Below are 55,565 nucleotides of genomic sequence, written 5' to 3' on the forward strand. Positions count from 1 at the left end.
CCAGGGTGCGGCCCACCGGTGAATGACCCGGTGCGACCGCCCGGCGAAGAGCGGGCGCGCCCCGTGGGGGAAGGGCCAGGGACGGCCCGGCTGACAGCTCGCTCAGGGCGCATAGCTCAGCGGTAGAGCGCCGCCCTTACAAGGCAGATGTCGGCGGTTCGAGCCCCGGTGGAAGGCCAGGCGCGACCGTCGATGAAAGGCCGGAGACGGCCCGCCATGAAAGGCCGGGCGCGATGCCTTGGGCGAGGCCGGGGGGCGGGCGGTCCGCATCGGGGCACCGGCGGGGCGGACATGGGTGAGGGCGGTCGCCCGTGGCGACCGCCCCTCACCCATGCGTTCTCAGCCGGTGGCCCCACTCCGGCCAGGGGTCCCGGTGGTCAGTGGCCCTGCTCGTCGCGGCGGCGCTGCCACCGCTCCTCGATCCGGTCCATCATGGAACGGCGCTGGCGGCCCTGACGGCGGGGCGGTCCGGCCCCACCCGCCCGCTGCGCCTCACCAGGCTTGGGCGCCTTGCGCCAGCCCGTCACGGCGAGCACCGCACACCCCAGCATGATGAGGAAGCCCACCACGCTGATCCAGATCTGCGGAACGATCACTCCGACCATCAGGAGCGCGATGCCGACCAGAAAACCCGCGACCGCCTGGTAGACCCGTCGCCGGGTGTACGTGCGCAGGCCGCTTCCCTCAAGCGTTGTCGCGAACTTGGGATCTTCGGCGTACAACGCTCGCTCCATTTGCTCGAGCATGCGCTGCTCGTGCTCCGAGAGCGGCACGGAGTCCTCCTACTCGTCGGTCGCGGGGGGCGACCGGGGTGCGACCCTTTCAGGATAGGCAGGGAATCGCCCCCGTGAAACCCGCCCCTCAGCGCCAATTCGCCCACCGTTACGTGTGTGACGAAAGTTGACGCTGAGACGTCCATTCCCCTCCCGCCGATTCGCCATGCCGGACGGTGTACCCCGATCATACGGGGCCGGACGGCCGAGCGGGTGCCCTGTGGCCTACTCCACCTGCGCCATCCGTCACGGAACGGGGGCGGGAACGGCGGGGCCGTCAGTCCCGCTCGGCGAGGACGTGCAGCTGGGTGGCGACGGAGTGGAAGGCGGGCAGCTCGGCGGCGGCCTCCTCCAGCCGCAGGAGCGCGTCGAGGGCGCCGGGCTCGGTGTCGACCAGCACTCCGGGCACCAGGTCGGCGAAGACCCGTACGCCGTGCACCGCGGCGATCTCCAGCCCGGCCTCGGCCACCAGCTCGGAGAGCTGGTCGGCGGTGAAGCGGCGCGGCATGGGGTCGCCCTCGCCCCAGCGGCCGTCCGGCCCGGTAAGCGCTTGCCGGGCCTCGGTGAAGTGTCCGGCCAGGGCGCGGGCGAGCACGGCACCGCCGAGCCCCGCGGCGAGCACGCTGAGGGTGCCCGCCGGGCGCAGCGCGTCCGCCGCGTTCCGCAGGCCCTCGGCGGGGTCGTCGACGTACTCCAGCACGCCGTGGCACAGGACCACGTCGTAGCCGCCGCGCTCGGCCACGTCGAACAGGCCGTGGGCATCGCCCTGGACGCCGCGCACCCGGTCGGCGACCCCGGCCTCGGCGGCCCGCCGCTCCAGCGCGAACAGCGCGTTCGGGCTGGGGTCGACGACCGTGACGCGGTGGCCGAGCCGGGCGACCGGCACGGCGAAGTTGCCGCTGCCGCCCCCGGTGTCGAGCACGTCGAGCGTCCCGTGCGCGGCCCCGCTACCGGTCCCCTCGGCTGCCGCCACCTCCCCGCCCGCGGCCTTGGCCCGCCGTTCCAGGGCGTCTTTCAGGACCTCCCACACCACGGCGGTACGGAGGGACGCACGGGGGCGCTGCGGGTCTGACACGGCGGGTGGCTCCTCGGCGCGGTGCCGTCACCGCGCGGGGCGGCGACGACGGGTTACTGACGTCGCTCCCAGCCTATTGCCTCCGGAGCCCGGGCCGGTCCCGCGGTGGTTCCAGCGGTGGTCAGCGGCCCGGCTCGCCGTCCGTCGGCGGGGTGTCCGTCGGCGGGGCCTGCCGGGGCAGCGCGGGCTGGAGCACCAGCATCCGCTCGACCAGCCGCAGGAACATGGCGGCGGCGCGCAGCAGATCGTCCGCGTCGCGGCAGCTGGCCGCGCCCTGTATCCCGGCCTCGGCGCGGGCCCGGCGCTCGGCGCCGGAGGCGAACAGGGCGCTCCACTCGGCCAGTTCGGGGGCGACCTCCGGGAGCACTTCCCAGGTGCTGCGGATCCGGGCGCGGCGCCGGGCCGTGGTCTCGGGGCGGCCCCGTACGGCGAGCACGGCGGCGGCCGTGCGCAGGGCCGCCAGATGCGCGGTGGCAAATCGCTCGTTCGCGGTCTCCAGCACGGCGGCCTCCTCCAGCCCCTGGTGGGCCTGGGTGAGCAGGTCCAGCGCGGCGGGCGGGGCCGCGGAGCGGCGCAGAACGGGGTGGACGTCGCTCGCGGGGCCGGTCAACGAAGGGGCAGGGGCGGCGGCACGGTGCCGGCGCTCTGCGGCGGTACTGGCCATGACGAACCTCCTGTCGTCGCGTGGCGGCCGGGTCGTGTGACGGAGCGACCGCCGTATGTGGCCATCGTGGGGCACACCACTGACAATCGGCCCTGACCTGCTCCTTTCACCTCTGGGCCGCCTCTGGGCCACTTCTGGACCACCTCCGGGGCACCGCTGGATCCGCCCCCGTCCGGATGCCCTATTCGCGATCCCTCATACTGAATTGAACTGACTGGTCAGTTCAAAAAGTTGATGATTCACACAGCCGATGCACACAGGGAGTGGTTCTCGTGACGGGCACCCCGGACGGGGTCGCCGGAGCGGCGGTGACGGCCGACGGACTCGGCGTCAAGGGCTCACACGGCTGGGCGTATCGCGATGTCGGCGTCACCGCGGACCCCGGCGCGCTGATCGCGGTCGAGGGGCCTTCGGGCTCCGGGCGCACCTGTCTGCTGCTCACGCTCACCGGACGGATGCGCCCCACCGCCGGGGAGGCCGCCGTCGGCGGCTTCCGGGTCCCCCAGGAGATGCGCCGGATACGCCGGATCAGCGCGCTCGCCCACGTGCCCGGCGTCAGCGAACTCGACCCGGCGCTGACGGTCGCCGAGCATCTGCGCGAGCGGGCCCTGCTCCAGCGCCGGTTCGGGGACTCGCCGCGCGGGCTATTGCGGCCGCGCCGGGAGCGCGCCGCCGCCTCCCGGGCCGCGATCGAGGGGGCCCTCACGGAGGCCGGACTCGACCTGGAGGCGCTGCCCAAGGGGCCGCGTACGGCCGTACGGGACCTGGAGCGGCTGGAGGCGCTGCGGCTGTCGATGGCGCTCGCGCTGATCTCCCGGCCACAGCTGCTGGCCCTGGACGACACCGACCTGAAGCTATCGGACGCCGAGCGCGAGCGGGCCTGGGCGCTGCTGCGCGGGATCGCGGAGGGCGGCACCACGGTCCTCGCGGTGTGCAGCCAGGCCCCCGAGGGCGCCGTGGTGGTCTCGACCGCCGCCGGCACGCCCGACGACAACCATGACGACGAGGAGGGGGCGGCGGATGCGCTCGCCGAAACTGGCCGCGCTTGAGCTGAAGCGGTTCGGCAGGGGGAAGCTGCCCCGGGCGGCGCTCGCCGCCCTGCTCCTGCTGCCCCTGCTGTACGGCGCGCTCTATCTGTGGTCCTTCTGGGATCCGTACGGCAAGCTCGACAAGATCCCCGTGGCGCTCGTCAACTCCGACAGCGGCGCCACCGTGAAGGGCAAGCACCTCACCGCGGGCGACGACCTCACCGACCGGCTGCTCGGCAGCGGCAAGAGCTTCGACTGGCACCGCACCAGCGCCGCCGAGGCGCGCGAGGGCGTCGAGAACGGCAGGTACTACCTGTCGCTGACCGTGCCCGAGGACTTCAGCAAGCGGATCGCCTCCAGCTCCGGCGCGAGCCCGGAGACCGGCGCCCTCAAGGTGCGCACCAACGACGCCAACAACTACATCGTCGGCCAGATCTCCCGCAGCGTCTTCTCCGAGGTGCGCGCGGCGGCCTCCACCAAGGCGTCCCGGGGCTTCTACGACAACATCTTCGTCTCCTTCGCGGACATCCACGGCCGCACCGAGAAGGCCGCCAAGGGCGCCGACGAGCTGGGCCGGGGCATCGGCAAGGCCAGGACGGCCGCGGGTGACCTCGCCAAGGGCCTGGGCACGGCGAAGAAGGGCAGCCACGGCCTGAAGTCCGGGCTGAGCAAGCTCAACAAGGGCGCCGGGACGCTGGACACGGGCGCGGGCGGGGTCGCCGACGGCACCCAGGCGCTGTCCGACACGGTGAACGACGTATCGGACGAGGCCGGTCCGTTCCTCAAGAAGCACGGCAAGGAGATCGGCGACGTCTCCCGGCTGGTCGCGGACGCCTCCCAGCGGGCGTCCGACAACCTGGACGACCTCCCCGACGCGGCCTCCACCGCCGCCGCCGACGCCCGCTCGGCGTCCGACGACCTCGCCGCCGACTACCGGACCCGCTGCGAGGGGCCGGTGGCCACCGCCCCCGACTGCCCGGCGCTGAAGAAGGCCGTACAGGCGGCCGACCGCGCCGCCGATGTGGCCGAGGACGTCAACAAGCTCGTCAAGGACAACACCGGGCAACTCGACACCCTCGCGGACGACTTGAACGACCTGCACGACAAGGCGCTCCTGCTCGCCGACAAGGCCCCGCACCTGGGCACCGACCTCGACGCCGCGGTCAAGAAGGTCAACGCCCTCAACTCCGGGGCGCACAAGGTGGCCAAGGGCGCGGGCAAGCTGCACACCGGGCTGACCACCGCCCACGGCGCGGCGTCCACCCTCGACAGCGGCGTCGGGAAGCTGCGCACCGGGTCGACCTCCCTGAAGGGCGGTCTGGTCAAGCTGGCCGACGGCTCCGGCACGCTCTCCGGCGGGCTGCACGACGGCGCCGCGAAGATCCCCGACTACGACAAGCACGACCGGGACGCCCGTACGGGGGTGATGGCGGACCCCGTCCAGCTCGTCAACCAGGCGCTGCACAAAGCACCCAACTACGGCACCGGTTTCGCCCCGTACTTCATCCCGCTGTCCCTGTGGGTCGGCGCGATGGTGGCCTACATGCTGATCCCGCCGCTCAATGCCCGGGCGGTCGCCGCCGGGGCCTCCTCCTGGCGCGTCGCGCTCGCCGGATGGCTGCCGGTCGCCGCGATCGGCGCGCTCCAGACGGTGGCGCTGATGGCCGTGCTGCACTGGGCGGTGGGGCTCCGGATGGTGCGGGCCGCGGGCACGGTCGGCTTCCTGGTGCTGGTGGCCGCCTGTTTCGCGGCGATCGTGCAATGGCTGAACGCCCGCTTCGGACCGGCCGGGCGGATCCTCGTCCTGGCGCTGCTGATGCTCCAGCTGACCTCGGCGGGCGGCACCTATCCGGTGCAGACCAGCCCCCGGTTCTTCAACGCCATCCACCCCTTCCTGCCGATGAGCTACGTCGTGGACGGGCTGCGGCGGCTCATCACGGGCGGCGGGCTCGGTCCGGTGTGGGTCGCGTGCGGGGTGCTGCTCGGCTTCGGCGCGGCCGCGCTCGCGCTCACCGCGTGGTCGGCGCGGCGCAGGCAGGTATGGTCGGTCGACCGGCTGCACCCCCAGCTGTCGCTGTGAGCACCGGACCGGTTGGCGCCATGCCTGTGGGCGCCCTGTGAGCGGGACCACTCCGGCAGCGGGCAGAATCGGCGCCATGGACAGCAGCAGCACGCGCCGCCAGGGCACCCGGCAGAAACTCTTCGAGGCAGCGGTCACCCTCATCGCCGAACAGGGCTTCTCCTCCACCACCGTGGACGAGATCGCCGAGCGGGCGGGGGTGGCCAAGGGCACGGTGTACTACAACTTCGCGTCGAAGACCGTGCTCTTCGAGGAGCTGCTGCGGCACGGCGTCGAGCTGCTGACCGCCTCGCTCCAGAACGCCGCCGACGAGAACGCCGAGCGCGGCGGCAGCCATGTGGACGCGCTGGACGCCATGGTCCGGGCCGGGCTGGACTTCATCTCCCGCTATCCGGCGCTGACCCAGCTGTACGTGGCCGAGCTGTGGCGCACCAACCGGGCCTGGCAGTCGACGCTGATGATGGTCAGGCAGCAGGCCATAGCGGTGATCGAGGCCGAGCTGCGGGCCGGGGTGGCGGCGCGGGAGCTGAGCGACGACATCGACATCCCGCTGACCGCCTCGGCGCTGTTCGGGATGGTGCTGGTGGCCGCGCTCGACTGGCAGTCCTACCAGCCGGAGCGGTCGCTGGAGGACGTCCACGCCGCCCTGTCCCGGCTGTTGCAGGGGCGGGTGGGCGGAGCCCTGGTCAAGGAGGCTCCGGCTTCGGGCTGACGACGTCCTGCGACAGCTGAGGTCCCTGCGACAGCTGCCGCGGGACGGTCGCCCGCACGAAACAGAAGGCGCTGTTCCGGAACGGTTCGACCCCCATCGACCCGTCTCGGAACAGCGCCTCCCCCCGTACTTCCCCCGTTTCCCCCGTACTTCCCCCGTTTTCCCCCGTGAGAGCCCCCGGGGCGTATTCCCCGGCGGCTCCCCCGTCCGGAAGGCCGCCGTGCCGTTCCGCCGCCCCGTGTCGGCGGTCCGGTCCGCGTCCTTCCGTGTGCTCCACTCTCCCGTCTGCGGGGGTGGCCGCCCATCCGCGCGCCTACTCATCTCGCCGACTAGGTACGGGTACTCAGTCCCCCGCGCGCAGGCCCAGCGCGCGCCTGGGGACGAGCGCGGGGCTGTCGGTGGGGCCGGATAAAGTCACTGGCATGGCACGGATTGCGGTGATCGGCGCTGGGATGGGCGCCATGGCGGCCGCCGCCCGGCTGGCCGTCGCGGGCCACCGGGTGGTGGTGTACGAGCGCGGGCGGACCCATGGCGGCGGGGTCGGGCTGTTCGAGCGGGACGGCTTCCGCTTCGACACGGGCCCGGGGCTGCTGCGGCTGCCCGCGGTCTACCGGGACCTGTTCGTGAAGACCGGCAAGGAGACCCTGGAGCAGACCGTCCGGCTCACCCAGGTCGACCCGGCGGTGCGGCACCTCTTCGCCGACGGCACGGACGTGGCGCTGCCCAACGCCTCCCGCGCCGGGGTGCTCCAGGCGCTGGACGGCGCCTTCGGCGCGGGCGCGGGCGAGCGCTGGAGCGATCTGGTCAACCGGGCGCGGGAGGTGTGGGACGCCACCCGCAGACCCCTGCTCGAGGAGCCGCTGCACACCGACTGGCGGGGGCTGGGCAGCGATCCGTATCCGGCCGCCGTCCCCGCGCGGCGCGGCTGGTTCGGCGGGCTCTTCGCGCGCGGCGGCCGTTCGCGGGTGCCCACCCTGGCCGAGGTGGCGCGGCGGGAGCTGGCGGATCCGCGGGCCGCCGCCCTGCTGGAGAGCCATGCGCTCGCGCACGGCCTGGACCCGCGCACCGCCCCCGCGAGCGCCACCGTGCTGCCCTATGTGGAGCAGACTTTCGGCACCTGGTACGTCGGCGGCGGGATGCGGGCGCTCGCCGACGCGCTGTACGAGCGCTGCGGCAAGCGGAAGGTGGAGTTCTGCTTCGAGGCGGAGGTCACCGGCATCGTCGAGAAGGACGGCCGGGCGGCGGGCATCGAGCTGGCCGACGGCACGGTCACCGAGGCGGACGCGGTGGTCGCGGGCATCGACCCGGCGCTGCTGCCCGCCCTGCTCGGCGGCCAGGAGCCCTGGCGGGAGGGCGAGGACGTCACGCCCGAGCCGGGGCCCGGCGGCGGTCCGCCCGGCCGCCTCACGGTCTTCCTGGCGCTGCGCGGCGGCCGCCCCGACGACGCGGTGCACCGGACCGTGGTGCACGCCCCGGACCGGGAGGCGGAGCTGACCGCCGTCTTCGGCGCGGAGGGTGACGGGGACCTGCGCGAGCCCTGTCCGCGCCCCACGGTGACCGTCCTGCGCCCGGACGATCCCGCGATCCGCCCCGACGACGACCACGAGGCCGTCACCCTCAGCGCGGTCGTCGCCCCGCACGGACCGGTCGACTGGACCGACGGGGAGGCCGCCGCGCGGGGCGCGGACCGGCTGATCACGGCCGCGGAGGCGGCGATACCGGGGCTGCGGGACCGGATCCTGTGGCGCGAGGTCCGCACCCCCTGTGACATCGCCGCCGACACCGGTGTCGCGGGCGGCTCCGTGCCGGGCCCGGCGCTGGCCGGTGCCGAGGGCCGGTATCTGCGTCCGGCCAACCTCACCCGGCTCCCGGGCCTCTATCTGGCGGGCGGCTGGTCCCACCCGGGCGGCGGGCTGGCCCACGCCGGGATGTCGGGTGCGCTGGTGGCGGGCCTGATCGTCGAGGGGCAGGACTGGCGCGGCTCACAATGAGCAACGCCGGTCCCGGCCCGCGTCAGGAGCGGGCCGGGACCGGCGTGCGTGAAGGTGTGTGTCAGAAGCGGTACTGCTCGTCGTACCCCGGCTGGAAGCCGCCCTGCTGCTGGTAGGGGTACGGCGGCTGGTCCTGCTGGGCGGGCGGGGTGTCGCCCTCGCGCTGCTGCGGGACCCAGGAGCCGCCCGGCTCCATCGCGTCGGCGCCCGGGGCGTAACTCTGCGGGGAGCCGTACGAGGCGTCCGCCGCGTAGTGGTCGCCGCCGTACCCACCGGCGGCGTACGGGTCCTGCTGGTAGCCCGCGTACGGGTCGGGGTACTGCGCTTGCGCGTACGGCTGCTGCTGGCCGTAGGACTGCTGGTCGTAGGCATTGGCGTACGGGTCCTGGCCGTAGGCCGCGTACGCCTGGTCCTGGTAGCCGTACTGCGCGGCGTCCGCGTACACGTCCTGCTGCTGGCCGTAGCCCACGTCGCCGTAGCCCTGGTCCTGAACACCCGGAACGCCCTGAGCCCCCTGGCCGTCCTGCGTGCCGTACCCGGCGTACGTCTCGTACGCGCTGTACCCGGCGTTCGGGTCCGCGTAGGCGCCGGAGGCGGGGGTGAACGGGGACGGGTCCTCGTAGACGCCGTACTCGCTGGTGTCGTCCGGCATCGGCTCCGGCCGGTAGGTGGGCGGCTCGGGCCGCGAGACCGGGACGTCCTCCAGATCCGAGACCTGGAGCATCGGCTCGGGCTCCGGGTCCTCCCGCCCGGGGGCGCGCTCGCGCCCCCGGCCGAGCCCCGGCACCCCGGGGATGCCCTCCAGCGCCCAGCCCATCTCGAAGCCGCGGCGGAAGGAGAGCGTGACGTAGGTCTGGCCGATCGCGAAGGCGATCGCGCCGATCGCGATCACCACCACCGAGGGGATCAGCACCCCCACGACCACGCCCAGAAAGCCGACGAAGGCCAGCAGCCGCCAGCGCAGCCGCGCCTTGTACTGAAGGAGTACCTCTCCCAACAGCCACAGCGCCACGACGCCGAAAGCGATGTAGAGGACCGTCCAGCCCATGCCCGCCCCTCTCAGTGCGGCTGCCCCTTGGCCGCCGTCATCAGGACCGCTGGTGCAGTCCCAGATTCTTGTAGATTTCCAGCGTCGCCGTGGAGTGGTTCAGGGTAATGAAATGAAGCCCGGGGATCTCCTCGGCCATCAACCGCGCGCACAGCTCCGTCGCGTAGTCGATCCCGATCGAGCGTACAGCCGCCGCGTCGTCCTTGACCGCCAGGATGCGTTCGGCCAGCTCCGGCGGGAAGGCGGCGTTGCTGAGCTGCGCGAACCGCTCGATCTGCCTGACGTTCGTGACCGGCATGATCTCAGGGATGATCGGTGTCGTACAGCCCGAGGCCGCGACCCGGTCGCGCAGCCGCAGATAGTCCTCCGGGTAGAAGAACATCTGGGTGATCGCGAAGTCGGCGCCCGCGCGGCACTTGTCGACGAAGTGCCGGATGTCGGTGTCCCAGTCCGTCGAGCGCGGGTGCATCTCGGGGAAGGCGGCGACGCCGACACAGAAGTCGCCCGACTCCTTGATCAGGCGGACCAGCTCGGCGGCGTAGGTGATGCCGTCGGGGTGTCTGACCCACTCGCCCATGGGGTCGCCGGGCGGGTCGCCGCGCAGGGCGAGCATGTTCCGGATCCCGGCGTCGGCGTACTGGCCGATGATGTTGCGCAGGTCGGCGAGGGAGTGGTTGACCGCGGTCAGGTGGGCGACGGGGGTCAGGGTGGTGTCGGTCGCGATCTGCTCGGTGGCGCGGACGGTGCCCTCACGGGAGGAGCCGCCCGCGCCGTACGTCACGGAGACGAAGGTCGGTGAGACAGCCTCCAGTCGGCGGATGGCGTTCCACAGTGTGTGCTGCCCCTTGTCCGTTTTGGGGGCGAAGAATTCAAAGGAATACGACTGCTCGCCCGACGCAAGCAGATCACGCACGGTAAGGGCTCGATCAGTCCTGGTGGAAGCGGTGCCTAGGGCCATACGGGAAGGTTAGCCAGCAGGGTGGTCGGCGCCCACCCGGCAACGTGATTATGGGGGTTTTGCCAGGCTCTTGTCCGCAATGCGGACAGGATGATCGAGCCGGGCTCAACCCGGACACCCGCTAGACACCTGCTGCTCGCACGCGCTTCGCCAGGGATTCCGTGGCCGCCGCCGGGTCCTCGGCCTCGGTGATGGCCCGCACCACGACGATCCGGCGCGCTCCCGCCTCCAGCACCTGGTCCAGGTTCGACGCGTCGATACCGCCGATCGCGAACCAGGGCCGGGCCGGGCGCCGGGCGGCCGCGTGACGGACCAGGGAGAGGCCGGGGGCGTGGCGGCCCGGCTTGGTGGGGGTGGGCCAGCAGGGGCCGGTGCAGAAGTAGTCCACGCCGGGCTCGGCGAGGGCCGCGTCCACCTCGGCCTCCGCGTGCGTGGAGCGCCCGATCAGCGGGCCGTCGCCGAGGATGGCGCGGGCCGCCGGGACGGGCAGGTCGCCCTGGCCCAGGTGGAGCACGCCGGCACCGGCGGCATGGGCGACGTCCGCCCGGTCGTTGACGGCGAGCAGCTTGCCGTGGCGGCGGCAGGCGTCGGCGAAGACGGCGAGGTGGTCCAGCTCCTCGGCGGCCTCCATGCCCTTCTCCCGCAGCTGGACGATGTCCACCCCGGCCGCCAGCACGGCGTCCAGGAACTCCGGCAGGTCGCCCTGGCGCTTGCGCGCGTCGGTGCACAGGTAGAGGCGGGCGTCGGCCAGCTGCTCGCGTGCGGTCATGGGTGGGTTTCCCCCCGGATCGTGCGGCGTACGGGCAGGGTCGGCCCCCGCCCGTACGCCTGGTGGTTCAGAAGTGGTTCTGAGTTTCAGAAGTGGTTCTGAAGTGGATCGGAAGTGGTGCGGAGAACGGCGGGCGACGTCAGACGGCGAGCGCCTGCGCGCGCCGCTTCACTTCCGTGCCGCGATTCTCGCGCAGCGCCTGGGCCGGGGTGCCCGGCAGGCTCGGGTCAGGGGTGAAGAGCCACTCCAGCATCTCCTCGTCGCTGAAGCCGTCGTCCTTGAGCAGTGTCAAGGTCCCCACGAGGCCCTTGACGACCTTGCCGTCACCGATGAAGTCCTCGGGCACCTGGAGCACCCGGTTCTCGCCACGGCGCACCGCGATCAGCTGGCCCTCCTTGACCAACTGCCTCACGCGGGTCACCTCGACGCCCAGCCGGTCGGCGACGTCGGGGAGAGTGAGCCAGGCGGGGACGAGAGCATCGATCTTTGCGTCAATCTCGGTCACGGAACAAGCCTGCCATCTGGGACTGACAGTGGGTAGCCGGGCGTCCGCCGTGCGGGCTGCCGGGGACGGGGGCCCGCACGGTCCTGCCGGGCCCCGCACCCCTGATCACCGGGGGTACCGGCGGGTCACAGAACGGCGGACTTCAGCGGCACCGACGGATCCGTGGCCCGGGTCCGGTCCAGCCGGGCGCCGCGTTCGATCAGCTTGCGGCCCTGGGCCAGATCGCGCGGACGGCCGACCGCCAGCAGGGCGACCAGGGCCCCGTCCCGCAGCCAGCACACCGACCAGGCGGCGCCGTCCGGGTCGCCCCGCCAGACCAGTTCGTCGGCGTCCGAGTGGTGTCCGGCGTACTGCACGAACCGCCCGAACTGCTCGGACCAGAAGTACGGCACCGGGTCGTAGACCTGGCCGGGGAAGCGCGCGGTCCGGCTGCCGACCACATTGGCGGCGACCGTCCGCGGCCCCTGGAGCGCGTTGTCCCAGTGGTGCACCAGCAGCCGGGTGCCGTAGCGGGTGGACGGGAAGGACGCGCAGTCGCCGACGGCGTACACGTCGGGCGCCGAGGTGCGCAGCCCCTCGTCGGCGGCGATGGACCGGTCCTCGGCGAGTTCGACGCCCGAACCGGCCAGCCAGCCGGTCGCGGGCCGGGCGCCGATGCCGACGACCACCGCACCGGCCCGCAGCCGGGTGCCGTCGCCGAGCTGGAGCCCGTTTTGGTCGAGGGCGGTGACCCGGGCGCCGGTGACCAGGGTGGCGCCGTAGTCCGCGTACCAGCGGGTCATGTGGGCGGCGACCTCCGCCGGGAGGGCGCCCGCCAGCGGCCGGTCCGCGGCCTCGACGACCGTCACCGTGCAGCCCGCCTCGCGGGCCGCGGTCGCGAACTCCGCGCCGATCCAGCCCGCCCCGATCACCACGATCTCCTGCTGCGCGGCGAGCACCGGGCGCAGCCGTTCGGCGTCGTCCAGGGTGCGCAGCAGGTGGACGCCGGGGACGCCCTCGCTGCCGGGCAGGGCGACCGGTTCGGCGCCGGTGGCGATCACCAGGACGTCGTACGGGATCGGGCCGGACCCGGTCTCGACCGTCCGCCCGTCCGTGTCCAGCCCGGTCACCGGGACGCCGAGGCGCAGCCCGATGCCGAGCGCGGCGAAGTCCACGTCGAACGCGGACCCTTCGGCCTTGCCGAGCAGCACGGCCTTGGACAGCGGCGGCCGGTCGTACGGCTGATGGGGCTCGGCTCCGAGCAGCAGGATCTCCCCGGTCCAGCCCTGCTCCCGCAGCGCGACGGCGGTCTGCACCCCCGCCATGCCCGCGCCGACGATCACCACCCGCTGTCCGCCGCCACCCGCCGAGGACGCCATCGTCTTCGTCGTCTCATCGCTCACACGATCACTGTATTGCGGCAGGTGGGGCGGACCGGAGAGCGCACGGCGAGATCTCGGGCACAGCCCGACGGGCCGGACGGCCCGTCGTGACGGCCCGTCGTACCGGGGGCGCGGGGCCTCGTGCCCGGCACCGCCCGGGACGCTCCCTTCCGGGCGATTCGGGGCGCGTACTAGGGTGGCGGGACAGAGCACTCGCGGGAGCCCGGTCGCACCGGGCTGAGAGGGAGGCTGGCGCGGCCTCCGACCGTACGAACCTGATCCGGGTCATGCCGGCGAAGGGAGGGGGCGACCAGCCCATGCACACACCACCCCACACCCCACACGAAGCACCCCGAGGCAGCACCGCGCCGTACGACGTCCTCGTCATCGGCGGCGGCATCATCGGCCTGGTCACGGCCTGGCGGGCGGCCCAGCGGGGCCTGCGCACCGCCGTCGTCGACCCGGCGCCCGGCGGCGGGGCCGCCCAGGTCGCGGCCGGGATGCTGGCGGCCGTCACCGAGCTGCACTACGGCGAGCAGACCCTGCTCGGGCTGAACCTGGCCTCGGCGCGCCGCTATCCGTCGTTCGTGGCGGAGCTGGAGCAGGCGAGCGGCCATGACCTGGCCTTCCGTACCTGCGGGACGCTCTCGGTCGCGCTCGACGCGGACGACCGGGCCCATCTGCGCGAGCTGCACGACTTCCAGCAGCGGCTGGGACTGGACGCACAGTGGCTCACGGGGCGCGAATGCAGGCGCCTGGAGCCGATGCTCGCGCCGGGCGTGCGCGGGGGCCTGCGGGTCGACGGCGATCACCAGGTCGACCCGCGGCGGCTGGCGGCGGCGCTGCTGGCGGCGTGCGAACGCGCCGGGGTGGCCCTCCACCGCGTCCGCGCCGAGCGGCTGCTGCTGAACGGCGACGGCGACCGCGCCGCCGGGGCCGAGCTGGCCGACGGTGCGCGCACGCGGCTGACCGCCGAACAGACCGTGCTGGCCGCGGGCAGCCTCAGCGGGCGGCTCCCCGGCGTGCCCGAGGAGGTCCTGCCGCCCGTGCGCCCCGTCAAGGGCCAGGTCCTGCGGCTGTCGGTGCCCGGCGCGTACGCGCCCTTCCTGTCGCGGACCGTGCGGGCCGTGGTGCGCGGCGGGCACGTCTACCTCGTCCCGCGCGAGAACGGCGAGCTGGTCGTCGGCGCGACCACGGAGGAGCTGGGCTGGGACACCACGGTCACCGCGGGCGGGGTGTACGAGCTGCTGCGCGACGCGCACGAGCTGGTGCCCGGCATCACCGAACTGCCGCTCGTCGAGACCCTGGCCGGGCTGCGCCCCGGCTCCCCCGACAACGCCCCGCTGCTCGGCCCGACCGAGCTGCCGGGCCTCCAGCTGGCCACCGGCCACTACCGCAACGGCGTCCTGCTCACCCCGATCACCGGCGACGTCATGGCCGAAGCGCTTTACGGCGGCGAACTGCCGCCCGAGGCGCGGCCGTTCTCCCCGCGGCGCTTCGCGGCGACCCCGCCTCTCCCCACAGCAGCAGTACAGGAGCACACCGCATGACCGTGACCGTGAACGGCGAGCCCCGCGAGCTGCCCGACGGCACCACCCTCGACGGGGTCGTCGCGACCCTCACCCAGGCGCCCTCGGGCGTCGCCGCGGCCGTCAACGAGACGGTCGTCCCGCGCGGCCAGTGGCCCGCGACCCCGCTCGGCGACGGCGATCGCGTCGAGGTCCTCACCGCGGTCCAAGGAGGCTGAACCCCCATGACGCACCCCACGACGCTGGATGAGGTCCTCACCGGCGCCGATCCCCTCACCATCGCCGGTACGACCTTCGGCTCCCGCCTGATCATGGGGACCGGCGGCGCGCCCAGCCTGGACGTCCTGGAGCGCTCGCTGATCGCCTCCGGCACCGAGCTGACCACGGTCGCGATGCGCCGCCTGGACCCCACGGTGCAGGGCTCGGTGCTGTCCGTACTGAACCGGCACGGCATCCGCCCGCTGCCCAACACCGCGGGCTGCTTCACCGCCGGGGAGGCCGTGCTGACCGCCCGGCTCGCCCGCGAGGCGCTGGGCACCGACTGGGTGAAGCTGGAGGTCGTCGCCGACGAGCGCACCCTGCTCCCCGACCCCATCGAGACGCTGGACGCCGCCGAGACCCTGGTGGACGACGGCTTCACGGTCCTGCCGTACACCAACGACGACCCGGTGCTGGCCCGGAAGCTGGAGGACGTCGGCTGCGCCGCGATCATGCCGCTGGGCTCGCCGATCGGCTCCGGCCTCGGCATCCGCAACCCGCACAACTTCCAGCTGATCACCGAGCGCGCCGGGGTCCCGGTGATCCTCGACGCGGGCGCGGGCACGGCGTCCGACGCGGCGCTCGCCATGGAGCTGGGGTGCGCGGCCGTCATGCTGGCCTCGGCCGTGACGCGCGCCCAGGAGCCGGTGCTGATGGCCGGGGCGATGCGGCACGCGGTCGCCGCGGGGCGGCTGGCGCACCGGGCGGGCCGCATCCCCCGCCGCCACTTCGCCGAGGCGTCGTCCCCGGCCGAGGGCCTGGCCGCCCTCGACCCGGAGCGGCCCGCGTTCGCGTAACGCCGGAGCGGCCCGCGTTCGCGTAACGGAGGAGCAGCCCGCGTTCGCGTAACGCAGCCGTACGGGGCGGCCTACCGTGGAAGCGGAGGTGGTCGCCGTGAGGGAGCCGACAGCCGTGACCGTGGCCGACCGGATCGAGCGCGAGGCGTACGTACCCGCCCCCATCGACCGTGTCTGGCGGGTGCTGACCACGCCGGAGCACATCCGCACCTGGTACGCCCCCGGCGGCTGCGAGATCGACCCGCGTCCCGGCGGCACCGTCCGCTTCCGCTGGGACGAGCACGGGGAGTTCCACGGCCGGGTCGAGCGCGCGGTCCCCGACGCCCTCTTCCGCTTCCGGCTGGCCCACGCCCCGGACCGCGACCCGCTCGGCCCCGGCCAGTCCACCGTGGTCGAATTCACGCTCTCCCCGGAGGGCGCGGGCACCCGCCTCCGCCTCGCCGAGACCGGCATCCGCGCGCTCGACCTCCCGGACGGGGCCAAGGCCAAGCACGCCGAGTACGCCGTCCTGGCCTGGACCTCCGCCCTGGAGGAGCTGACCGCCCTGGCCGCGGCCTCGCACAACTGAGGCACAGGTCACCGTTGTGTCGCAGTACGCACCGGACATGGGGCGGGCGGCCCGACGCGGCGGTGACGGCTCGTAGACTGCACTCTCGTGGATACGACGCTCCAGGACCCCCTCGTCGGGCAGGTGCTCGACGGCCGCTACCGCGTTGAGGCGCGCATCGCCGTGGGCGGGATGGCGACGGTCTACCGGGCCGTCGACACGCGGCTCGACCGCGTCCTCGCCCTGAAGGTGATGCACCAGAGCCTCGCCTCGGACGCCGCCTTCGTGGACCGCTTCATCCGCGAGGCCAAGTCCGTCGCCAGACTCGCGCACGCCAACGTGGTCGGCGTCTACGACCAGGGGACCGACGGTGCGCACGTCTACCTGGCCATGGAGTACGTCGCCGGGTGCACCCTGCGCGACGTGCTGCGCGAGCGCGGCGCCCTCCAGCCCCGTGCCGCGCTGGACATCCTGGAACCGGTGCTCGCCGCGCTCGGCGCCGCCCACCGCGCGGGCTTCGTCCACCGCGACATGAAGCCGGAGAACGTCCTGATCGGCGACGACGGCCGGGTCAAGGTCGCCGACTTCGGCCTGGTCAGGGCCGTGGACACCAACACCAGCGCGTCCACAGGATCCGTCCTGGGCACCGTGTCCTACCTCGCGCCCGAGCAGATCGAGCACGGTACGGCCGACACCCGCGCCGACGTCTACGCGTGCGGCGTCGTCCTGTACGAGATGCTCACCGGCTCCAAGCCGCACGGCGGCAGCACCCCGGCGCAGGTCCTCTACCAACACCTGCACGAGGACGTCCCGCCGCCGTCCGCCGCCGCGCCCGAGGTCGCGCCGGAGCTGGACGGACTGGTCGCCTCCGCCACCGCGCGCGATGTGGCGCTGCGCCCCTCGGACGCCGTCGAACTCCTCGGCCAGGTGCGGACGGCACGGGCCGCCCTCACCGACGCCCAGCTCGACGCCATACCGCCACAGGCCCACGAGGAGGCGCTCGGCGGCGGCTCCGAAGACCGTACGACGGTGATCCCGCGCCCCGCCGGGGCCGCCGCGGCACCGGACGAGGTGAACCACACCAGCCGCCTGGAACTCCCCCCGGACCCGCCCGAGCCGCGGCCGCGCCGCCGCCTGCCGCGCCGCGGAGTGGTGACGATCGTCGCCGCCGTGCTGCTGGCGCTCGGCATCGGCGCCGGGGTCTGGTACATCAGCGCCGGGCAGTTCACCAATGTGCCGTCCGTGCTGAAGATGACCCGCCCGGACGCGGAGCAGAAGCTGCGCAACGCCGGTCTGGACGTGAAGGTCGTCCAGGACTACAGCGACGTCGTCGACAAGAACAAGGTCATCAGCACCAAGCCCGGCGTCGGCGAACGCATCCGCTCCACCGGCACCGTCACCATCCACGTCTCCCAGGGGCCGCCGCGGGCCGAGGTGCCCAACGTCGTCGGCCGCCCCCTCACCGAGGCCAAGCAGAAGATCGCCGACGCGGGGCTGACGGTGGGCACCGTGACCCGCCGCTTCAGCACCGAGACCCCGCAGGACTCCGTCCTCGCCACCACCCCCGGCCCGGACGCCGTCCGCCGCCCCGACACGCCCGTGAACATCGTGGTCAGCAGGGGCGAGCAGCTCGACATCCCGGACGTCATCGGCGACGACCCGGCCGACGCCCGGTCCGAGCTGCGCGAGGCGGGCTTCAAGGTCAAGTTCGCCGAGCGCCGGGTGTTCTCGGAGGAGGACCGCGGCACGATCGCCGAACAGTCCCCGTCCGGCAACCAGGGCGCCAAGGGCGACACGATCACCCTCACCCTCTCCAAGGGCCAGCAGATGATCGAGGTCCCGGACGTCGAGGGCGACAACATCGACGACGCGAAGCGGGAACTGGAGGCGGCGGGCTTCACCGTGAACGTCGACAAGCCGCTGCTGTTCCCGGGCGACACGGTGAAGGACCAGTCGGTGTCGGGCGGCGACAAGGCGCCGAAGGGCAGCGAGATCACGATCACGGTAAAGGGCGGCGTCTTCTAACCCCCGCCCGCCCCTGCGCGCGGGTCGGGGCGACTGAGTATGCGTACTCATGAAGGCGCCCTGCCCGCCTCCCTAGGATGATCATTCGATCACTGTGAGTCGTGTGATGCGGCAGGGGAGAGAGCGCACATGTCGACGTTCGATGCGGAGTGGGCACGTTTGAAAGGCGAGGCATCCGGTGGCACCGGGATGAACCTCGCGAGCGCCGACAGCAAGCCCGCCTGGGCGCAAGGCGGCTCGGGAAAGCTGAAATCCGACAGGAACGTCTGGACGACAGCGGGCAGGGATATCGGCAAGCTTCGGGGGAACATCAAGACCGCCCTCACGAAGCTGGAGGAGGAGCAGAAGGGCCTCGGCGCGGGCAGCAAGACCGGTGGGCAGACCAAGAGCGGGGCGGCCCAGCGGGAGCTCTACCACTCCTGGACGCGCTACCTGAAGGGTGTGAGCGGTAAGTGCGGCACTCTTCAGGACCGGCTCGAGAAGGCCGGCGATGATCACTACAAGAATGACGAAGCCACCAAGCACGCCTTCGATCAGCTGGACGGCCGCTACAAGGACACGAAGCCAGTCGGCGGCGAGAGCCGGGGCAGGTGACACGGGGCAGTGGATTACGAGACTCTCAAGTCCCTCAAGCCGTCGGAGTTCGAGGACGCCGCGAACGGTTATCAGTCCGTCAGTAACATGGCCGACCACGCCAGGGAGAGTGTCGAGCGGCGCATCGCCGGCAAGATGCAGGCGGCCCTCGAGGGCGAGGCCGCTTCGGCAGCCCTCACTCAGCTGCGGGCATTAGGGCAGAACTTCCATTACATCCAGGTTGAGTGTGGTCTCGCCAGTACGGCACTGAACGCCATGGCGAGTGACTTCCGGGCGGCGAAGACCCGCCTCGACTCCGCTGTGGCGGATGCACATGAGCAGAAGCTCACCGTGAACGCGGATGGCTCGGTGAGCTATCCGGCAGGGGGCGAGAAGGGCGAGGACGGCAAGATTCCGGAGGGCGGAAAGGTCTCCGGCATCGCCAAGGCTTCGTCGAAGGGTCCGCTCACAGATGCCGGTGATTCGTCGGAGACGGCCAAGTCCGTTGCACGGCAGGCAGCCAACTTCGATCCCAACCCGAACCATGCTCGGGCGTTGGAGTGCGCCAACAGCATCGCCCAGGCGATCCAGGAGGCGACGGAGGCCGACGAGCTGTGGGCTCCGAAGCTGAGGGCGCTGAAGGCCGATGACGATCTGACGGTCTCGAACGACGACTGGATTGACGCCAAGAAGGACACCAGGGGCGTTCGCACGGGCGCGAAGGACTATCTGGACGCCATCAGGGACCGGCCCAAGAACGGCGATCCGGCGTTGACCGCCAAGTGGTGGAAGGGGCTGTCCAAAGATCAACAGAACGCCCTGCTCGCCGTGGATCCAGCCGGCTTGGGCAACACGGACGGACTTCCCGCCGAAGTGCGTGACGAGGCGAACCGCACCGTACTGAGCGAGGCACGCGCCCAGTACCAGACGGAGCGGAACGCGATCCCTTCGGAGCCGACGAAATTCAAGTACCTCGGTCCCAAGGCCGAGGCGGTGTACACCGATGAATGGCTCGCCTGGCACCACAAATACGAGGATCGAGCCAAGCAGCTGGACAAAGCATTGGCCGGTATGGACAACATCGAGAGGCGCTTCGAGAGGACGGGAACGAAGAACCTTCCCGAGGCATATCTTCTCGGATTCGACCCCTTTGCGAATAGCGACGGAAAGGTCATCATCGCCAACGGCAACCCGGACACCGCCGACCACACCGCAACGTATGTACCGGGGTCTTTGACGGACCAGACCAATATCGAAGACGAACTGGATAAGAGCGAGACATTGTGGCGGGAGAGTTCTACTCTGCGCCCCAATGATTCCGTGTCGACGATCACGTGGTTCGACTACAACTCGCCGCGCTCAGCGGAACCCGTATTCCAACACGATTGGCTACCCGAAGCCATGTCCGATGAGCAAGCGGCTGAAGGCGCTCCCCGCCTCCGACAGTTTCTCGACGGCAATGCGGCGGCACACGAGACGGCCACGGGAGAAAAGGGCCACAGCACGCTGATGGGCCACAGTTACGGCACTACGGTCATAGGTGACGCCGCCAAGGTCGACCCTCCCTACCACGAGGGCCGGGCTGGCAATCCTCTGCCGGTGGATGACGTGATGACGGTAGCCAGCCCTGGCGTGCAGGCAAAGTCGCCCGGCGACATGGACCTCGACCCCAAGCATTTCTGGGCGATGGCCTCCCCGGACGACACCGTACCGAGCTGGGGCGGGAGGGCCGGACTTGGCGCGGACGGGATCGTTCCCACGGATGCCGATTTCGGCGGCAATATCATGACGACGGACACCGAAGGTCATGGTGGCTACTGGAATTACAAGGACGGCCAGGCCACAGACAGCCTGACAAATCAAGCTGGCGTCATCGTGGGCGAGTACGACGAAGTTCGACTGAAGCAGGAGGCGCCCGAGTGACTCTGCCGTGTGGAAGGAAATTTTACGCAAGCCTGGCGCTGTCGAGCGCCCTGATGCTGACGGTGGGGTGTTCCTCGATGGATGAAAAGTCGAGCGGACTGGATTACGAGCCACAAGTTCGCAAAAGTGGAGCAGTAGAAGAGGAAGTCGGCACACTCTCCAGCAGGCTGCTTGAGGCGCTGAAAATCAAGGGAAAGGTGACCGACCTTGCCCCGATGGCCAGCTCCTGCGACGTGGGTGACGACAACACGAAAAAGTATCGCGTTGTTCGACACCCCTGGTCTATTTACGACGTGGACAACAAGACCCTTGAGAAGGGTATGAATAACCTTGCGACCCAATTGCCGCACCAGGGGTGGAAAGTCGTGAAGGACGGCCCGGACGCCAGCAAGAATCGAAATCGGAGAATTCTGGCTGTGCACACCAAGACACACGTCCAGATGGATGCCACCTGGAGGAAGCGGGACGAAGGCGACGACCCGATCATCTCGTTCGCCGTGTACTCCCGGTGTTTCCGCGACCCTGGCCACTCCTGACCCCCTTGGCTTGAGGCCAGGGCCGGACCGGTCGCCGTCGGCTGGGATGCTGGAGGGGTGAGTACGAACCGCAGCCGCAATCCCATCGGCGGGCACATCCGCGTCGCCGGTGGCCTCGCCTCCACCGGCCTTCCGCACGCGCGGGACATCGGCGCCGAGGCCGTGCAGGTCTTCGTCGCCAATCCGCGTGGCTGGGCCACGCCGCCCGGCACTCCGGCGCAGGACGAGGCGTTCCGTACGGCCTGTGCCGAGCAGTCGGTGCCGGTGTACATCCATGCCCCGTACCTGATCAACTTCGGGTCGCACACCGAGGCCACCGCCGACCGCTCCGTCGATTCGCTGCGGCATTCGCTCCGCCGCGGCCGGGAGATCGGGGCGCTCGGGGTCGTCGTGCACACCGGGTCGGCGACCGGTGGGCGGGCGCGGGGGACGGCTATCGCGCAGGTGCGGGAGCGGGTGCTGCCGTTGCTGGACGAGCTGACGCATGACGACGACCCGCCGCTCCTCCTGGAGCCGACGGCGGGGCAGGGGACGTCCCTGTGCGCGCTGGTCGAGGATCTCGGCCCGTACTTCGAGGCGCTGGACCGGCACCCCAAGCTCGGCGTCTGCCTCGACACCTGCCATGTCTTCGCCGCGGGCCACGACCTGGCCGCGCCCGGCGGGATGAAGCAGACGCTCGACGAGCTGGTGGACGTCACCGGCAAGGGGCGGCTGAAGCTGATCCACGCGAACGACTCCAAGGACGTGGTCGGCGCGCACAAGGACCGGCACGAGAACATCGGCGCCGGGCACATCGGTGAGGAGCCGTTCCGGGAGCTGTTCACGCATCCGGCCACGGAAGGGGTGCCGCTGGTGGTCGAGACGCCGGGCGGGGCCGATGGGATCGAGGGGCACGCGGCGGACATCGCCCGGCTCAAGGCGCTGCGGGACGGCTAAAAGACCGGCTGGAAGACCCGCTGGAAAGCCGGCTGGAAGAACATCGACCCACACTATTGAGGAATACCCCCTAGGGGTATAGCGTTCCTTTTGCCGAAGGATCGCTACTACCCCCTGGGGGCATCCGACATGGATCGCATGGAGCACCACACGCACCACGCGCACGGCGAACACGGCCACAGCCACGGCAAGACCCCCGCCAGTTGGCCCATGGCCGCCCAGGCCACCGCGCACTGCCTCACCGGCTGTGCCATCGGCGAGGTCCTGGGTATGGCCATCGGCACGGCACTGGCCTGGCACGACGCACCCACCATGGCCCTGGCGATCGTGCTCGCCTTCGTCTTCGGCTACGCCTTCACGATGCGCGGCGTCCTCCGCGCCGGGCTCGGCCTGCGCAGCGCGCTACGGGTCGCCCTGGCGGCGGACACCGTGTCGATCGCCGTGATGGAGCTGGTGGACAACGGCACGCTGCTGCTGTTCCCGGGCGCGATGGACGCAACCCTCTCCGACGCCCTGTTCTGGCTGAGCCTGGCCCTCGCCTTCGCGGTCGCCTTCGTCCTGACCACCCCGGTCAACAAGTGGATGATCGGGAAGGGGAAGGGCCACGCAGTGGTGCACCAGTACCACTAAAACCGGCCCGACGAGCAGTCAGCCACCCGCCTCCAGCGCGGCGAGCAGATCGTCGAGCGCGGGCAGCGCGCGCTCCAGCGCCTCACGGCTCGACGGTTCGAGGCCGTCCAGCGCCCGGCGCAGGGCGGCCGTGCTGGTGCGGTCGTAGGTGTCGAGCATCTCCAGCGCCTTCGGCGAGGCGGCGAGCCGGACGGTGCGCAGGTCGACGGTGGAGGGGATGCGCTCGACCAGACCGGCGGCGGTCATCGCACGGACCAGGTTGCTGACGGTGGACGGCGCGACCCGCAGCCGCGCCGCGACCTCGCGCGGGGTCGCGTCACCCTCGGCGAGCACCCGCAGCAGCTCGATCTGGGCCTCGGGAAGCTCGGGGAGCCCTGCGGTGTGGCGGGTGCGCAGGACGGCCCTGCGCAGGGGGCCGAGGAGTCGGCCGAACTCGGTCGCGGTGTCCATGGAGCCATTCTGCCGGGGCTCACAGTTTTGACACAAAACAGTTTTGTTGCAAAATTGAATGGTCAGCCGACCCCAGCCCCACTCCGAGGAGGCAGACCATGACCACCGTCGCGAACCCCGTCCCCCCGCAGGACCTCTCCGGGATCGTCGGCCACCGCTTCATCTACACGTACGCCAACGGCTGGCAGTACGAGATGTACGTGAAGAACGACCACACCATCGACTACCGCATCCACTCCGGCATGGTCGGCGGCCGCTGGGTCAAGGACCAGCGCGTCGATCTGGTCCAGCTGGACGACGACAGCTTCAAGATCTCCTGGAACGAGCCCACCGGCACCTCCGTCTCGGTGAACGTCATGCCGCGCAAGCGCCGCCTGCACGGCGTGATCTTCTTCCCGCACTGGGTCGAGGAGCACGGCGAACGCACCGTCTGCTACCAGAACGACCACCTCGACGCGATGCGCGCCTACCGCGACCAGGGCCCGACGTACCCGGTGTACGTCGTGCCCGAGTTCGCCAGGATCACCCTGTTCGAGCACGTCGGCGCGGACGACGAGTCGGTCATCGCGACGGCGCCCGGCGCCCTCCCCGAGGGCTGGTCCAGCCGCACCAACTGAGCTGGGCGGCGGCCCCTACAGCTCGGGCCCGTCCCCCGGCTCCTCCTGGTACGTGTAGCGCTGCTCGCTCCAGGGGTCGCCGATGTTGTGGTAGCCGCGCTCTTCCCAGAAGCCGCGCCGGTCGGCGGTCATGTATTCGACGCCGCGGACCCACTTCGGGCCCTTCCACGCGTAGAGGTGCGGGACGATCAGCCGCAGCGGGAAGCCGTGCTCGGCGGTCAGCAGCTCGCCGTCCTTGTGGGTGGCGAACATGGTCGCCTCGGTCATGAAGTCCGTCAGCCGCAGATTCGAGCTGAACCCGTACTCCGCCCACACCATGACGTGCGTGACGTCGGGCGCCGGCGGCGCGAGCTTGATGATCTCGCTCGCCGCGACGCCACCCCATTCCGCGCCCAGCATGGAGAACTTGGTGACGCAGTGCAGATCTGCGACGACCGTCGAGTACGGAAGGGCGGAGAACTCCTCATGCGTCCAGCAGTGCTTCTCCCCGTCCGCCGTCGCGCCGAACACGCGGAACTCCCAGCGGTCCGGCCGGAATTTCGGGACCGGCCCGTAGTGCGTAACCGGCCACCCTCGCTGGAGTCGCTGACCCGGGGGCAGCTGCGCAAGCTCTCCCTCGCGGTGCTCCGACTGACCCATGGACTCCATGCTCTCAGACCGCCGGGGGTGGTCGGGACCAGGGCATGCGGTGCCGGGGCAACTCGCACTAAGCGTGCCCTTGCTGGACGCCCGAGCTGCGCCGATGCAACGATGCCGGAATCTGGCATTCCCCCTTCTGATGGGAAGGAGCCCCTTCGATGCAGGGCGACCCCGAGGTTCTGGAATTCCTCAACGAGCAGCTGACCGGCGAGCTGACAGCCATCAATCAGTACTTTCTGCATTCGAAGATGCAGGACAACAATGGCTGGACACGACTGGCCGCATACACCCGGTCGGAGTCGTTCGATGAGATGAAGCACGCGGAGATGCTCACCGACCGCATCCTCCTTCTGGATGGTCTCCCCAATTACCAGCGGCTCTTCCATGTGCGGGTGGGCCAGACGGTCACCGAGATGTTCCAGGCCGACCGTCAGGTGGAGCTGGAGGCCATCGACCGCCTCAAGCGCGGCATCGAGCTGATGCGGTCCAAGGGCGACATCACCTCGGCCAACATCTTCGAGAGCATCCTCGCCGACGAGGAGGAGCACATCGACTACCTCGACACCCAGCTCGATCTGATCGAGAAGCTCGGTGAGGCGCTCTACATCGCCCAGCAGATCGAGCAGCCGGGCGGCGACTCCTAGGGCAACAGGCTAGGCGGCTTCGACTGCCTCGACCTCGGCCTCGGCCGCCGCGGCAGACAGCGCGACGGGCTCAAGCGGCGCGTCGCGGCGCGGGCACGCGCCCCGGCCCAGCAGCGCCTGGATCTTGCGCACGCAGGAACCGCAGTCCGTGCCCGCCTTGCAGGCACCGGCGATCTGGCGCGGTGTGCACGCGCCCGTAGCCGCGTGCTCGCGCACCTGCTTCTCGGTGATCCCGAAGCATGAGCAGACGTACACGGGCAGACTCTCCAGCGTTGATCAGTGAGGTTACCCTTACCTTACCCATCAAGCCGGAGCCTTACAACGCCGAGGGGCGCGGATCGATGTGATCCGCGCCCCACCTGCGTAAACGATCTTTTTGGCCCTACTGGTCCCGGTACATCTCCGCGACGAGGAATGCCAGGTCAAGCGACTGGCTGCGGTTCAGCCGCGGGTCGCAGGCCGTCTCGTACCGCTGGTGCAGATCGTCGACGAAAATCTCGTCGCCGCCGCCCACGCACTCCGTGACGTCGTCACCGGTCAGCTCCACGTGGATGCCACCCGGGTGGGTGCCCAGCTCCTTGTGGACCTCGAAGAAGCCCTTGACCTCGTCCAGCACATCGTCGAAACGGCGCGTCTTGTGGCCCGACGCGGCCTCGAAGGTGTTGCCGTGCATCGGGTCGCAGACCCACGCGACCTGCGCACCGGACGCGGTCACCTTCTCCACCAGGTGCGGCAGCTTGTCGCGGACCTTGTCCGCGCCCATCCGCGTGATGAAGGTGAGGCGGCCCGGCTCCCGGTCCGGGTCGATCTTGTCGATCAGCGTCAGCGCCTCTTCGGGCGTGGTCGTCGGCCCCAGCTTCACGCCCACCGGGTTACGGACCTTCGACGCGAACTCGATGTGCGCCCCGTCCAGCTGCCGGGTGCGCTCACCGATCCACACCATGTGGCCGGACACGTCGTACAGGTCGCCCGTCCGCGAGTCGGTACGGGTCATCGCCGACTCGTAGTCCAGGATCAGCGCCTCGTGCGACGAGAAGAACTCGACGGTCTTGAACTCCTCCGGGTCCACCCCGCAGGCGTTCATGAAGTTCAGCGCCCGGTCGATCTCGCGCGCCAGCGCCTCGTAGCGCTGCCCCGAGGGGGACGACTTCACGAAGTCCTGGTTCCAGGCGTGCACCTGCCGCAGATCGGCGTAGCCGCCGGTGGTGAAGGCGCGGACCAGGTTCAGCGTCGAGGCCGACGCCTGGTACATCCGCTTCAGCCGCTGCGGATCCGGGATCCGCGCCTCCTCCGTGAACTCGAAGCCGTTGACGGAGTCGCCGCGGTACGTCGGCAGGGTCACCCCGTCGCGGGTCTCGGTCGGCTTCGAGCGCGGCTTGCTGTACTGCCCGGCGATCCGGCCGACCTTCACCACCGGGACGGACCCGGCGTAGGTCAGCACGGCGCCCATCTGGAGGAGCGTCTTCAGCTTGTTACGGATCTGGTCGGCGCCCACCCCGTCGAAGGCCTCGGCGCAGTCACCGCCCTGGAGCAGAAACGCCTCACCCCGGGCCACGGCCCCCAGGCGGTGCCGCAGCTGGTCGCACTCGCCCGCGAAGACGAGCGGCGGATAGGCCTCGAGCTCAGCGATGACATCGCGCAGAGCCTCTTGGTCCGGCCAGTCAGGCTGCTGCGCCGCGGGAAGGGACTGCCAGGTGTTGCCACCGGCGTGGGATTCAGCGTTCACGGTCACCCGGACAAGGGTACGGGGTCTTCATCCGTGCCCAGCCCGCCGCCCACGGTGTGAGACGCCCCGCCTCATGCTTTGAGCTCGAACCACACCTTCTTCCCCGGTCGCCCCGTGTTCCGCTCCACGCCCCACGCGTCCGTGACCAGCTCCACCATCGCCAGCCCCCGCCCGTTCTCGTCCCACGGCCCCGCCGCGCGCCTGACGGGCACGACGGACGAGGCGTCGCCGACCTCGACCCGCAGCTTCCCCTCCTGCGCGAGCAGCAGCACGGTGCAGCTCCCGCCGGGCACGTGCTTGATCACGTTCGCCAGCAGCTCGGTCACGGCCAGCCCGGCGGCTTCATCGAGATGCGGCATGTCCCACATGACGAGGAACGTACGGACGATACGTCGGATGTGGCGGGCCGCGTGCGCGGACAGCGTGGTGAAGGTCAGGTGGTAGTGGGGCGGCGGGTACGCAATGTCTTCGTTCACGCCACAAGGGTGGATCCGGACGATTACTGTGGGCTACCTCACGAACACAACGTGCTGGTTGTTGGGGGGCTGTCATGCCGAACATCCGAAAGTTGGACCCGACTACGTCTCCGATGCATCACCTTGGCGCGGAGCTACGCCGATATCGCGAGGCCGCCGGGCTCACGCAGGATCAGTTGGGCGGGAAGGTCTATTGCACGGGTTCGCTCATCGGTCAGTACGAGACGGCTCGGAAGATCCCCACGCGGCGGTTCACGATGCAGCTCGACGACACGTTGGGCACCGGCGGGGCGTTGTTGCGGCTGCTGGAGATGGCGTTGTGCTTCCAGGTACCGCTACAGGCCCAGGAAATCGCCGACTTGGAGGCGGAGGCCACGCAGGCGTACTTCTTCGAGCCATCAGTGGTGCACGGTCGTCTCCAGACCAAGGAGTACGCACGGGAGGTACTGGGCGTCCTCCACAAGGACAGCCTCGACGCCCGGCTGGCGAACCGATTGGATCGTCAACTGATCCTGGAACGGCAGAACCCGGCGCTGATCTGGGTGGTTCTCGGCGAGTCCGCGCTGCATCAGATCGTCGGCAGCCGGGAGATCATGCGAAACCAACTGGCCCATCTGTTGGAGTTCCGCGACCACCGGTCGGTGCACATCCAGGTGCTGCCCTTCGCCGCTGGCGCGCACGCCGGACTTCTAGGCGCGTTCAGCCTCTTCCGCTTCCGCAATAGCCCGGACCTCGCCTTCAGCGAGGATTACGAAGTGGGCCACTTGACCGCCAATCCGGAGGACGTCACCGACCGCACGCTCCGTTACGCTCACCTCCAGGCCGCCGCGCTGTCCATCAAGGACTCGGCCAGCCTGATCGCTCGCGTGATGGAGGACCGCTATGGGCAATGACCCTGTTTCGATAGCCGTACGGTGGCGCAAGTCCAGCTACAGCGCCGACCAAGGCGAATGCGTGGAGTGCGCCCCTCTGGGCGGCGCTACGTGGCGCAAATCCAGCCACAGCAGCGACATAGGCAATTGCGTGGAGGCCGCCCCTCTCGACGGCGCCGCGTGGCGCAAGTCGAGCTACAGCGGAGACATCGGCGGCAGCCAATGCGTGGAGGTCGCCGGGATACCCGGCCGGGTCGCCGTGCGTGACTCCAAGAACCCCGACGGGCCCGTCCTGCTCCTCTCCCCCACCGCCTTCGGCGACTTCGTCACCGCAGCCGCCAACGGCACCCTCTGAACGACCGTGACCGCCACCCCACACACGGGCGGCGGTCACGGACACCGCGTCACTTGCTGATGCGCTCCATGCACAAGGTGAACTGCGGCCTGCCGTTCCGCGTCAGCTGGTACGTCGCGTACTGCGGATCGCAGCTGTAGTCCATCACCTCACGCTGCTTCACCTTGTAGTCCGCGGTGGCGCCACCGCAGTCCACGATGGTGAGGTCCGGGTCGCTCTCGGAGCCCTTGTTCTGGAGGCAGTCACCGACGTCGGCGGAGGACGCGCTGGTGCTGTCCGTGTTGGCCGGGCCGGTGTCGGGGGTGTCGTTGCCCAGCACCCCGTACCAGACACCGCAGAAGATCGCTACCAGGACACCGGCGATCATCTGGATCTTGGTCTTGAGGTTGAAGCGGCTGAAGAAGCCGCGCCGGGGCGGAGGCGGCGGAGCAGGCGTGCCCGGGTAGGGCTGACCGTACGGGTACGGCTGCTGCGCCGGGTAGGAAGGGCTGTGGCCGCTGGGCGGCGGTGCTGACGTGGACAGAGCGGTTCTCCCCGTTGATGAGCATGGCGATGACCGCGCATCAGACCGACGCGCGGGCCCTGTAACTTAACGGCCCCCACCGACAGCCCCGGCGCCCGGGGTGGCCACCTTCAGACCCCGCCCGCATCCCACTCCCCGCGCAAGAGCGGCTATTCGGGCTTCCTGGGACCACTTACGGCCATGCCGTGAAGAAACCGCGATGGAACCGTGCGCTCCTCGGACGCTGTCCGGGTGACCGGCCCGACCGGGCCAGACGTACGACGCCATCCGAAGGAGTGCCCCATGAGGAAGTTGCTCCGCCGCGGTGCCGCCGCCTTCGCGGCCGCCGCCTCGCTCGTACTGATGTCGCTCAACGCCACACCCGCCCAGGCGGACTCGTCGGCCATCCCGTCCGGGATGACGTGGACCGTGCTCGCCAAGGGCGACGGCACGGTCCGGGTGGGCGCCGACTCCACGACCGATCCGTACTACGGCGACACCGTCGCCACCGCGACGCTCCCCATGCTGTGCCTGAGAGTGAACGGCAGCGCGGTGCCGAGCGGGATCACGCCGGACTTCTACGCGGGCTGGGCCCGCGGCACCGTGGCGGCGACGCCGCCCGTGCTGGGCAAGACGCTGACCAGCCGGGCGACGGCGGATGCCATCTGTGCGCAGTACTACGGCGCGGACTGGCGGATGGCCGAGTTCCACGACGGCCGGTACGGCGCCAACCTGGAGGCCAGCGGTGGCTGGTCCTTCTGGGCGTACGGCTACGTCCCGGACGGCACCCGCTTCTGGGCGGCGATCAATGACCAGCCTGCGAACCCGTGGAACTGATGTAAAGTCCTGACCATGTTCGCGCGACTGACCATGACCTGGTGGTGGACCGCTCATCCGGCGGCCCACTGAATCGCGCGCACCCACAGACACACGCGAAGGCCGCCCGAGGGGCGGCCTTCGGCGTTTCCGCGGGTCGTTCCTCCTCTCCGGAAGGAACCCGCCATGCACAACGCAGACGCTTACGCCGTCGTCGCCCGGCTGCTCGCCGACGACTGCCCGCCCTTCGGTCTGCTGCACCGCCGCACCCCAGGACATGCCCCCGACACCGTCGAGGTGCTCATCGGCCCGGCCGGTGAGGTGGAGCGGCTGACCGATATCCCGCTGCCGACCGGGGCGCCGGAGGGCGGCGGGCCGGTGAGCGACGCGCTCGCGCTGGTGCCGTTCCGGCAGATCCGGGAGCGCGGGTTCGACGTACGGGACGACGGGACGCCGCTGGTCGTCCTGCGGCCCGAGACCACGTACGCGCTGCCGCTCGCCGAGCTGCTGGACGCGCTGCCCGCGCATGACGTGCGGGTCGAGGGCGGGCGCTTCGACGTCGGGGACGACGCGTACGCGGAGATCGTGAGCCGGGTCATCGAGGACGAGATCGGCACCGGGGAGGGTGCCAATTTCGTGATCCGACGGACCTTCGAGGGCGAGATTCCAGGCTTCGCGAGTACCGACGCGCTCGCGCTCTTCCGGCGGCTGCTCGCCGGTGAGCGGGGCGCGTACTGGACGTACGTCGTACGGCTGGGCGGCGGGCGGACGCTGGTCGGGGCCAGCCCCGAGGTGCACGTACGGATGTCCGGCGGGACGGTCGTCATGAACCCGATCAGCGGGACGTACCGCTATCCGGAGGGCGGGGCGTCGGTGGACGGGCTGCTGGAGTTCCTGCACGACCCCAAGGAGGTGGAGGAGCTGTCCATGGTCGTGGACGAGGAGCTGAAGATGATGTGCACCGTCGGCGACATGGGCGGCGTCGTGGTCGGGCCGCGGCTCAAGGAGATGGCGCACCTCGCGCACACCGAGTACGAGCTGCGGGGCCGCTCCTCGCTGGACGTGCGGGAGGTGCTGCGGGAGACGATGTTCGCGGCGACCGTCACCGGGTCGCCCGTACAGAACGCGTGCCGCGTGATCGAGCGGTACGAGCCAGGGGGCCGCGGGTACTACGCGGGCGCGCTCGCGCTCATCGGGCGGGACGGCGGCGGCGCGCAGACCCTCGACTCGCCGATCCTCATCCGCACCGCCGACATCGACGGCCATGGTGCGCTGCGGGTGCCGGTCGGGGCGACGCTGGTGCGCCACTCCGACCCGCGGGGTGAGGTCGCCGAGACGCACGCCAAGGCGGCCGGGGTGCTGACCGCGCTCGGCGTGCGGGAGGCGCCCGTACGGTCCGCTACCGGCTTGCGGCCCCGGCTCGCGGACGACCCGCGCGTGCGGGCGGCGCTGGACGCGCGGCGGGCCGACCTGGCGCCGTTCTGGCTGCGGATGCAGGCCGCCGAGCAGCTGCTGTCCGGGCATGCGCTGGTGATCGACGCCGAGGACACGTTCACGTCGATGCTGGCGCATCTGCTGCGGACGGCGGGGCTGACGGTGACGGTGCGGCGATACGACGAGCCGGGCGTCCGGGAGGCCGCCCTGACGCACGACGGGCCGGTCGTGCTCGGCCCCGGGCCGGGGGATCCTGGTGACGCGGCGGACCCCAAGATGCGGTTCCTGCGGGGGCTGACGGCGGAGTTGGTCGCCGGGCACCGGCACGGGCTGCTGGGTGTGTGCCTGGGGCACGAGCTGATCGCGGCGGAGCTGGGGTTGGAGATCGTGCGGAAGGATGTGCCGTTTCAGGGGGCGCAGGAGCGGATCGACTTCTTCGGGCGGGAGGAGACGGTGGGGTTCTACAACACGTTTGCTGCGCGGTGCGATGAGGGGGTGGAGGCGGAGTTGGCGATGCACCGGGTGGAGTTGAGCCGTTCGCCGTCGACCGGGGAGGTGCATGCGCTGCGCGGGCCTGGCTTTGCGGGCGTTCAGTTCCACCCGGAGTCGGTGTTGTCGTTGGACGGGGCGGTGGTGGTGGCGGAGCTGCTCGCTGCGGTGCGCGTGTAGTTCCCCACCCCCCCTTCCCGAACCGGGGCTCCGCCCCGGACCCCGCTCCTCAATCGCCGGAGGGGCTGGAAGTGGGGCACGTCCGCCCCTGGGCCCGCTGCGGGGGCTCCGCCCCCTGCACCCCCGCTCCTCAAACGCCGGAGGGGCTGGGGTGTACCCCCGGCAGTGCGCCCCCGCGAGGGCGACGCCCGTGCCCTCGGGAGGGCACGGGCGTTCGCGTCCGCCGGGCGGGGTGTCAGCTGCTCGCTCCGGCGAGCCGGTCCGGCGTGTCCTGTGCCGCTTCACCGGGCTGCGGCTTCGGCGTCGGGGCCGGGCCCTTGGGGGGCCGCATCAGGAAGACCGCGAGGATGGCGGCGGCCACGACACCGGCGGCTCCGGCCACGAAGCTCGCCGACATCGCGCTGGTGAACGCCTCGTGCGTGGCGGCGACCAGGGGCTTGTCCCCGGTGGAGGCGGCCACGGCGAGCGCGTCGCCGATGGAGTGGCGAGCGGCCTCCGGGGCACCGCTCGGCATGTGACGGGTGAAGGTGCTGGAGAGGACGGCACCGAGGACGGCGACGCCGAGCGCGGCACCGGCCTGCTGAACGGTGTCGTTGAGCGCGGAGCCCACCCCGGCGTGCTCGTCCGGGATGGCGCCCATCATGGCCGCCATCGCCGCCGGCATCGCCAGACCGCTGCCCGCCCCCATCAGACACATCGCCGCCGCAGGCACTCCCCAGCCGCTGTCCGTGGTCATCTGCGACAGCAGCCCGAAACCGGAGGCGATGACCAGCAGGCCCACCACCGCCATGAGCCGATTTCCGGTCTTGGCGAGCAGGGCGGCACTGATGCTGTTGAACGCGAGGGTGGCGACGGCCAGCGGGGTGAAGGCGAGACCGGTCTCGGTGGCGCTGTAGCCGAGGACGAACTGGAGGTACTGGGTCAGCACCAGCATCAGACCGCCGTTGGCGAGCGTCAGCAGGACCAGCGAGAAGCTGGCCCCGGTGAAGACGCGGTCGCGGAACAGCGACAGCGGGATCATCGGGGACGCGGAGCGGGTCTCCCAGACGGCGAAGGCGACCAGGCTGACGACGGTGACGGCGAGCGAGACCTGCGTGCCCAGGTGGGCCAGGCCGCCCTTGGGGAACTCGATGATGGTCCAGATCAGGGCGGTCATGCCGACCATGGAGAGGACCATGCCGAGCGGGTCGGCCTTGCGCCACGGTCCCTTGGACTCGGGCATCAGGGCGAGCGCCGCGATGATCGCCAGGACCGCGATGGGGATGTTGATCAGGAACACGACGCCCCACCAGAAGTGGGCGAGGAGAAGGCCGCCCAGGACCGGACCGCCGACCAGACCGACCATCGCGACCGCGCTCCAGGCGGCGATCGCCTTCGGCCGCTCGGCGTCATCGAAGACGGTGATGAGGATGGACAGCGTGCTCGGCATCACCAGCGCGCCGCCGAGGCCCATCAGGACCCGGCCCAGAATCAGGGCGCCGGGCGTGGTGGCCTCCATCGCCACCACCGAGGCCGCGCCGAACAGCGCGAGCCCGATGATCATCACCTTCCGGCGGCCGAACTTGTCGGAGAGGCTTCCGGCGGTCAGCAGCAAGCCGGCGAAGACCAGCATGTACGAATCGAGGATCCACTGGAGGTCCTGGGCACCGGCCTTGAGGTCCTCGGCGATCGTCGGTATCGCCACGGTGAGGACCATGTTGTCGATGACCAGCACAAGCGTACTGAGACATAACACGATGAGAATGAGCCAGCGACGCGGATGACGATCCATTTCCAACCCCTCGGGATGTGGTGAGCCCAACGGCGGGCTCGGCCGACACCCAGAAAACATACCAGCATCCTGGTTTTTTTCTACCTCCCAGAAAAGCGGGGCCCACCGGCCCCGCTTCGGGTCACTCCCCCGCGTTCACCGCCCCGACTCCCGTCGGCGCATGGCGGCTTCGTACACCCGCGGCCCCCGCTCCGGGGAGAAGTCCATGCGGACCAGGACCCCGGGCACGGCGATGGACGGCATCAGGTGCCGGTAGAGGTCGGCCACCCGCTCGGCCAGGTCCGCCCGCCCGGTCATGATCCGCGAGAAGACCTGGAGACCGGTGAAGGCACCGACGAACAGTTCCGCGAGCGGGGCGACCTCGACATGGGGCAGTATCTCGCCCCTCAGCTTGGCCTCGCCGAAGAGGGACCGCGTGCGCTCGGTCCACGCCTGCATCGGCACCCGCCGGTTGAGGTGATCCTTGGGCGACCCCTGGTCCACGGTGAGGCGTATGCTGCCCCGGACGATGGGGTCTCCGGTGCCCTTCTTGAGCAGATGGGACAGCAACAGCGCCTCGTCCACCGACTCCTGGAGCTTCACCTCCTGCTCCGGGACGGGCGGGAGCAGCGAGACCTGCTCCGCGAGGATCGCCTGGGCCAGCTCCTCCTTCGACGTGAAGTGGAAGTAGAAGGCGCCCTTGGTGACCCCCGACCCCTTCAGTACGTCGGAGATCGTCGCCGCCTCGTACCCGAGCTCGTCGAAGACCTCGGCCGCGGCGACCAGAATCGCACGCCGCGTCCGAATGGCCCGCTCCTGCTGCGCCACAAGCGCCCTCCGTGCCAGACCGTCCCGGAATGAAAAAGAGACTAAACGGTCTGTATTTTACCAGCGGCCGCGAGCGGGTCCTCCCGCCGGGGCGGCGCCCCGGCGGGAGCAGCGGGGTCAGCCGAAGAAGACCTCCGCCTCCGCGTACAGCGACGGGTCCACCGTCTTGAGGCGGGCCGTCGCCTCGGCCAGGGGGACGCGGACGATGTCCGTGCCGCGCAGGGCGACCATCGTGCCGAAGTCCCCGTCCCGCACGGCATCGATCGCGTGCAGACCGAAACGGGTGGCGAGCCACCGGTCGAAGGCGCTGGGGGTGCCGCCGCGCTGCACGTGGCCGAGGACGGTCGTACGGGCCTCCTTGCCCGTGCGCCGCTCGATCTCCTTGGCCAGCCACTCCCCGATACCGGAGAGCCGGACGTGGCCGAAGGAGTCCAGGGACTCGTCCTTGAGGACGGCATCGCCGTCCTTCGGCATCGCCCCCTCCGCGACGACCACGATGGGCGCGTAGCGGATCTTGAAGCGGGATTCGACCCAGGCGCAGATGCGGTCGAGGTCGAAGCGCTGCTCGGGGATGAGGATGACGTTGGCGCCGCCGGCGAGTCCGGCGTGGAGGGCGATCCAGCCCGCGTGGCGGCCCATCACCTCGACGACCAGGACCCGCATATGGGATTCGGCGGTGGTGTGGAGGCGGTCGATGGCCTCCGTGGCGATGTTCACCGCGGTGTCGAAGCCGAAGGTGTAGTCCGTGGCGGAGAGGTCGTTGTCGATGGTTTTGGGGACGCCGACGCAGGCGATGCCGTAGTCGCCGGAGAGCCGGGAGGCGACGCCGAGGGTGTCCTCGCCGCCGATGGCGATGAGCGCGTCGACCTCCTGCTTGGCCAGGCCCTCCTTGACCCGGCGGATGCCGTCCTCGCTGTTGAAGGGGTTGGTGCGGGACGAGCCGAGGATGGTGCCGCCGCGCGGCAGGATGCCGCGTACCGCGCGGATGTCGAGGGGAACGGTGTCGTTCTGGAGGGGACCGCGCCAGCCGTCCCGGAAGCCGACGAAGTCGTAGCCGTATTCCTGTACACCCTTGCGCACGACGGCGCGGATGACCGCGTTGAGACCGGGGCAGTCACCGCCGCCGGTCAGCACTCCGACCCGCATCCTTTTCATCCCTTCTGCCGCTGAAATCCCGAGATTGGGCCCGATACGAGGGCCACGCTAACGGTGATCCAGGTCACAGGGGATGGGGCGAAAAGCGATTCCTGTGTTCACCAAGGGAGTTGGGAGGGAAGTTCACCCGTTCGAGCGGCAGGGCGGCGGACGGGGCTCAGGCGTCGTCCAGCCCCGCCTCGATGGCGTACCGCACCAGCTCCACCCGGTTGTGCAGCTGGAGCTTGCCCAGCGTGTTCTGGACGTGGTTCTGCACGGTGCGGTGCGAGATCACCAGACGCTCGGCGATCTGCTTGTACGAGAGCCCCTTGGCCACCAGCCGCAGCACCTCCGTCTCCCGCTCGGTGAGCTGCGGGGCGACCGGCTGGTCGGCGGTGGCGGGGGCGGGCTCGCTCGCCAGCCGCCGGTACTCGCCGAGCACCAGACCCGCGAGGCCCGGGGTGAACACGGCGTCGCCGACGGCGGTGCGGCGCACCGCGTCGATCAGCTCTTCCGTACTGGCCGACTTCACCAGATAGCCGGTGGCGCCGGACTTGACCGCCTCCAGGACGTCCGCGTGCTCACCGCTCGCGGAGAGCACCAGCACCCGCAGCTTGGGGTGGGCGGCGACGACCTCCTTGCAGACCTCGACGCCGGGCAGCCCGGGCAGGTTGAGGTCGAGCACCAGGACATCGGGCTCGGCGGCCTTGGCCCGGCGGACCGCCTGCGGGCCGTCCCCGGCGGTGGCCACCACGTCGAACCCGGCCTCGGACAGATCGCGGGCGACGGCGTCGCGCCACATCGGGTGGTCGTCCACCACCATCACCGTCACCGGCCGCTCGGCTTCCCGGACGTCGTCGGTCATCGTGCTGTCGTTCCCTTCATGTCCGGTCCTTCGCGTTCAGCGCGGGTTTCGGAACCGTCAGCTCCACCTCGGTGCCCTGGCCCGGCGCCGAGATCCACTCGGCGGTGCCGCCGAGGTCGCGCAGCCGCCCCCGGATCGACAGGGCGACGCCGAGCCGCCCTTCCCGCTCGGCGTCGGCGAGCCTGCCCTCGGGGATGCCGGGCCCGTCGTCCCGTACGGTGACCATCACCGCGTTCGGCTCGTCCTCCAGCAGGATCCAGGCCCGGGCGCCGTCGCCCGCGTGCACCCGCACATTGTCCAGCGCGGCACCGACAGCGGCCGCCAACTCCCCCGCCGCGGCGGCCGGGAGGACCACCGGGGCGCCGGGTTCGGAGAAGGTGACCTGGGATCCGGCGTGCGGGGCGATCAGGGCCCGCAGATCGCAGGGTTCGGCGGCGTCCTCCGGCAGGGCGTCGGCGCAGGCGGGAACGGGATCGGGCGGCGATGCCGGGTCCGTGGCGTCGTCAAGGTCGTGGCGGTCGTCGGGCGCGGCGCGCGGCGGGGTGACCAGACCGGTGGCCACCAGCGAGCGCAGCGCGATCTCCTGCTCCCCCGCCATCCTGCCCAGTTCGGCCGCCTCGCCGCCGATCGCGGCGCCCCGCCGCTGCACCATGGCCAGCACCTGGAGCACGCTGTCGTGGATGTCGCGGGCCAGCCGCTCGCGTTCGCGGGTCGCCGCCTCGATGCGCAGCGCGCGGGCCAGGGTGCGTTCACTGGCGCGGGCGACCTCCACGACGTACCCGATGGCCACGCTCGCCACCCACACCAGCATCAGCATGTGGACGGTGTCCTGGGCGAACCCGCCGCGCTCGATGATGTTGGCCGCGCACACCACGGTCGACGCCCACGCGGCCCACCGCCAGCCGCCCTTGATGGCGAAGCCGAGGACCGCGCCCGCCGTCCATATGGAGGGCAGCGTGGGCGTGCCCTCCGCGATGCGGTCGTGGGTGTCGACCAGCGGGGTGAGCAGGATGCCGGTGATCGCCACCGCCAAATCGCCGATCAGGAAGCGCCGGGTGCAGCGCTCGGCCGAGGAGACCATGCGGAAGGTCAGCGCCGTCCACACGGTCAGCACCGCCATATAGGCGGCGGCGCCCAGCGGACGGTCGTAGTCGTGGAAGGAGTAGACGAAGAGACAGAGCGCGTAGATCAGCGTGAGCACCCGGTAGGCGGTCAGCGCATGCCACAGCGGCTGCTCCACGGACATGCGTACGACACGCTCGCGCTTGGGCTGTAGCGCCAACTTCCCCCCACCCCCGGGCCCGGCGCGACGTTACGCCCCGGTCTTGTCCTTGTCCGTGCTCTCGGCGTCCGTGTTCTCGGCGTCCGTGCTCTTGTCCGTGCCCTTTTCGGCGGCCTTCTCGGCCTTCTCGGCCTTCTCGGCCTTCTCGGCCTTCTTACGGGCCGCCTCCGCGTCCGCGATCTGCCGCTTGGCCGCGGTCGCGTAGATGTCGACGTACTCCTGGCCGGACAGCTTCATGATCTCGTACATGACCTCGTCGGTCACCGAGCGCAGGATGAAGCGGTCGCCGTCCATGCCGTGGTAGCGGCTGAAGTCCAGCGGCTTGCCGATCTTGATGCCGGGGCGCATCAGCTTGGGCATCACCTTGCCCGGCGGCTGGATCTTCTCGGTGTCGATCATCGCGACCGGGATCACCGGCGCGCCCGTCGCCAGCGCGACCCGCGCCAGACCGCCGGGCTTGCCGCGGTAGAGGCGGCCGTCCGGCGAGCGCGTGCCCTCCGGGTAGATGCCGAACAGCTCACCGCGCTTGATGACCTCGATCCCGGCCTTGATCGCGGCCTCGCCCGCGCCCCGGCTGCCCGAGCGGTCCACCGGCAGCTGGCCGACGCCCTTGAAGAACGCCGCGGTCAGCCTGCCCTTGATCCCCGGAGTGGTGAAGTACTCCTGCTTGGCGATGAAGGTGACCTTCCGGTCGAGCATCGCGGGCAGGAAGAAGGAGTCGGAGAAGGAGAGGTGGTTGCTCGCGAGGATGGCCGGCCCCTCGTCGGGGACGTTCTCCAGTCCCTCCACCCAGGGCCGGAAGGCGAGCTTCAACGTCCCACCCACCGACAGCTTCATTGCACCGTAGAACAACCGAGAACCTCCTGTATCCGACGAGGAGACCTTAACCTGCCTACCCCCGGTGGGGCGCGCCGCGTACGCTGAGGTCCCGTTGACCGCTTCACCACCGAACGGAGATCCGTGGTGCCGCTCCTCCCCGGAGCCGAGCCGTTCCGCCACGACGGCGGAGAGATCGGCGTCCTCGTCTGTCACGGCTTCACCGGTTCGCCGCAGTCGGTGCGTCCCTGGGCCGAGCACCTCGCCCGGCGCGGACACACCGTCGCGCTTCCGCTGCTCCCCGGCCACGGGACCCGCTGGCAGGATCTCGCCGTCACCGGGTGGCAGGACTGGTACGCCGAGGTCGACCGGGAGCTGCGGGCGCTGCGCGAGCGGTGCTCCCGGGTCTTCGTCTGCGGGCTGTCGATGGGCGGCGCGCTCGCGCTGCGGCTGGCCGCCCAGCACGGCGCGGAGATCAGCGGCGTCGCCGTCGTGAACCCGGCCAACCGGATCCACGATCCGCTGGCCGTGGCCCTTCCGGTGCTGCGTCATCTGGTGCCCTCCGTCAAGGGGATCGTGAGCGACATCGCCAAGCCGGGTTCCCAGGAATCGGGATACGACCGGATGCCGCTGCACGCCGTGCACTCGATGCGCCGCTTCTACCGGGTGGTCGACGCCGAACTGCCACAGGTGACCCAGCCGCTGCTGGTGATGCACAGCCCGCAGGACCACGTGGTGCCGCCCGCCGACTCCGAGCGCATCCTGAGCCAGGTCTCGTCCCGGGACGTCACCGAGCGGCGGTTGGAGCGCAGCTACCACGTGGCGACGCTGGACTACGACGCCGAGTTCATCTTCGAGGAGACGGACACGTTCATCACCCGGCTGACCGCGGGTATGGGAGAGGACACCGGGGCGCATCCCGGGGACGTCGGCGGGAAGGAGGGGGCGGCGGCCAGTGGCTGAGCGCGATTCGAACGAGAATGAGGCGGGGGCGCGCCGGGACGACGACGCCGCCTTCGCGGCGATCGTCGCCGCGTACGGGGAGGAGCCGCCGGACCCGCCGGGTGCGGAGCGGTGGCCCGTCGCCGAGAACCTGACCGAGAAGTGGGGCCGCGAGGACGCCCACCGCGAGGACCGGCGCGACGACCGCCGCGACGACCCGCTGGCCGAGCTGGACGACGGGCTGGACGACCGGTTCGAGGGCCGTTTCGAGGACGACTTCGACCCCGACGTCGAGGACGACCGCAGGAGCGCGACGCCCCCGGACACCCTCACCAAGCCCGACAAAAGCGACCAGGCCGACAAGGGTGACCCGGACGATGCGGCCGACAAGGGCGACAAGCCCGTCGGCAGCTTCATCGTGTTCGCGCCGGGCGTGGGCCCGCGCGACTGGGATGCCGCGGAGTCCTCCGAGGAGGACTTCGACGAGACCGACGAGGGCCACTTCGTCCCGCCCGAGCCGCCGCCGCTCCCCGAGTCCGACACCACGTCCCGGTTCGCCTGGCTGGGCGTGCTGGGCGGGCCGCTGCTGCTGCTCGGCGTGGTGCTGTTCCAGGTGGAGCTGACCTGGTGGATCACGACGCTGGGCGTCGGCGGCTTCCTGGGCGGCTTCGTCACGCTGGTGATGCGGATGCAGGACAGCGACGACGAGGAGGACGACGACCCGGGGCGCGGCGCCGTCGTCTGACGCTTCCGTCCAGCGGAAGGCTCGGCGGTCCTACGCGGACGCCGCGGCCACGCGGGGCAGCCGGAGCGCGGCCAGGACCGGAAGGTGGTCCGTGGCCGCCCGCAGATCGGCGTCGCCGACACCGGGCAGCCCGGACGGCACCCCACAGCCGATGATCTCGATGCCGTCGGACGCGAACACCGCGTCGATGCGGCGGCGCGGATCACCCGGGTCGAAGGTGGCCTCGCTCCCCCACGGCTCGGTGGCCCAGCCGTCCCGCAGCGTCCCGGCGATGCGGCGGAAGGCGCGGCCGTCGGGCTGCTCGTTGATGTCCCCGGCGGCGACGGCGTACGGCACGTCGAGCGCGGCGACCCGGTCCAGCAGCATCCCGGCCTGGTCGTAGCGCTCGGCCGCGGCCAGGCTCAGATGGCAGCTGACGACGCCGAGGCGAATACCGTCATCGTCCCGGTGGCCGCCGCCGAAGCGCAGTACGGCGGTGGCGAAGCCACGCCGGTGCAGGCCGGGGACGCGGGGCAGCAGGATGTCCTCGGCCCGCTCGACCTGGGCGCGCAGCGAGGTGAGGATCATGGGGCCGGTGGCGGTGGCCCCGCCCGTGGCGTAGACGAGGCCGGTCTCGCGGGCCAGCCGGGCGACGGCCTTGCGCCAGCGGAAGAAGCGCGGCGCCTCCTGGACGCAGACCACATCGGGGGCGCAGGCCCGGATCACCCGGGCAAGCGCCTCGCGGTCGTCGCGCAGTGAGCGGATGTTGTAGCTGAGCACCCGCACCACGGCCGCGTCCGGGCCGGTGGTGGAGGCGGGCAGATCCGCGAGCACCACGGTCCCCCCTCTGGCCGTCAGCCCTGGCGGGCGAGGTCGGCCGCGCCGACCAGCCCGGCCTTGCCGCCGAGCTGGGCGGCCAGCACCTGGGCGTGCGGCCGCCACTGGTTGCCGACCAGCCAGCGGCGGAACGACTTGCGGATCGGCTCCAGGACGAGATCGCCCTCGTCGGAGACCCCGCCGCCGACGATGAACGCCGAGGGGTCGAAGAGCGAGGCGAGGTCGGCGAGCCCGGCCCCGGCCCAGCGGGCCAGCTCGCGGAAGGAGTCGATGGCGACCGGGTCGCCCTGGCGGGCGGCGTCGCTGATGTGCTTGCCCTGGATGTTCTCGGCGGTGCCGTCGCCGAGGCCGAGCAGGACCTCGGCGTTCTCCGGGGTGGCGGCGGCGCGCTGCTTGGCGTAACGCACCAGGGCGCGGCCGGAGGCGTACTGCTCCCAGCAGCCCTGGCTGCCGCAGCCGCACAGCAGACCGTCGGGGACGACCCTTATGTGGCCGAACTCGGCCGCGACGCCGAAGCGGCCGCGGTGCAGCTTGCCGCCGATGATGATGCCGCCGCCGAGGCCGGTGCCGAGCGTGATGCACACGACGTCGTCGTGGCCCGCCCCGGCGCCGAACCGGTACTCGCCCCACGCGGCCGCGTTCGCGTCGTTCTCGACGACGACGGGCAGGCCGACGCGCTGCTCGACCTTGTCCTTCAGCGCCTCGTGCCGCCAGTTGATGTTGGGCGCGAAGAGCACCGTGGCGCGCTTGTCGTCCACGTAACCGGCCGCGCCGATACCGACCGCCTCGACGTCATGCCCGGCGCTGACCTTGCGCACCGCGTCCGCGATGGCGTCGACGACTCCCTCGGGGGTCGGCGGGGTCGATACCTTGCTCGTTTCGAGAATCGAGCCCTCTTCGTCGACCACGCCAGCCGCGATCTTCGTGCCGCCGATGTCGACGCCGATGGTGAGTCCCATGAGTCCCTCAGTTATTTGGTCGAACCCCGCCACGGCTAACGGTACCGGAGGTAGTGCTCAATCGAGGTCGATGTGTTCACTACTCGAACTCTGACCTTCGTCTCCGGGAGACGCGCCCCCGTCGTCGCCACTCCGGGTCCAACGCTCCTCCTGGCCCGTCACGGCGGCGCGATAGGCGGCGAGCAGTTCGCTTCCGGCGCTGGCGAGATGCTCGAATACGTCGGGATTGCGCTCTATGACCGGCTCAACGGCCGCCTTCGCCCCTGCGATCAACTGTTGTACGGCCCCCTCCACCGCCGTACCGGCGAGCGGGGTCTGGAGCCCGGCCAGCTTCTCCGCGACGGCGTCGGCCAGCTTGCGCAGCTCCTCCGCGGCGCTGCCCGGCTCCTCACGGCCCGCGCCGCCCTCCCGGGCCCGCCGCCGTTCCTTCTCGGCGGCCAGGTCCTCGGCGCAGGCGCGCTCCCAGGCGTCGGGGTCGATCTCGGTGACCGGTACGTCGGTGCCGGGGCTGTCGGCGGGGCGCTCGGTGGCATCGCTCATGGCGAACTCCTGCGGCGGGGAGGCTGGCTGTCCGGTTCGTTCGTTCAACCGGACTTGCTCTCGACGTTACCGGAACGACGGGCCTCGGTCAGAGCCCGCGGAGGGGCGTACGGGAGGTCAGGGCCGCTTCGGCCACAGGTCGGGGTCCGGGGTGAAGCGGACCTGGAGATGGCCGTCGCGCAGCCCGGCCCCGGAGACCGTGCAGCGGCGCAGCGCGGACGGCAGCGGCAGCACACGGTGGAACGGTCCGACCGTGACGATCAGTTCGTCGCCGCGCCGGACCAGGCCCAGCCCGTCCCGGGAGGCACCGGGAAGCGGCAGCCGCCACAGCAGCACCCCCTCGTCGGCCAGCCGGTCCTCGACGGTCCACGGGTCGGCCGCGGGGCGGTCCGGCCGCGGGTCGGGCGCCCCGACGGGACCGGCCAGCGCGCCCAGCCCGGCGGCCGGTCGGGGCCCGCCGCCCCCGCCGGAGACCACCACCCCGGAGACCACCCCGGGGGCGTCACCGGGGCCACTGTCGGCGGTGTCGGCGGCATCGGTGGCGTCCCCGAGGCCCTGCGGATCGCGGCCCAGATGCGGCAGCTCGCGGACCGGCACGGCCGGCGCCCACTGCTCGTACAGCTCCTTCAGCGCGGCCTGCTGCTGCCCGGAGAGCGCCCCGAGCCACGGGTCGGGGGTGCCGGTGGGCAGCAGCCGGTTGGCGACGACCGACTCCACGCGGCAGCCGTGCAGCGCGAGCCCGGCGCGGGCGGTGCGCAGCGCGCGGTCGGCGAGCGGCCCGGGCTCCACCACCACCCGTACGGTCGTGGCCTCCGACTCCAGGACGCCCTGGACGGCGGCCAGCTCGCGCTCCCAGCGCTCGGCGGTCTCGTACAGCTTCTGCGCGGGCATCGGCATCCCGGCCAGCTGCGCCAGCATCGGCCGCAGCGCGCGGGCCGCCTGCCGCTCGGCGGGCAGCAGCCGCCGCAGATAGCGGCGCAGCTGTTCGGGCAGGGCGAGCAGGGCGACGGTCTCCGGCGCGGGCGGCAGGTCGACCACGAGGACGTCCCAGCCGGTGCCGGGCGGGGCGGTCTGCGCGGCGCGCAGCGCCCGCAGCAGCGCGACCGACTCCACGCCGGGGAGCGCGGTCAGCTCCTCGCCGTCCAGCGGGGTCGAGCCCAGCATGTCGAGCATGCCGCGGCCGCGGTCCTGGAGGACGGTCAGCTCGTCGCGGAACCACTCCTCGGTCACGACCCGGGCCGCCCACAGCCCGGGGATCAGCGCGACGGGTACGGACCACGGCAGCCGGTCGGCGCTGCGCCCGGGCGCGCCGCGCAGCGGGCCGATGCCGAGCAGTGCCTCGGGCGTGCCGTCCCGGTCCGCGGTGAGCAGCAGGGTGCGCTGTCCCTCGCGGGCGGCGGCGAGGGCGGTCGCGGCGGCCACGGTGGTGCGGCCCGCGCCGCCCGTACCGGTGACGAGGACCGTACGCATGAAGAGAGCCTCCGGCAGGGTGGTACGTGGGTGTGCGGCGCGGCTCCCGGTGGCCGCCCCCGCCGGAGCGTACCCCGCCACCGGCCCGCGCCCCGCCCGATGGCGGCCGCGCGCCGATGGGCGGCTACGCTGCCTCGACGCGCTTCTTCAGGCCCGCGAGCGCCCGGTCGATGATGACCTTCTCGGCCTTGCGCTTGATCATGCCGAGCATGGGGATCTTCACGTCGACGGTGAGCTGGTACGTCACCTCGGTGCTCTTGCCGCCGTCCAGCGGGGCCAGCCGGTAGGAGCCGTCGAGGGTGCGCAGCATCTGGGACTTGAGCAGGGACCAGCTGACCTGGTCGCCGCTCCAGGTGTACTGGAGCGTGTAGTCGTCCTTGATGGCCCCGGCGTCGAGCACCATCCGTACCTGCTCGCCGCGCCCCTGCCCGTCCTTGGTGAGGATGTCGGCCTCCTTCACCTCACCGGACCACTCCGGGTAACGGTCGAAGTCGGCGATCACTTCCATCACGTCGGCCGGGGCCGCCTCGATCGTGATGCTCGAGCTGGTGTGTTCCGCCATCGCCGTGGCTCCTCCGTACCGGTCCGCCGCATGGGGTGTCTGCCGGTGAAGGCTATCGCGGGTGGGTCACCACTCCAGGGTCCAGGGGGTCCCGGAGGAGGCGAAGTGTCCGACGTTGACGCATTCGGTGGCGCCGATCCGCATGCGGCGGGCGAGCGGCTGGTGGACATGGCCGAAAAGCGAATAGCGGGGCCGGAGGGTGTGGATCGCGTCCAGCAGCGCCTCGCTGCCGCGCTCGAAGCGGCGGGCGACGGTGTCGTAGCAGAGGTCCGGCACCTCGGGCGGGATGTGGGTGCACAGCACGTCCACCTCGCCGCGGCCGCCGAGCGCCGCGATCTTCTCGGCGTACGCCTCGTCGTCGATCTCGTACGGGGTGCGCATCGGGGTGCGCAAGCCCCCGCCGACGAAGCCGAAGACGAGACCGCCGATCTCGACCCGCTCGCCGTCGAGGATCGTGGTGCCGGGTTCGGCGTATTCAGGCCAGAGCGCCGGTATGTCGACATTGCCGTAGGTGGCGTACGTCGGGGCGGGGAAGGCGGCGAACAGCTCGGCGTATTGCCTGCGTACGGCGGACTCGATGGCCGCGTGGCGGTCCATCCCGTCCCACAGCCGGTTGCCCAGTTCGCGGGCCTCCTCGAAGCGGCGGGCGGTGCGGAGTTCGACCAGGCGGTGGGCGTTCTCGACGCCGAAGAGGTCGGGGAAGATGCCGCGGGAGTGGTCTGCGTAGTCCAGGAAGAGGACGAGGTCGCCGAGGCAGATCAGGGCGTCGGCCCCGTCTCCCGCCTTCCCCAGATCCTGACTGTTCCCGTGCACGTCACTCACCACGTGGACTCGCATGCGTGTCACCCTAAGACCTGTGACCATCCGTCCGTAAGGTGTTCCGTTCGCAGTGACCCGCGTCCACCTGCGGTTCCTTCCGGGCCCCGGTGGCGGTCGACTAGTCTGCGGGCAGCATGAGGGCGGTGTGTGACGCATAAAACATCTGTACGGAAACCCCTATCCCACAGCCATACCGATGGGTAACGTCCGGGCAGTCCAGCACCCCCCATTGCCCTGTAGCGGCGCCGGCGCCCACGAGGAGCAGCAGTCTTGCGCGAGTTCAGCCTTCCGGCCCTGTACGAGGTTCCGGCCGACGGCAATCTGACGGACCTCATCCAACGCAACGCGGCGCAGCACCCGGATGTCGCGGTGGTCGGCCGCAAGGTCGACGGCCGGTGGGAGGACGTCACCGCGGCGGACTTCCTGGCCGAGGTGCGCGCCGCCGCCAAGGGCCTGATCGCGGCCGGGGTGTCGGCGGGCGACCGGGTCGGCCTGATGTCGCGCACCCGCTACGAGTGGACGCTGCTGGACTTCGCCATCTGGAGCGCGGGCGCCATCACCGTGCCGGTGTACGAGACGAGTTCACCGGAGCAGGTGCAGTGGATCCTCAGCGACTCGGGCGCGGTCGCGGTCCTCGTCGAGACCGGTGTGCACGAGGCGGCCGTGGAGTCCGTGCGGGACACCCTGCCCGAGCTGAAGCACGTCTGGCAGATCGAGGACGACGCGATCGGGACGCTGGGGACGCTGGGTTCGGACGTCAAGGACGAGACGGTGGACGAGCGCTCCTCGCTCGCCAACGCGGACTCCCCCGCCACCATCGTCTACACCTCGGGCACCACCGGCCGCCCCAAGGGCTGTGTCCTGTCGCACCGCAGCTTCTTCGCCGAATGCGGCAACGCGGTGGCGCGGCTCAAACCCATCTTCGCCACCGGTGACTCCTCCGTGCTGCTCTTCCTCCCGGAGGCGCATGTCTTCGGGCGGTTGGTGGAGATTTGCGCGGTCCTGGCGCCGATCAAACTCGGGCACGTTTCGGACATCAAGACGCTCACCGATGAACTCGCCGCGTTCCGGCCGACCTTGGTGCTGGGCGTCCCGCGCGTCTTCGAGAAGGTCTACAACTCGGCGCGGGCCAAGGCCCAGGCCGAGGGCAAGGGAAAGATCTTCGACAAGGCCGTCGACGCCGCCATCGCCTACAGCAAGGCGCTGGACACCCCGGCCGGGCCGTCCTTCGGACTCCGGCTCAAGCACAGGGTCTTCGACCGGCTGGTCTTCAGCAAGCTGCGCGCCGCGCTCGGCGGCCGCGCCACCCACGCCATCTCCGGCGGCGCCCCGCTGGGCGAGCGGCTCGGCCACTTCTACCGGGGCATCGGCTTCACGGTGCTGGAGGGGTACGGCCTGACCGAGTCCTGCGCGGCCACCACCTTCAACCCGTGGGACCGGCAGAAGATCGGCTCGGTCGGCCAGCCGATGCCGGGCACGGTGGTCCGCATCGCCGACGACGGCGAGGTGATGCTGCACGGGGACCATCTGTTCACGGAGTACTGGAACAACGAGGCGGCGACGGCGGAGGCGCTGGCCGACGGCTGGTTCCACACCGGGGACGTCGGCACCCTCGACGAGGACGGCTACCTCACCATCACCGGCCGCAAGAAGGAGATCATCATCACCGCGGGCGGCAAGAACGTCGCCCCCGCTGTGATCGAGGACCGCATCCGGGCGCACGCCCTGGTCGCCGAGTGCATGGTCGTCGGCGACGGCCGCCCGTTCGTGGGCGCGCTGATCACCCTGGACGAGGAGTTCCTGCCCCGCTGGGCCGCCGAACACGGCAAACCGGACGGTGCGACGGCGGCCGAACTGCGCGAGGACGCCGATCTGCTGGCCGAGATCCAGACGGCGGTGGACGACGGCAACGCGGCGGTCTCGAAGGCGGAGTCGGTGCGGAAGTTCCGGGTCCTGACGCAGCAGTTCACCGAGGACTCGGGGCATGTGACGCCCTCGCTGAAGCTCAAGCGGAACGTGGTGGCGAAGGACTTCGCGACGGAGATCGAGGCGCTGTACGGGGGCTGAGCCCGCGCTGCTTCTCTCGGACAGGGCCCGGGGCTTCCCCGGGCCCTTCGTCGTCTGGGCCCGGGGCTTCCCTCGGCCCTTCGTCGTCAGAGCAGCGAACGCAGCCGGTCCGCCAGCAGATCCCAGCGCCAGCGCTCCTCGACCCAGGCGCGGCCCCGCTCGCCCATCCGGCGGCGCAGCGCCTCGTCCTCCAGCAGGGCCACGATCCGCTCCGCGCTCTGCTCCGCGGAGCCGCCCGGCACCACCCACCCGGTCTCGCCCTCCAGCACCGCGTCCGGTGCGCCGCCGGAGTCCCCGGCGACCACCGGAAGCCCGGTCGCGGACGCCTCCAGGTAGACGATGCCCAGGCCCTCGACGTCCAGCCCGCCCCGCCGCGTACGGCACGGCATGGCGAAGACGTCGCCCGCGCCGTAGTGGGCGGGCAGCTCCTCCCAGGGCACCGGGCCGGTGAAGCGTACGGATTCGGCCACGCCCGTCGTCTCCGCGAGCCGCCGCAGATCCCTCTCGTACGGCCCACCGCCCACGATCAGCAGCACCGCGTCCGGCACCCGCTTCAGGATGTGCGGCATCGCCTCGATCAGCGTGTCCTGCCCCTTGCGCGGCACCAGCCGCGATACGCACACCACGACCGGCCGCTCCGCGAGCCCCAGCCGGGCCCGGATCTCGTCCCCGCCCGAGCCGGGGTGGAACGTCTTCTCGTCCACCCCGGGCGGCAGTTGCACCATGCGGGCGGCCGCCTCGGGCGTGAGGGCTTCCGCGATGCGGGAGCGGGTGTACTCGCCGAGGTAGGTGATCGTGTCCGTACCCTCGCCGATCCGGCGCAGCAGCGCGCGGGAGGCGGGGAGCTGGGCCCAGGCCGCCTCGTGCCCGTGCGTCGTCGCCACCGCCCGCTCGGCCCCCGCCTTGCGCAGCGCCGGGGCCATCAGCCCCAGCGGCGCCGCGGCCCCGAACCACACCGAGCCGCAGCCGTGCTCGCGCAGCAGCTCGGTGGCGCGGCGGGTGACGCGGGGGGTGGGCAGCAGCATCGTCGTACGGTCGCGGATGACGGGGAACGGCTGCTCGGCGTCGAACCGGGCGGTGGCCTCCTTGCCCTCTGCTCCGCGCTTCCAGGTGGAGGCGTAGACGACGATTCGCTCCGGGTCGAGGCGGAGGGCGATGTTGTGCAGGAACGCCTGGATGCCGCCGGGGCGGGGCGGGAAGTCGTTCGTCACGAGCAGGGTCTTGTCCATCGTGGCCGACAGTACCGGGTGGGCGCGGCGCGGTGCCTCGTCCCCCACCCCGCCCCTCCCCGACCCCGGGGCTCCGCCCGGCCCCCCGCCCCTGCAAAACGCCGGAGGGCTCGCCCCTGCACCCCCGCTCTGGGGTGTAACTGGTTGTGGGCAATCGTTCCGCAGGGCGGAACGGGTGGGCACAACCCGGCCACCGGCCCGCACCCGGCAACGAAGCCCCAGGCGCCACCCGGCGGAGCCGCGCCCAGCCCCGGGACCGGCCCCGGTACGGGGGGTCCGGGGCAGAGCCCCGGTTTCGGGGAGGGGCGGGGTGGGGGCTAACCCGGGGCTAACCCAGGACTCCGGCCACGTACTTGCGCCACTCGGCCGTGAAGTCCGTCAGGCTGACGTTCAGCACATCGCGCAGGCCCGCCTCCACCGCGCCCTCGCGCCGCGGAGCCGCGCCCACCGCGCGGTACAGGGCGACCAGCTTCCCCGCACCCCAGCGGTCGGCGATCATGCGGCAGGCCAGCCAGCCCTGTTCGTAAGCCTCGGAGAGCCGGTCGGGGCGGCTGCCGAAGCGGAAGGACTCGTCGGGCGGGAGGGCCTTCGGGAGGCGGCCGGAGGCGACGGACTCGGAGAGTTCGGGGGCGACTTGGCGCGGGGTGCGCCCGGGGGTGCGGTAGCCGGTCCAGTCGGCGAAGCCCTCGGAGAGCCACAGCGGTGTGGAGGCGGTGGTGGCGGCACGCGTGGCGACGTGGGCCGTCTCATGGGTGACCACGACCTGGCGGCCGAAGTCACCGAGCGCCCGGTACGCATCGGGGTTGACGATCACGCGGTCGGCCGGTGAGGAGTCGCTCGCGCCGCCGACCTCGCCGGTGGTGACGGCCGCGATGCCCCGGTAGCCGCTCGCGGAGGCGCCCAGCAGGGCGGCCATCCGGTCCAGCGAGGCGGGCACCTCGACGACGACGCGCCCGGCCCAGGAGCCGGGCCAGACCCGGTCGAGGGCGGGCACGGCCCGGTCGGCGGTGGCGGCGACGCCGCGCAGCAGCCTGCGGTTCTGGCCGACGCCGAGGACGAGGCTGTGCTTGCCGCGGACGACGTCGACCCGGCCCTGGTCCCAGAGCTGGTCGACGCCGCGTTTGCCGTCGACCCGGCCGTCGTCGTCGGCGATGAACCACCGCCCGTCGCGCTGCGCGAGCGTCAGGTACTGGGGGGCGACGACGGGGGCGGTGTCGTATCCGGCGAGCCGGTAGCGGAGTTCGACCTGGGCGGCGAGGCGGCGGCCGGTGCCCTCCGCGGGCCGGAAGCCGCCGGTGTGCACCAGCCGGTACGTCCAGGAGCGCAGCGGTACGGCGGACAGGCGGCGGAACACCCGCCGCTGCTCGGCCCGGTAACCGGCCGAGCCGCGGTCGACGGTGGCGAGGAAGGCGGCCGCGTCCCGGCCGCGTACCGCCGCGGCGCGCCGGTCGAGCATGCGCTGCACGGCGCGCCCGTCGCGCCCCGCGGGGTCGTCGGGCGGAACGGTCGTGCCGCACGCGGTGAGCGCGGCCAGCGGCAGCGCCCACACCACCGGCAGACAGAGTGCCGTCCGCCATCGCCCCGATCTCCACCGACCCGTCACGCCATAGATCGTACGAGCCGCCGCCGTGCTTCAGACGCGCGTGACGGAAAAGATCGGCATCATGCCGACGGGGTCGTAGCGGACCGCCGCGCCGGGGTAGGGCGCGTGGATCACCCGCCCGCCCCCGGCGTACATGGCGACGTGCCCGGCGTCGGAGCGGTAGACGACCAGGTCGCCGGGGCGGGCCTGGGACAGCGGCACCGACTGTCCGGTGTGCGCCTGGGCCTGGGAGGTGCGCGGGATCGCCACCCCGGCCCGGCGGTAGGCCCATTGGGTCAGCCCGGAGCAGTCGAAGGCGGTGGGCCCGGCCTGGCCCCAGGCGTACGGCAGGCCGACCGCGGCCCGCGCCGCGCCGAACGCCGCGGCGGCGCGCGGCGAGGACGGCGGCGGACCGGGTGTTGCGTGCGCGGTACCGGGGGGCGCGCCCGGCACGGCGTGCGCCCCGTGTCCGTCCCCGTCGCGCGAGGCGCGTGCGTACGCCTCCCACTCCCCCGGCCGCAGCGCGCCCAGCAGCCGTCGCGCGGTGGCCAGCTTGCGCTGCACCTCGCGCTTGTGGCGGGCGACGGCCAGGCGGCTGCGCTCCAGCTTCAGCAGCCGGTCGGCGGCCTCCGCGCGCTGCTGCCGCAGGGTGCGCTGGGCACGGGCCAGGATCCGCAGCTGACCGGCCTGACGGCTGGTGATGCGGTCCAGCATGGCGGCCCGGTCAAGGTAGTGGGCCGGGTCGGAGGAGAGGAGGAGGGCGAGGCCCGGGTCGAAACCGCCGGTGCGGTACTGCCCGCCCGCGATCGCGCCGAGCGCCACCCGCATCCGGTTGACCCGCTCCTGGCCGCGGGCCGCGCGGTCCTGGAGGCGGTCCGTCTCCCTGCGCAGCCGGTGGGCGCGGGTGTCGGCCGCGTTGTAGCGCTCGGTGGCCCGCTCCGCCTGCTCGTAGAGCCGGTCGATCTGGTCGGCCGCGGGCCGGTCGGCGGCCATCCGGTCTGCCGCGGTCCGGGCCGAGGGGTGGCCCGCCGTGGTGTCGTGGGGCTCGGCCAGGGCCGGGGCGGCCAGCGCGGCGCCGGTGGCGGCGGCCGCAGAGGCGGCGGTCCAGACGACGGTGGCCCGGACGGGCCCGGGCTTCGAGAAGCGGCGAGAGGACGCCATGGGGAGCCGCACTCCCTTCCGCGGAGTCGGTGAGGAACTGCGCGCAGACAGTAGCGGCGTGACCACCCGGGGTCCAAAGCCGATCGCGGGCACACAAACTGATGCCCCGCCGGAGACCGCAGGTCACCGACGGGGCGGGAGTCGTGGGGAGTTGTCCCGATTCGCCCGAACGGACGTCGTCAGACCCTCACGCCAAACTGGAACGGCATGTTGTCCATCGACTCGTAGCGCACATTGGCCCCGGGCTTGGGGGCGTGCAGCACCTGCCCGTTGCCCGCGTACAGACCTATGTGGTGCAGGTCGCTGTAGAACATCACCAGGTCGCCGGGCTTCAGCTCGCCGCGGCCGATCTGCGTACCGGCGTTGGCCTGGTCCTGGGAGATGCGCGGCAGCTGGACCCCGGCCTGCTGGTACGCCCAGCCGGTGAGGCCGGAGCAGTCGAAGGAGGACGGGCCGGTGGCGCCCCAGACGTACGGCGAGCCGATCTTGGTCTTGGCGGCGGCCAGCGCCGCGGCGGCACGCTGCGAGTCGGGCACGTCGCTGCCCAGGTCGACCCGGCTGCTGGCGCGGTTGGCGCGCTCCCGCTCCTCCTCCGCGAGCTTGGCGCGCTCCTGCTCGGTGAGGGTGTTGAGGAGGTTGCGGGCCTTGGTGAGCTTGCCCTGGATCTCCTTCTTCTTCTCGCCCAGGGCCTTCCGGGTGTCCGCCAGGTCCTGGAGCTTGGTGGACGCCTCCTCGCGCTGCTGCTTGAGCGTGCGCTGCTTGTCGGCGATCTTCCGCAGGGACTCGGCCTGCTTGCCGCTCACCTGGTCGAGGGTGGACGCCTTGTCGAGGTAGGTATCCGGGTCGGAGGAGAGGATCAGCTGTACGGAGGGGTCGATACCGCCGGTGCGGTACTGGGCGGTGGCCATCGAACCCAGGCCGTCGCGCAGCTTGTTCAGGTCCTGCTGGCCGCGCGCCACGTTGTCCTGGAGGTCGCCGACCTGGCTCTCCAGCTTCTCCTGCTTCTCCTTGGCGCCGTTGTACTTCTCGGTCGCCTGCTCCGCCTCTTCGTAGAGCTTGTCGACCTGCTCCTTGACGTCCTTCTTGTCCTGCTTCGGGGCGGCCTGGGCGGCCTGGGACGTGAGCGCGACGGCGGCTGCGGCGGTCGCCGTGAGTACGGATACCCGAGTGCGGCTCGGCTGCTTGGGTCGACGGTGGGACGCCACGAAGGCGAGCTCCTTCTTCCTCCGGCCGCCTACCAGGGGTTGAGGTGCGACCCCGGGCTCCACGGATACGCCGCGGACTCGGCGGTACCCCCGCTGTCACCCCGGATGGGTGATCAACCGCGCGAAGGTTCGAGCCGACATTAGTGACCCTGCCGTGATCCGTTCAAATCCCGACGACAAAAAAATTGGCTACGGACGCATCTTTTACAAACATCGCACGGGCAGTGACGGTCAATTGACACTGTGCTGATGCTTAGCACCCGTCAGGTGCGCGCAAGTCGCTTCAGCAACAGGGCGGATGCCACGGGGCGCGCTCCGGCGCGTGCGACCCCGTCCGCGACCTCGCGGTCGGTCGACACCACGACCACCGGACGGCCCGGCGGCTCGGCCCGCACCAGCTGCCGGATCAGCTCGTCCGCCGTCACCCCGGGCTTGCTGAACAGCACCCGGACCCCGCGCGGCGGCGCCAGCAGCACCGGAGCGGCCAGCTCCGCCCCGTCGAAGACACACGTCATCTCCGCGCCCGTCTGCGCCGCGAGCACCGCGAGCCCGCCCAGCAGCCGCAGCCGCTGCTTCTCCAACGGCATCGTCGGATAGCCGGTCTTGGTGACGTTGTAGCCGTCCACCACCAGGTGCGCCTGCGGCAGCGCAAGCAACTGGTCCAGCAGCGCCGGATCCATCTCCGACAGCGCCCTGGTCGCTATGTCCTTCGGCGTCATCTTCCCCGGCTCGACCGCGTCCACCGTGTCCGCCGGGTGCATCGACGCGGGCGGCAGCGCCAGTTCGCGGCGCAGCCCCTGGGCCGCGTCCAGCACCGTGTCCAGCAGCAGCCGCAGCCGCATGTCCTCCACGCTGCGGCCCTCGCGCACCGCCCGCCGGCTCGCCTCCAGCGCCGACTCCGCCTCCGCCAGCCGGGCCCGCAGCCGCCGCGCCTCACCGTCGGCGGCCGCCTGCCGCGACGCGGCCTCCGACCGCACGGTCTCCAGCTCGCCCTCGACCTTGCGCAGCGCCGCCGCCCCGCGCTTCACATCGCTCTGCGCGCTGCGCAGCTTGCGCTGCACCGCGTCCGTCTCCTTGCGGGCCGCGTCCAGCTCGGCGCGGACCCGGTCGGTTTCCTTGCGCGCCGCCGAGCGGGCGGCCGCCAGTTCCTCGCGCAGCCGCTGAAGCTCGCGTTCGGCCTCCTCGCCCGCCCGCTCGGCCGACGCCCGCTGGGCCTCCTCGCCCGCCGCCTCGACGAGCTTCACCCAACCCACGGGGCGCAGCACGTACGCCACCGCCGCGACGTCCACCGGATCCGCGGCCGCGGGCGGCGAACCGCCCTCGATGGCCTCGGTCAGCTCCGTCTGGGTCTCGCGCAGCCGCTGCCCGATCCGCTGCCGGAAGACGGGGTCGCTCTCCACCGCGGCGGCCATCGCGTTGCCCGCGAACTTGGCGCGCCGGTTCGGGGTGAAACGGGCGTACTGCCGCAGCTGGGGTGGCAGTTCGGTGACCGTCAGACCACCGAACGCATCCGCGACCAGCGCCACCACGCGCCGCCGCACCCCTTCCGGCAGGGGGCGGTCCAGCGCCTCGGTGACGCCCTCGGCGTCACCGGCCGCCTCGCGGCCGCCGGTCCGGTCCACCACCTTCTCCTCGCTCCGTGTCTCAGGCCCTCGCGTTCGCACTTGGACGGTCCACCAGCTCGATCTGGTCGACCGCGTTGCACCAGCGACAACGCACTGACTCAATGGTCTCACTGACCACATCGCACTCCTCGACCCGAGGCTCCCCCGCCAGGTCCAGGTGGATGAACTCGACCGCCTTCGTCGAGCGCGTCACATCGAAACGGGTGAGGTTGCCGCACAGCGTGCAGCGCCAGCGGGTCTCGGCTGTCGGCGTGGGAACGGCCATGGTGTCGGGTCCTCGCTACTCGGGCTCATCGGCGTCCTGTAACCCTACGGCCTGAGCCCTGGGCGTTGTCGGGCCCGTACCCCGCCCCCGGGCGGCGGCGAGGCGCTCTGTGCAGGTTGTGCCGGGTACGCGATGATCTGCCCATGATCGAGAAGTCGGCGGGGTCCGGCCGTCCCGTGATGACGTACGCCCTCATCGTCACCTGCTGCCTGATCTTCGTCCTCGGACCGGCCTCCGGGCTCGACCCCCGCTACGGCTCCGGCGGGGACCTCCTCCAGGCACAGACCTCGTACTTCGAGCGCTGGGGAGTCGTCCCCAGCGCCCTGTGGAGCGGCACCCCCGCCGAGCCGCTGACCCCGCTGACCGCGCTCTTCGTCCACGGCAACTGGCTGCATCTCCTCGGCAACATGCTGTTCCTCTACGTCTTCGGGGCGATGACCGAGGAGCGCATGGGGCGTATGCACTTCGCGCTCTTCTACCTCGTCACCGGCTATCTCGCGCTCCTCGGCTACGCAGCCGCCCACGCCTCCTCGCCGCAGACGCTGGTCGGCGCCTCCGGTGCCATTTCCGGCGTCCTCGGCGCCTTTTTATGGCTCTTTCCGCGCGCCCGGGTGACCAGCCTGTTCCCGTTCCTGTTCTTCCTCCCGCTGCGCTTCCCCGCCTGGGCCGTACTGATCTTCTGGGTCACCCTCCAATGGCTCGCCGCCCGCCAGGCCGACGCCCGCCCCGGAGTGGCCTACCTCGCCCATCTCGTGGGCTTCACCCTGGGATTTCTCTACGCGTGGGCCCGCTTCGGGCGGCCGGATAGAGTGGGCGGCGCAGCCAGGGCCAGCGAGGGAGAAAGCCAGCCGTGATCACTTCGATCGTGCTCATCAAGACCAGCGTGGACCGGATCCCGGAGATCGCCGAGAAGATCGCCGCGATCGAGGGCGTGAGCGAGGTCTACTCGGTCACCGGGGCGCACGATCTGATCGCCATGGTGCGG

Annotated in this window: 58 protein-coding genes and 1 riboswitch (1 of these 59 cut by a window edge); of the genes, 26 read left to right on the forward strand and 32 right to left on the reverse strand. The window is 71.5% G+C overall.

The features are described from left to right. Nucleotides 1-377: 377 nt before the first annotated feature. From HYQ63_RS11655 to HYQ63_RS11665, 3 genes are all read right to left on the reverse strand, one after another. Nucleotides 378-773, reverse strand: a complete 396-nt coding sequence (locus tag HYQ63_RS11655) for a DUF3040 domain-containing protein (protein WP_009718649.1) — start codon at nt 771-773, stop codon at nt 378-380. Between the two features lie 277 nt (nt 774-1,050). Further along, nucleotides 1,051-1,848 carry a methyltransferase gene (locus HYQ63_RS11660; protein WP_179933755.1) on the reverse strand — a complete coding sequence of 266 codons (798 nt, stop codon included), beginning with the start codon at nt 1,846-1,848 and terminating at the stop codon, nt 1,051-1,053. A 121-nt stretch (nt 1,849-1,969) separates the two neighbouring features. Then, complete coding sequence (locus HYQ63_RS11665; RefSeq protein WP_179933756.1) at nt 1,970-2,512, reverse strand: SAV_6107 family HEPN domain-containing protein; 543 nt, start codon at nt 2,510-2,512, stop codon at nt 1,970-1,972. A gap of 263 nt (nt 2,513-2,775) precedes the next feature. Between HYQ63_RS11665 and HYQ63_RS11670 the strand changes: the two genes are divergently transcribed. The 4 genes from HYQ63_RS11670 (at nt 2,776) to HYQ63_RS11685 (ending at nt 8,323) form a co-directional block, all read left to right on the forward strand. Next, nucleotides 2,776-3,561 carry an ATP-binding cassette domain-containing protein gene (locus tag HYQ63_RS11670; RefSeq protein WP_179933757.1) on the forward strand — a complete coding sequence of 262 codons (786 nt, stop codon included), beginning with the start codon at nt 2,776-2,778 and terminating at the stop codon, nt 3,559-3,561. Then, entirely contained in the window at nt 3,533-5,620 is a 2,088-nt protein-coding gene (locus tag HYQ63_RS11675; protein WP_179933758.1) for a YhgE/Pip family protein, read from the forward strand. The genes HYQ63_RS11670 and HYQ63_RS11675 overlap by 29 nt, the downstream gene beginning before the upstream one ends. Nucleotides 5,621-5,696: 76 nt before the next feature. Continuing rightward, on the forward strand, nt 5,697-6,332 hold the full coding sequence (locus HYQ63_RS11680) for a TetR/AcrR family transcriptional regulator (RefSeq protein WP_123098130.1): 636 nt from the start codon (nt 5,697-5,699) through the stop codon (nt 6,330-6,332). A gap of 422 nt (nt 6,333-6,754) precedes the next feature. Next, nucleotides 6,755-8,323 (forward strand): NAD(P)/FAD-dependent oxidoreductase, encoded by a 1,569-nt coding sequence (locus HYQ63_RS11685; protein ID WP_179933759.1) that lies wholly within the window; start codon nt 6,755-6,757, stop codon nt 8,321-8,323. 61 nt (nt 8,324-8,384) lie between these two features. Here the strand turns inward: HYQ63_RS11685 and HYQ63_RS11690 are convergent, their stop codons facing one another. The 5 genes from HYQ63_RS11690 to HYQ63_RS11710 form a co-directional block, all read right to left on the reverse strand. Further along, entirely contained in the window at nt 8,385-9,371 is a 987-nt protein-coding gene (locus tag HYQ63_RS11690; protein ID WP_179933760.1) for a hypothetical protein, read from the reverse strand. A 40-nt stretch (nt 9,372-9,411) separates the two neighbouring features. After that, nucleotides 9,412-10,329, reverse strand: coding sequence for a methylenetetrahydrofolate reductase [NAD(P)H] (gene metF / locus HYQ63_RS11695; protein ID WP_179933761.1), 918 nt, complete (start codon nt 10,327-10,329; stop codon nt 9,412-9,414). Nucleotides 10,330-10,450: 121 nt separating this feature from the next. Next, the gene (thiE, locus tag HYQ63_RS11700) at nt 10,451-11,098 is read right to left on the reverse strand and encodes a thiamine phosphate synthase (protein WP_179933762.1); all 648 of its coding nucleotides are present in this window, start codon (nt 11,096-11,098) and stop codon (nt 10,451-10,453) included. 139 nt (nt 11,099-11,237) lie between these two features. Further along, on the reverse strand, nt 11,238-11,603 hold the full coding sequence (locus tag HYQ63_RS11705; protein WP_123106971.1) for an Rv2175c family DNA-binding protein: 366 nt from the start codon (nt 11,601-11,603) through the stop codon (nt 11,238-11,240). Between the two features lie 125 nt (nt 11,604-11,728). Next, nucleotides 11,729-12,961, reverse strand: coding sequence for an NAD(P)/FAD-dependent oxidoreductase (locus HYQ63_RS11710; RefSeq protein WP_179939983.1), 1,233 nt, complete (start codon nt 12,959-12,961; stop codon nt 11,729-11,731). Between the two features lie 208 nt (nt 12,962-13,169). Then, nucleotides 13,170-13,283: riboswitch (TPP riboswitch) on the forward strand. Between HYQ63_RS11710 and thiO the strand changes: the two genes are divergently transcribed. The 10 genes from thiO to HYQ63_RS11760 all read left to right on the forward strand — a co-directional run bounded on the left by thiO (nt 13,282) and on the right by HYQ63_RS11760 (nt 22,718). Continuing rightward, complete coding sequence (gene thiO, locus HYQ63_RS11715; protein WP_179933763.1) at nt 13,282-14,514, forward strand: glycine oxidase ThiO; 1,233 nt, start codon at nt 13,282-13,284, stop codon at nt 14,512-14,514. (Overlaps the previous riboswitch by 2 nt.) Next, the gene (thiS, locus tag HYQ63_RS11720) at nt 14,511-14,711 is read left to right on the forward strand and encodes a sulfur carrier protein ThiS (protein ID WP_123106968.1); all 201 of its coding nucleotides are present in this window, start codon (nt 14,511-14,513) and stop codon (nt 14,709-14,711) included. Before thiO ends, thiS begins: the two co-directional genes overlap by 4 nt. A 6-nt stretch (nt 14,712-14,717) precedes the next feature. After that, nucleotides 14,718-15,548, forward strand: a complete 831-nt coding sequence (locus HYQ63_RS11725; RefSeq protein WP_179933764.1) for a thiazole synthase — start codon at nt 14,718-14,720, stop codon at nt 15,546-15,548. Nucleotides 15,549-15,645: 97 nt separating this feature from the next. Beyond that, nucleotides 15,646-16,116 carry an SRPBCC domain-containing protein gene (locus HYQ63_RS11730; RefSeq protein ID WP_257231801.1) on the forward strand — a complete coding sequence of 157 codons (471 nt, stop codon included), beginning with the start codon at nt 15,646-15,648 and terminating at the stop codon, nt 16,114-16,116. An 87-nt stretch (nt 16,117-16,203) separates the two neighbouring features. Then, nucleotides 16,204-18,120 carry a Stk1 family PASTA domain-containing Ser/Thr kinase gene (gene pknB / locus HYQ63_RS11735; RefSeq protein ID WP_179933766.1) on the forward strand — a complete coding sequence of 639 codons (1,917 nt, stop codon included), beginning with the start codon at nt 16,204-16,206 and terminating at the stop codon, nt 18,118-18,120. A gap of 129 nt (nt 18,121-18,249) precedes the next feature. Further along, nucleotides 18,250-18,714, forward strand: coding sequence for a hypothetical protein (locus tag HYQ63_RS11740; protein ID WP_179933767.1), 465 nt, complete (start codon nt 18,250-18,252; stop codon nt 18,712-18,714). Nucleotides 18,715-18,723: 9 nt separating this feature from the next. After that, a complete protein-coding gene (locus HYQ63_RS11745; protein ID WP_257231802.1) occupies nt 18,724-20,616 on the forward strand; it encodes an alpha/beta hydrolase family protein in 1,893 nt (630 codons plus the stop codon). Further along, entirely contained in the window at nt 20,613-21,152 is a 540-nt protein-coding gene (locus HYQ63_RS11750; RefSeq protein WP_179933768.1) for a hypothetical protein, read from the forward strand. The genes HYQ63_RS11745 and HYQ63_RS11750 overlap by 4 nt, the downstream gene beginning before the upstream one ends. 57 nt (nt 21,153-21,209) lie before the next feature. Continuing rightward, the gene (locus HYQ63_RS11755; protein ID WP_179933769.1) at nt 21,210-22,088 is read left to right on the forward strand and encodes a deoxyribonuclease IV; all 879 of its coding nucleotides are present in this window, start codon (nt 21,210-21,212) and stop codon (nt 22,086-22,088) included. A gap of 138 nt (nt 22,089-22,226) precedes the next feature. Next, nucleotides 22,227-22,718 (forward strand): DUF4396 domain-containing protein, encoded by a 492-nt coding sequence (locus tag HYQ63_RS11760; protein ID WP_257231803.1) that lies wholly within the window; start codon nt 22,227-22,229, stop codon nt 22,716-22,718. 18 nt (nt 22,719-22,736) lie between these two features. Here HYQ63_RS11760 and HYQ63_RS11765 read toward each other — a convergent pair whose 3' ends face one another. After that, a complete protein-coding gene (locus HYQ63_RS11765; protein WP_179933771.1) occupies nt 22,737-23,168 on the reverse strand; it encodes a MarR family winged helix-turn-helix transcriptional regulator in 432 nt (143 codons plus the stop codon). A gap of 98 nt (nt 23,169-23,266) precedes the next feature. Between HYQ63_RS11765 and HYQ63_RS11770 the strand changes: the two genes are divergently transcribed. Beyond that, nucleotides 23,267-23,785 carry a phenolic acid decarboxylase gene (locus HYQ63_RS11770; protein WP_179933772.1) on the forward strand — a complete coding sequence of 173 codons (519 nt, stop codon included), beginning with the start codon at nt 23,267-23,269 and terminating at the stop codon, nt 23,783-23,785. A gap of 15 nt (nt 23,786-23,800) precedes the next feature. Here the strand turns inward: HYQ63_RS11770 and HYQ63_RS11775 are convergent, their stop codons facing one another. Then, entirely contained in the window at nt 23,801-24,424 is a 624-nt protein-coding gene (locus tag HYQ63_RS11775) for a sulfite oxidase-like oxidoreductase (protein WP_123106817.1), read from the reverse strand. A gap of 158 nt (nt 24,425-24,582) precedes the next feature. Here HYQ63_RS11775 and bfr point away from each other — a divergent pair, with 158 nt between their 5' ends. Continuing rightward, nucleotides 24,583-25,068 (forward strand): bacterioferritin, encoded by a 486-nt coding sequence (bfr, locus tag HYQ63_RS11780; protein WP_179933773.1) that lies wholly within the window; start codon nt 24,583-24,585, stop codon nt 25,066-25,068. A gap of 9 nt (nt 25,069-25,077) precedes the next feature. On the opposite strand, the gene HYQ63_RS11785 is transcribed toward bfr, so the two are convergent. The 3 genes from HYQ63_RS11785 to HYQ63_RS11795 all read right to left on the reverse strand — a co-directional run bounded on the left by HYQ63_RS11785 (nt 25,078) and on the right by HYQ63_RS11795 (nt 27,270). After that, nucleotides 25,078-25,323 carry a bacterioferritin-associated ferredoxin gene (locus HYQ63_RS11785; RefSeq protein ID WP_179933774.1) on the reverse strand — a complete coding sequence of 82 codons (246 nt, stop codon included), beginning with the start codon at nt 25,321-25,323 and terminating at the stop codon, nt 25,078-25,080. A gap of 127 nt (nt 25,324-25,450) precedes the next feature. After that, nucleotides 25,451-26,800: a class II 3-deoxy-7-phosphoheptulonate synthase gene (locus HYQ63_RS11790; protein WP_123106814.1), complete on the reverse strand. Its 1,350-nt coding sequence runs from the start codon at nt 26,798-26,800 to the stop codon at nt 25,451-25,453. 65 nt (nt 26,801-26,865) lie between these two features. Next, nucleotides 26,866-27,270: an ATP-binding protein gene (locus tag HYQ63_RS11795; protein ID WP_179933775.1), complete on the reverse strand. Its 405-nt coding sequence runs from the start codon at nt 27,268-27,270 to the stop codon at nt 26,866-26,868. Between the two features lie 113 nt (nt 27,271-27,383). Between HYQ63_RS11795 and HYQ63_RS11800 the strand changes: the two genes are divergently transcribed. Next, the gene (locus HYQ63_RS11800; protein ID WP_257231804.1) at nt 27,384-28,163 is read left to right on the forward strand and encodes a helix-turn-helix transcriptional regulator; all 780 of its coding nucleotides are present in this window, start codon (nt 27,384-27,386) and stop codon (nt 28,161-28,163) included. Then, nucleotides 28,153-28,497, forward strand: a complete 345-nt coding sequence (locus HYQ63_RS11805; RefSeq protein ID WP_179933777.1) for a DUF397 domain-containing protein — start codon at nt 28,153-28,155, stop codon at nt 28,495-28,497. Before HYQ63_RS11800 ends, HYQ63_RS11805 begins: the two co-directional genes overlap by 11 nt. 49 nt (nt 28,498-28,546) lie before the next feature. Here HYQ63_RS11805 and HYQ63_RS11810 read toward each other — a convergent pair whose 3' ends face one another. Beyond that, nucleotides 28,547-28,864: a hypothetical protein gene (locus tag HYQ63_RS11810; protein WP_123106810.1), complete on the reverse strand. Its 318-nt coding sequence runs from the start codon at nt 28,862-28,864 to the stop codon at nt 28,547-28,549. Nucleotides 28,865-29,302: 438 nt separating this feature from the next. On the opposite strand from HYQ63_RS11810, the gene HYQ63_RS11815 reads away from it, so the two are divergent. The 3 genes from HYQ63_RS11815 (at nt 29,303) to HYQ63_RS11825 (ending at nt 31,918) form a co-directional block, all read left to right on the forward strand. Continuing rightward, on the forward strand, nt 29,303-29,836 hold the full coding sequence (locus tag HYQ63_RS11815) for a flagellar hook-length control protein (protein ID WP_179933778.1): 534 nt from the start codon (nt 29,303-29,305) through the stop codon (nt 29,834-29,836). 15 nt (nt 29,837-29,851) lie between these two features. Continuing rightward, complete coding sequence (locus HYQ63_RS45980) at nt 29,852-29,908, forward strand: trp operon leader peptide (protein ID WP_106516695.1); 57 nt, start codon at nt 29,852-29,854, stop codon at nt 29,906-29,908. Between the two features lie 93 nt (nt 29,909-30,001). Continuing rightward, entirely contained in the window at nt 30,002-31,918 is a 1,917-nt protein-coding gene (locus HYQ63_RS11825; RefSeq protein ID WP_179933779.1) for an anthranilate synthase family protein, read from the forward strand. Nucleotides 31,919-32,153: 235 nt separating this feature from the next. On the opposite strand, the gene HYQ63_RS11830 is transcribed toward HYQ63_RS11825, so the two are convergent. From HYQ63_RS11830 to HYQ63_RS11855, 6 genes are all read right to left on the reverse strand, one after another. Then, on the reverse strand, nt 32,154-33,689 hold the full coding sequence (locus HYQ63_RS11830) for an MFS transporter (protein ID WP_179933780.1): 1,536 nt from the start codon (nt 33,687-33,689) through the stop codon (nt 32,154-32,156). A 135-nt stretch (nt 33,690-33,824) separates the two neighbouring features. Then, on the reverse strand, nt 33,825-34,496 hold the full coding sequence (locus HYQ63_RS11835) for a ScbR family autoregulator-binding transcription factor (RefSeq protein WP_179933781.1): 672 nt from the start codon (nt 34,494-34,496) through the stop codon (nt 33,825-33,827). 117 nt (nt 34,497-34,613) lie between these two features. Beyond that, on the reverse strand, nt 34,614-35,642 hold the full coding sequence (locus tag HYQ63_RS11840; protein ID WP_179933782.1) for a 6-phosphofructokinase: 1,029 nt from the start codon (nt 35,640-35,642) through the stop codon (nt 34,614-34,616). 166 nt (nt 35,643-35,808) lie between these two features. Further along, nucleotides 35,809-36,495 carry a response regulator transcription factor gene (locus HYQ63_RS11845; RefSeq protein WP_179933783.1) on the reverse strand — a complete coding sequence of 229 codons (687 nt, stop codon included), beginning with the start codon at nt 36,493-36,495 and terminating at the stop codon, nt 35,809-35,811. Nucleotides 36,496-36,511: 16 nt separating this feature from the next. After that, the gene (macS, locus tag HYQ63_RS11850; protein WP_179939986.1) at nt 36,512-37,741 is read right to left on the reverse strand and encodes a MacS family sensor histidine kinase; all 1,230 of its coding nucleotides are present in this window, start codon (nt 37,739-37,741) and stop codon (nt 36,512-36,514) included. 66 nt (nt 37,742-37,807) lie between these two features. Further along, nucleotides 37,808-38,614 (reverse strand): 1-acyl-sn-glycerol-3-phosphate acyltransferase, encoded by an 807-nt coding sequence (locus tag HYQ63_RS11855; RefSeq protein ID WP_179939988.1) that lies wholly within the window; start codon nt 38,612-38,614, stop codon nt 37,808-37,810. 126 nt (nt 38,615-38,740) lie between these two features. On the opposite strand from HYQ63_RS11855, the gene HYQ63_RS11860 reads away from it, so the two are divergent. Both HYQ63_RS11860 and HYQ63_RS11865 read left to right on the forward strand, forming a co-directional pair. Next, a complete protein-coding gene (locus tag HYQ63_RS11860) occupies nt 38,741-39,556 on the forward strand; it encodes a carboxylesterase (RefSeq protein WP_179933784.1) in 816 nt (271 codons plus the stop codon). Then, nucleotides 39,549-40,280: a hypothetical protein gene (locus tag HYQ63_RS11865; RefSeq protein WP_179933785.1), complete on the forward strand. Its 732-nt coding sequence runs from the start codon at nt 39,549-39,551 to the stop codon at nt 40,278-40,280. The genes HYQ63_RS11860 and HYQ63_RS11865 overlap by 8 nt, the downstream gene beginning before the upstream one ends. 30 nt (nt 40,281-40,310) lie before the next feature. Here the strand turns inward: HYQ63_RS11865 and HYQ63_RS11870 are convergent, their stop codons facing one another. From HYQ63_RS11870 to HYQ63_RS11895, 6 genes are all read right to left on the reverse strand, one after another. Beyond that, nucleotides 40,311-41,096, reverse strand: a complete 786-nt coding sequence (locus HYQ63_RS11870) for an endonuclease/exonuclease/phosphatase family protein (RefSeq protein WP_179933786.1) — start codon at nt 41,094-41,096, stop codon at nt 40,311-40,313. 17 nt (nt 41,097-41,113) lie between these two features. Further along, nucleotides 41,114-42,055, reverse strand: a complete 942-nt coding sequence (locus tag HYQ63_RS11875) for an ROK family glucokinase (protein ID WP_179933787.1) — start codon at nt 42,053-42,055, stop codon at nt 41,114-41,116. 57 nt (nt 42,056-42,112) lie between these two features. After that, nucleotides 42,113-42,595, reverse strand: coding sequence for a DUF5304 domain-containing protein (locus tag HYQ63_RS11880; RefSeq protein ID WP_179933788.1), 483 nt, complete (start codon nt 42,593-42,595; stop codon nt 42,113-42,115). A 117-nt stretch (nt 42,596-42,712) separates the two neighbouring features. After that, complete coding sequence (locus tag HYQ63_RS11885) at nt 42,713-44,065, reverse strand: ArsA family ATPase (protein ID WP_179933789.1); 1,353 nt, start codon at nt 44,063-44,065, stop codon at nt 42,713-42,715. Between the two features lie 124 nt (nt 44,066-44,189). Next, a complete protein-coding gene (locus tag HYQ63_RS11890; protein ID WP_123100701.1) occupies nt 44,190-44,627 on the reverse strand; it encodes an SRPBCC family protein in 438 nt (145 codons plus the stop codon). 66 nt (nt 44,628-44,693) lie between these two features. Continuing rightward, the gene (locus HYQ63_RS11895; RefSeq protein ID WP_179933790.1) at nt 44,694-45,464 is read right to left on the reverse strand and encodes a metallophosphoesterase; all 771 of its coding nucleotides are present in this window, start codon (nt 45,462-45,464) and stop codon (nt 44,694-44,696) included. Nucleotides 45,465-45,716: 252 nt separating this feature from the next. On the opposite strand from HYQ63_RS11895, the gene HYQ63_RS11900 reads away from it, so the two are divergent. Continuing rightward, nucleotides 45,717-47,513 (forward strand): long-chain fatty acid--CoA ligase, encoded by a 1,797-nt coding sequence (locus HYQ63_RS11900; protein WP_179933791.1) that lies wholly within the window; start codon nt 45,717-45,719, stop codon nt 47,511-47,513. Nucleotides 47,514-47,599: 86 nt separating this feature from the next. Here the strand turns inward: HYQ63_RS11900 and HYQ63_RS11905 are convergent, their stop codons facing one another. The 6 genes from HYQ63_RS11905 to HYQ63_RS11930 form a co-directional block, all read right to left on the reverse strand. Then, nucleotides 47,600-48,742, reverse strand: coding sequence for a glycosyltransferase family 4 protein (locus HYQ63_RS11905; RefSeq protein WP_179939989.1), 1,143 nt, complete (start codon nt 48,740-48,742; stop codon nt 47,600-47,602). A gap of 328 nt (nt 48,743-49,070) precedes the next feature. Further along, nucleotides 49,071-50,345, reverse strand: a complete 1,275-nt coding sequence (locus tag HYQ63_RS11910; protein ID WP_373689063.1) for a hypothetical protein — start codon at nt 50,343-50,345, stop codon at nt 49,071-49,073. 30 nt (nt 50,346-50,375) lie between these two features. Next, complete coding sequence (locus tag HYQ63_RS11915) at nt 50,376-51,485, reverse strand: C40 family peptidase (RefSeq protein ID WP_179933792.1); 1,110 nt, start codon at nt 51,483-51,485, stop codon at nt 50,376-50,378. Between the two features lie 179 nt (nt 51,486-51,664). Continuing rightward, nucleotides 51,665-52,690, reverse strand: a complete 1,026-nt coding sequence (locus HYQ63_RS11920; protein ID WP_179933793.1) for an NlpC/P60 family protein — start codon at nt 52,688-52,690, stop codon at nt 51,665-51,667. Between the two features lie 263 nt (nt 52,691-52,953). Next, nucleotides 52,954-54,315, reverse strand: a complete 1,362-nt coding sequence (locus HYQ63_RS11925) for an NYN domain-containing protein (protein WP_179933794.1) — start codon at nt 54,313-54,315, stop codon at nt 52,954-52,956. Between the two features lie 19 nt (nt 54,316-54,334). Further along, nucleotides 54,335-54,580, reverse strand: coding sequence for a hypothetical protein (locus HYQ63_RS11930; protein ID WP_179933795.1), 246 nt, complete (start codon nt 54,578-54,580; stop codon nt 54,335-54,337). Nucleotides 54,581-54,723: 143 nt separating this feature from the next. On the opposite strand from HYQ63_RS11930, the gene HYQ63_RS11935 reads away from it, so the two are divergent. Beyond that, nucleotides 54,724-55,434 (forward strand): rhomboid family intramembrane serine protease, encoded by a 711-nt coding sequence (locus tag HYQ63_RS11935; RefSeq protein ID WP_179933796.1) that lies wholly within the window; start codon nt 54,724-54,726, stop codon nt 55,432-55,434. Beyond that, nucleotides 55,431-55,565 carry the 5' end (the start) of an Lrp/AsnC family transcriptional regulator gene (locus tag HYQ63_RS11940; protein WP_123100692.1) on the forward strand. It continues 147 nt past the right edge of the window, so only the first 135 of its 282 coding nucleotides appear in the window; its start codon is at nt 55,431-55,433; its stop codon lies beyond the right edge, outside the window. The genes HYQ63_RS11935 and HYQ63_RS11940 overlap by 4 nt, the downstream gene beginning before the upstream one ends.

The organism is Streptomyces sp. Rer75 (genome assembly GCF_013414305.1).
In the GTDB taxonomy this organism is placed as follows: Bacteria; Actinomycetota; Actinomycetes; order Streptomycetales; family Streptomycetaceae; genus Streptomyces; species Streptomyces himastatinicus.

What these genes read in the sequence shown, in the direction of transcription:
- HYQ63_RS11665 (WP_179933756.1), bottom strand. Translation starts at nt 2,512, where the DNA reads ATGGCCAGTACCGCCGCAGAGCGCCGGCACCGTGCCGCCGCCCCTGCC.
- HYQ63_RS11675 (WP_179933758.1), top strand. Translation starts at nt 3,533, where the DNA reads ATGCGCTCGCCGAAACTGGCCGCGCTTGAGCTGAAGCGGTTCGGCAGG.
- HYQ63_RS11680 (WP_123098130.1), top strand. Translation starts at nt 5,697, where the DNA reads ATGGACAGCAGCAGCACGCGCCGCCAGGGCACCCGGCAGAAACTCTTC.
- HYQ63_RS11685 (WP_179933759.1), top strand. Translation starts at nt 6,755, where the DNA reads ATGGCACGGATTGCGGTGATCGGCGCTGGGATGGGCGCCATGGCGGCC.
- HYQ63_RS11690 (WP_179933760.1), bottom strand. Translation starts at nt 9,371, where the DNA reads ATGGGCTGGACGGTCCTCTACATCGCTTTCGGCGTCGTGGCGCTGTGG.
- metF (WP_179933761.1), bottom strand. Translation starts at nt 10,329, where the DNA reads ATGGCCCTAGGCACCGCTTCCACCAGGACTGATCGAGCCCTTACCGTG.
- thiE (WP_179933762.1), bottom strand. Translation starts at nt 11,098, where the DNA reads ATGACCGCACGCGAGCAGCTGGCCGACGCCCGCCTCTACCTGTGCACC.
- HYQ63_RS11710 (WP_179939983.1), bottom strand. Translation starts at nt 12,961, where the DNA reads ATGGCGTCCTCGGCGGGTGGCGGCGGACAGCGGGTGGTGATCGTCGGC.
- thiO (WP_179933763.1), top strand. Translation starts at nt 13,282, where the DNA reads ATGCACACACCACCCCACACCCCACACGAAGCACCCCGAGGCAGCACC.
- thiS (WP_123106968.1), top strand. Translation starts at nt 14,511, where the DNA reads ATGACCGTGACCGTGAACGGCGAGCCCCGCGAGCTGCCCGACGGCACC.
- HYQ63_RS11725 (WP_179933764.1), top strand. Translation starts at nt 14,718, where the DNA reads ATGACGCACCCCACGACGCTGGATGAGGTCCTCACCGGCGCCGATCCC.
- HYQ63_RS11740 (WP_179933767.1), top strand. Translation starts at nt 18,250, where the DNA reads ATGTCGACGTTCGATGCGGAGTGGGCACGTTTGAAAGGCGAGGCATCC.
- HYQ63_RS11760 (WP_257231803.1), top strand. Translation starts at nt 22,227, where the DNA reads ATGGAGCACCACACGCACCACGCGCACGGCGAACACGGCCACAGCCAC.
- HYQ63_RS11765 (WP_179933771.1), bottom strand. Translation starts at nt 23,168, where the DNA reads ATGGACACCGCGACCGAGTTCGGCCGACTCCTCGGCCCCCTGCGCAGG.
- HYQ63_RS11770 (WP_179933772.1), top strand. Translation starts at nt 23,267, where the DNA reads ATGACCACCGTCGCGAACCCCGTCCCCCCGCAGGACCTCTCCGGGATC.
- HYQ63_RS11775 (WP_123106817.1), bottom strand. Translation starts at nt 24,424, where the DNA reads ATGGGTCAGTCGGAGCACCGCGAGGGAGAGCTTGCGCAGCTGCCCCCG.
- bfr (WP_179933773.1), top strand. Translation starts at nt 24,583, where the DNA reads ATGCAGGGCGACCCCGAGGTTCTGGAATTCCTCAACGAGCAGCTGACC.
- HYQ63_RS11800 (WP_257231804.1), top strand. Translation starts at nt 27,384, where the DNA reads ATGCATCACCTTGGCGCGGAGCTACGCCGATATCGCGAGGCCGCCGGG.
- HYQ63_RS11805 (WP_179933777.1), top strand. Translation starts at nt 28,153, where the DNA reads ATGGGCAATGACCCTGTTTCGATAGCCGTACGGTGGCGCAAGTCCAGC.
- HYQ63_RS11810 (WP_123106810.1), bottom strand. Translation starts at nt 28,864, where the DNA reads ATGATCGCCGGTGTCCTGGTAGCGATCTTCTGCGGTGTCTGGTACGGG.
- HYQ63_RS11815 (WP_179933778.1), top strand. Translation starts at nt 29,303, where the DNA reads ATGAGGAAGTTGCTCCGCCGCGGTGCCGCCGCCTTCGCGGCCGCCGCC.
- HYQ63_RS11825 (WP_179933779.1), top strand. Translation starts at nt 30,002, where the DNA reads ATGCACAACGCAGACGCTTACGCCGTCGTCGCCCGGCTGCTCGCCGAC.
- HYQ63_RS11830 (WP_179933780.1), bottom strand. Translation starts at nt 33,689, where the DNA reads ATGGATCGTCATCCGCGTCGCTGGCTCATTCTCATCGTGTTATGTCTC.
- HYQ63_RS11840 (WP_179933782.1), bottom strand. Translation starts at nt 35,642, where the DNA reads ATGCGGGTCGGAGTGCTGACCGGCGGCGGTGACTGCCCCGGTCTCAAC.
- HYQ63_RS11845 (WP_179933783.1), bottom strand. Translation starts at nt 36,495, where the DNA reads ATGACCGACGACGTCCGGGAAGCCGAGCGGCCGGTGACGGTGATGGTG.
- macS (WP_179939986.1), bottom strand. Translation starts at nt 37,741, where the DNA reads ATGTCCGTGGAGCAGCCGCTGTGGCATGCGCTGACCGCCTACCGGGTG.
- HYQ63_RS11855 (WP_179939988.1), bottom strand. Translation starts at nt 38,614, where the DNA reads ATGAAGCTGTCGGTGGGTGGGACGTTGAAGCTCGCCTTCCGGCCCTGG.
- HYQ63_RS11875 (WP_179933787.1), bottom strand. Translation starts at nt 42,055, where the DNA reads ATGGGACTCACCATCGGCGTCGACATCGGCGGCACGAAGATCGCGGCT.
- HYQ63_RS11880 (WP_179933788.1), bottom strand. Translation starts at nt 42,595, where the DNA reads ATGAGCGATGCCACCGAGCGCCCCGCCGACAGCCCCGGCACCGACGTA.
- HYQ63_RS11885 (WP_179933789.1), bottom strand. Translation starts at nt 44,065, where the DNA reads ATGCGTACGGTCCTCGTCACCGGTACGGGCGGCGCGGGCCGCACCACC.
- HYQ63_RS11890 (WP_123100701.1), bottom strand. Translation starts at nt 44,627, where the DNA reads ATGGCGGAACACACCAGCTCGAGCATCACGATCGAGGCGGCCCCGGCC.
- HYQ63_RS11895 (WP_179933790.1), bottom strand. Translation starts at nt 45,464, where the DNA reads ATGCGAGTCCACGTGGTGAGTGACGTGCACGGGAACAGTCAGGATCTG.
- HYQ63_RS11905 (WP_179939989.1), bottom strand. Translation starts at nt 48,742, where the DNA reads ATGGACAAGACCCTGCTCGTGACGAACGACTTCCCGCCCCGCCCCGGC.
- HYQ63_RS11915 (WP_179933792.1), bottom strand. Translation starts at nt 51,485, where the DNA reads ATGGCGTCCTCTCGCCGCTTCTCGAAGCCCGGGCCCGTCCGGGCCACC.
- HYQ63_RS11930 (WP_179933795.1), bottom strand. Translation starts at nt 54,580, where the DNA reads ATGGCCGTTCCCACGCCGACAGCCGAGACCCGCTGGCGCTGCACGCTG.
- HYQ63_RS11935 (WP_179933796.1), top strand. Translation starts at nt 54,724, where the DNA reads ATGATCGAGAAGTCGGCGGGGTCCGGCCGTCCCGTGATGACGTACGCC.